This is a genomic window from Clostridioides sp. GD02377 (assembly GCF_045899875.1).
Lineage (GTDB): Bacteria > Bacillota > Clostridia > Peptostreptococcales > Peptostreptococcaceae > Clostridioides > Clostridioides difficile_A.
In genome coordinates this window covers 1-55,765 of record NZ_JBJODA010000024.1, presented here as the reverse complement: position 1 = coordinate 55,765, position 55,765 = coordinate 1, and the positions used below count along the sequence as shown (strand labels likewise).

The window sequence follows — 55,765 nt, the reverse complement described above, 5'->3', positions numbered from 1 at the left end:
CATTTAATTTGCTTCTTTGTGCTTGTTATTTTTTTACTTCTTGTTGAGCACATTTATTATAATAACATCTTATTCTAGTATGGTCAACTACTTTTTTCATTTTTTCTTAAATTTATCGATTATTCATCTATTTGTAATACTATTATGACTTTATTTTCAAAGATGTAACTATTATTAGTAAGAATTTACAATTATAATGATACTATGTACAATTGTTATTAATTTAGAAAGGAGCTTCAAAATGTTTAGAAAGATATTATATTTTTTAGCATTAATTTGTCTATCTGTTTTTTTTATTGTTGGATGTTCAAATTCACAGAGCAAACAAAATACAAACCAAAATAAAGAAACACAGTCACAAGAAGATAATAAAGAATTAGATGGCGATAAGGATACTTCCAATGTTGTCGTTTCAGATGGAACAGATAAACCATCAAAACAAGATACTATTAATAATGATAGTGACAAACTAGATGTATCCTCTTTAGATAACACCACTCTTGATTGGTTTTACATACCAAACACTAAACATAAGACCCCAGAGGTAAATACTGACATTGATTTTAAATTTTCTGACTATGATGCCATATATAATGGGCCTAAAAAAGATAGCCAGAAAACTTTATACCTTACATTTGATGAGGGCTATGAAAATGGATATACATCAAAGATACTAGATATTTTAAAACAAAATCAGGTTAAAGCAGTTTTTTTTGTTACATCTCCATACATAAAGGAAAATAAAGACTTAGTTAAAAGAATGGTGTCTGAAGGACATATAGTTGGAAATCACAGTAAATCTCATCCATCTATGCCAACAAAAACAAGTAATTTAAAAAGCTTTAATGGTGAATTCTCTGATGTTGAAAAACTCTATAAGGATGCAACTGGAAAAGATATGGTTAAATTTTTCAGACCTCCTATGGGCAAGTACTCAGAGAAAAGTTTAGCAATGACTAAAAACTTAGGATATAAGACTGTGTTTTGGAGTTTTGCATACAGGGATTGGGATACTGAAAAACAACCATCACATGAAGAAGCAAATAAGAAAATAATGGATAATTTACATGATGGCTCTATTTTGCTATTACATGCAGTTTCCAAAACTAGTACAGAAATTTTAAATAATATTATATCAGATTCAAGAAAGCTAGGATATGAGTTTGAACTTTTAAAGTATTAATATTAATACTTTAAATTGTATCTAAAATCTACAAATTGACATAGTCTATTAAGCATTATAAAGTACAATATAAAAATATCTTCTATATAAATCATTTAATAGAAGAATATCAATAAAAAATAGATGTATAGCTTAATGTTAGTAAAATCATTACTATAAATTACAGCTATACCTCTATTTTTTATTTGTATATAATCAAGGTTTATTTAAACTTGCATATAATTAATGCTTATTTACTCAACTAAATAATAAACATTGCTACTATAGTTGTTACAATCAACCCAGTTATAACTGGGACAAAATTTCGTTTTGCTAACTCTATTGGGCTGACTCCACAAATTGCTGCTGCTGAGATAAGTCCCCAAGGAACTAAACAGCCTCCCCCTACCCAAATACCACTGATTTGTCCTAATGCAGCTAATGCACCAACACTTGCATTGATAGCTGTTCCAAACACAGAAGCAAGTGAGCCTACTAATGAAATTCCAGAAAAACCAGAACCATCAAGTCCAGTTATTGCTCCTACTATAGTTTCTATACCTGATACAGCAAACTTATTAAGCGGTATTGTTTGAGAAAGAGCTATGCCTATATCTGATAATAAGCCCTGTGAGCCTGGTGCTAATACTTTTCCAAATACGCCTGTTAAAGGTGCAACTTCACCCATATAGAAGAATGCTGCTATTGGTATAATTGCTCCAAATATTTTTATACCAAATACAAAACCATCAATTATATTCTCACAGACATTTTCAAGACTATCTTTTCCAAAATTTATGGTATTTATAATGATTATTAAAAACACTGCTGTACCACCTAAAAGTGCTGAAGCATCTCCTCCTTTTAGGTCAAATGCATACATTGCAATTATATCAGCAAGAAATCCTAAAGCTACTAAAATAGTTGCTATTTTAGATTTTCCATTAAACTCTTCCACTTCTTCACTTTCAAAATCTTTGAGTTCTTCTCTAAACATTCCCTTATTAATGTCTCTTTTCAATGTATAAAATGCCATAGATATCGTTACAATTCCCATTACCCAGAATAGAATCATACCATCATTTATAACATATGATACTGCAACTCCTGCTGCACCAGCTGTTATACTTGGAGCCCCTTGAATGACAAAGTCTGTAGATAAAGCAAGACCATGACCAAATAAATTTAATGCCACTGCAACACCAATTGCTGGTAATCCAGCTCTCATAGCAACAGGTAAAAAAACAGCCCCAACTAAAGCAACAGCTGGAGTCGGCCAGAAAAACCATGAAAGAATTAACATGACAAATCCAGTTACAAAAAATGCAGTATTAGAATTTTTTATAACTTTTGAAAATGGCCTTACCATATATTGTATAGCATTATTGGCTTCTAATGCTTTAGATAAAGCAACCATAATAGCTATAATTAAAATAATTGGTTCCAACTCATTTAAAGATATAATAAATGAGTTGAATACTACTGTTATAGCCCCAAATATATTTTTCTCAAAGAATAATCCCATGAAAAAAACACCCAATATACATGGTACTATTGTATCCTTTTTCATAATCATAGTAATTAATATAATTACCATAAATACAATGTAAATATAATGTGCTCCTGTCAAAACCATATTATTATGTCCCCTTTTTTTAAGATAATAATATTATATGGTCTTGTAAGTTAACTTGTTACTTGCTCATAGATACACAATTATTAACTGTACAATATAAAATTTAAATTTTTATAATTTCTTTACTGGAATAGATATTTCAATAGAAAACTCTTCATCATCTGAGTTTACATTTATACTCCCATTATGATGTGCAACTACTTTTTCGCAATTTTTTATACCTATTCCAAAACTTTCTACATTTTTTGAAAAATTACTCACTCTATTTTTTTGTATAATTAATAATTTAGAATCTTCAACTTTAATTAAAAATACTACTGGTTTATCTTTTCTAGCGTATTTTATTATATTAGAACATAAGTTATCAAATATTCTCCTAAATTGTGTTACATCTACATAAATATGATACTGATTATAAAGTTCATTCTCTATGGTTATATGAAAGCCTTTTTCCTCCAATGTATATGAACTATCTAAAAGCAATTGAAAAATAAATTCATTTACATTTATCTTTTCATATTCTTTGGAAACTTCCTCTCCAGAATTGACAAAATGGGTAAAAAGGTCATCAGTTAAATCTTTTATTTGATATGCTTTAGACCTTACATTTTTTATATACTGTTCTAGTTGCTCAGGACTATTATATTTATGGTCTTTAATTAAATCTAAGTAACATATTACTGATGTTAATGGAGTCCTAACATCATGTGATATTGAAGTTACTATATCTTTATTTTTATTCTTCATTTCTCTTTCTTTTATAAGTTGATGCTCTAATGTTTGACTCATCTCATTAATACTAGATGCAAGTGATGATAATTCGTCATTCCCTTTGACTGGAATTCTATACTTTAAACTACCACTCTCCACTATCTTTATACCCATCTCTATTTTCCTTAGGTATTTTATCTTTCTACTTAATAATAGCAGGAATGTTATAATAAATGTAAGTGCCATAAATGTAATAGAGATTGCATCTATAAAATTTTGAAATCTGAATCTAAATAATGCTATTACAACTATATCAGCTTTAACATTAGAAAATTGTATTTCATAATTTCTAGCCATAGAACTACTATAAAATTCATTTTCCTCACTTTTATCTGGTACTTCATTAGGATAGTATAATGTATCATAAAAAACCTTATTTCCTTTGTATATCTTCATAGAAACAAACCAGTTATCACCATTCCATTTTGCTATATTATCTCCATCATTTGAACTTACATTATTCTCAGTAACATAAAGTTGAAAATCATCCATAAGTTGGTCTACTTCTCTTTTAAAATATACCTTTCCTTCTGACACGTCTTTTACTATAGATTCAACAGTATAGTAAAGTGGTATATTTAAAACAAAAGCCACTGCAGCTGAGATTACTACATATATCAATAGTATAACACCCAACTTTGATGGCTTAATTTTGCTAATCAATATAATACCCCTTCCCCCATGCAGTTTTTATGTATTGTGGATTTTTTTGGTCTTTTTCTAATTTTTTTCTTAAATTTCTAATATGAACCATTATGGTATTATTTGCTGTATAAAAATATTGTTCATCCCAAATAGTTTCATATAGATTTTCAGATGAAAAAACCTTCTTTCTATTTTTTAACATAAGTACTAAAATACTATATTCTATGGTTGTTAAAAATACAGGTTCTCCATTCAATGTAACATCTTGAGTATCTAAATTGACATATAATTCTTTTGTATGTAATATGTTTGGCTCTCTTTCCTTTTCCTTTCCCTGATATATATAATAACGTCTAAGTAGTGACTTAACTCTTGAAATTAATTCAGAATATGAAAAAGGCTTCGACAAATAGTCATCTCCTCCTGCTGAAAATCCAATAACTTTATCAGAATCTTGAGTTTTTGCAGTCAAAAATAAGATTGGGGCTGTTGTTTTTTCTCTAATTTCATTACATGCAACAAACCCAGTCTTTACAGGCATGACAACATCCAAAATAATCAAGTCAATCGTACTATCTACTAAGTTTACAGCTTCTTCCCCGTTTGTAGCCATAACAACTTCATAACCTTCACCAGTTAAAAGTATCTCTACAATTTCTCTAATCTCAGGATTATCATCAGCTACTAAAATTTTTTTTGGAATCTCTTTATTCATCACTAAGCTCCTTTCTTTGCTATATTTCTTAAATATTTCAAACTATATAAAATATTATACTTTATTAGCAAAAGCTTAGCAATGTCACACGTTTTAATACTTTCTACTATTGTAAATACATTTACTATTCAATTAACATGTATACATAAATTGACATACTTATAAAAATAATCTATATAATATTATCTTGCATAAATGACTTTTTTTACTGATTTAACTTTTTCAGAAGATTTTACATGTACTATAATACATATCAAACCACTTATAGCTACAAATGCATAGAAACTTATTCCTCTACTAAGTAACATTGCTGGAACTAGTAAATGACCTGGGAAAAATATTTTAAACAATGTCATAAAACTGTTTTCAGAAGCTCCAACAGCTCCTGGTAATGGCAATGATGAAACAGCAATATTTAGTAGTGATTGTATTGCCAATATCTCAAATACAGTATATGTTGATAGATGAAAAGCTTTGTATACAAAGAATGGTACTAAAAACATAGCTGTTATTTGTATAATCGTTATGGCTAAAATTTGTATTACAAGCTTTGGATTCTGTTTTATATATTGAGCACCTTTAACATATTCTTCAATTTGAGAAGTTATAACTTTTCTTGAACCCTCAACATCTTTTATTATTCTTAACTTTCCTAATAAGTTTGTTATTGATATTATAAAATTATTTACCAGTCTCTTTGAAAATATAATTGCGATTACTCCAACTACAAGAGCTACATTTGTTATTACACCATATATTAGTAAAATATTCATACCACTTACGTTGTTTAGTATAAATTCACGTTCCATAATGAACATTATTCCACTATATGCCAATATAACCACTTGATGAATAACAACAATAACTAATAATATAAGTGAAGAGTAAGATATATTTATATCATCTTTTTTCATATAATAAACTTGTGCTGGTTGACCACCTGAGGCTGAAGGTGTAATTGAGCTAAAATAAAATCCAATAAAAGCATACCCCATACATTTTAAAAGAGTAGTTTTTTGTTTTAAGGCTTTTACACCTAAATATATGTTTATACCTTCACAGGCAACATATATAATCATCATCATAAATCCAATTAGTATAAACATAGGACTTGCGCCTTTTAATGATTTTATTAATGATTCAATTGATTGCCCTCTAAAAACAAAGTATCCTGTTATGCCCATTAGTAAAACTAAAAAAGCAACACTACCTAGGCACTTATTTTTCTTTTCAGTTTTACTTATCATAGCTACATCCTTTCTGGTGCTACAAAGTTAAAACCACTATCTTTAAGTTTTGGAATGGCTATCTTCAAAGCTTCAATAGTACGCTCAGGTGCACCTACTGCACCACCTGAATTTTCACCCGCATCATGCAAACAAATTATAGACTTTTCTTTTGTTCTACTCATTAATTTGTTTATAATAATCTCTACAGTACTATCTTTACTCCAATCTTCTGCCATTACATCCCATAATGTCATTTTTAGATTATATTTTTTAACAAATAGATTTGAAAATATATTAGTATGACCCCATGGTGGACGATAATAGTTTATATCTACACCTAAATTTTTCATTATATTTACACTTTCCATAAAATCTTTTTTAACATAATTATAACTGTAAAGCCATGCATTCTTATGTTCCAATGAATGTAAACCAACTATGTGATTTTCTCTTAACATCCTTTTTATAATTTCAGGCTCTTTTTCAGCATTCTTTGCAACTACAAAAAACATGGCTTTTATATCATTTTCTTTTAAAACATCTAATAATTTTTCTGTATATCTCTTATCTGGACCATCATCGAATGTTAGTGCAATTTCATTTTCTCTAGTCATATTTTTTAATACATCTTTATTTAATAGTTTGTTATAATATGTAGGTATAATTGAATGTACCAAAAAAATCAATGCAACAACTATAATTAAACCTACTACATACATTCTATACACTCTCCTTGTTCATCAAATGAAAATAAAATATTTTCTAATGTATTGTTATCAAACTGTTTTTTTAATTCTTTCATATTTCTACTCATCTCTTGAAGAGTGGCATCATCATAAATTAAATCTTTTATTTCATCTACATAGTATTTTTTATTTTTATCAAGTATTCTTCCAATCTTATTATTCAATATAAAATCAGCATTATTTATCTCTTGTTGTAAAAATGGATTAAATGCTAATATTGGAAGTTCTGAATAAATAGTTTCAAATAGAGTTATTCCACCTGGTTTAGAAATAATAAGGTCAGCATTTTTCATATATTTATATACTTCATTCGTATAGCCTACTACCTCTATATTTTCATATCTATCAGATAACTTATAGTACATTTTTTTATTATTACCAGTTATTACAGTGGTTTTTACTCCTTCTAAACTATTTAATTCACTGTAAAACTGTTCTGACTTAGGCAGTAACCCTAAACCTCCACCCATTATAAGTATATTTTTTTTATTTGAGTGATTTATATGTTCTATTTTTTTAAATTCTTTTTTTACTGGAATACCATTAACTTTAACTTTTTCTTCATCTATTCCCTTAAAAACAAGTTCTTCCTTCGTAGATTTACTAGCTACTAAGTAACAATCTGTATTTTTACTAATCCATTCTGAGTGACTACTTATATCTGTTATACATGTTATCAAAGGAAGATTTGAATTATACTTTTCCTTATATCTTGATACTAATTGTGAACAAAATGGAAAAGTTGAAATAACTACTGTTGGTTGTATTTCATTAAGTAACTTGTCTAATTTAGTTAAAAAATAATCTGAAAAAGTAAATTTTATATCTTTCTTTCCATTTTCTGTACATTTATAAAATAAATTATAAAGACTACTTCCCCGATTTACAAGAATAGAAAAAGTCTTGTACATTTTATCAGAATAGTTAGGCATAATATATTCAAATATATCTTTAATTATTATTTCTGAATTATTAAATTTTGTTTTTATATCTTCACTTAAAGAATTTGATGCTGAGTAATGACCCATACCAAATTTTCCTGTAAGAATTAATACTTTCATAAGATTCCCTCCTCATTAAAGTCTTTCTTTTCCTCTAATTACTATATTTATAAGTATAGACTTTAAATCTTTAGAAAAACCTAGTATAATTCTTAAGAAATCTTAAAGTTTTAATTAAAAAGTATAAAACCCAATTAATATAGAAGATTATCTCCTATACCAATTGGGTTTTATATCTATATATTCAAATACATACACAATCATTATAATTATTTAAACATACTTTATTTAATTATTCTTTATAATTAATCCATAATATTATATTCTTCATATAAAGGATATTTTTCAGTTAATCCAACAACTAATGTTCTAGCCTTAGATTCTTCATCATAAGTTAAACATAGGTCTATGGCCTCAGCAATTATTGCCATATCTTCTTCTTTCATACCTCTAGTAGTTACAGCTGGAGTACCAAGTCTTATCCCACTTGTAACAAGAGCACCATTTGGGTCAAATGGAATTGTATTTTTATTAGCTGTTATATAAGCATCATCCAATCTTTTTTCTGCAGCTTTACCAGTTATATTTTTATTAGTTAAGTCTAATAATATTAAATGATTATCTGTACCTCCAGAAATTAATTTAAAATCTCTTTTAATAAGTTCTTCAGCTAGAGCTTTTGCATTTTTAGCAACTTGTACTTGATACTCTTTAAATTCATCACTTAAAGCTTCTTTAAAACAAACTGCTTTAGATGCAATTATATGCTCAAGAGGCCCACCTTGAATTCCAGGGAATATTGCTTTGTCTATAGCTTTAGCATACTTTTCTTTGCAAAGAATAACTCCTCCACGAGGCCCTCTTAAAGTTTTGTGAGTTGTTGTTGTAACAAAATCAGCCACTTCACATGGATTTTGGTGAAGGCCAGCTGCAACAAGACCTGCTATGTGAGCCATATCTACCATAAGCAATGCTCCAACTTCATCAGCTATCTCTCTAAATTTTTTAAAATCTATTTCTCTAGGATATGCACTTGCTCCTGCAACTATCATTTTAGGTTTTACTTCATGCGCTATTTTTCTAACTTCATCAAAATCTATAAGTCCACTATTTTTATCTATACCATATTCATAAAATTTATAATACTGACCAGAAATATTAACTGGAGCACCATGAGTTAAATGTCCACCTTGAGATAAATTCATTCCCATAACAACATCACCTGGTTTTAACATAGCAAAATATACACCAATATTTGCATTTGCTCCAGAGTGAGGTTGAACATTAGCATGCTCTGCTCCAAATATTTTTTTGATTCTATCTATTGCAAGAGTTTCAACTTCATCTATGTACTCACATCCACCATAATATCTTTTTCCTGAGTAACCTTCTGCATACTTATTTGTAAGATGGCTTCCCATAGTCTCCATCACTGGAACTGATACTATGTTTTCAGATGCTATCAATTCAATATTTCTTTGTTGTCTTTTTAACTCTCTTTTCATACTTTCATAAATCTCAGGGTCCGCTTTTTTCAAGTTCTCAAACATATTACTCCTCCTAGTTATTATTTAATTTTTATTTTTACAGACATTTCATAATTTTCGTTTTTATCAATATGATAATTTATTATTATAGTCCTTTACAAATTAATAGTCAAGTGTTTTGCTATTTTTCTATATTTAACATAGTTACTTTCTTTATTTTTAAGTTAAAATATAATAAATAATATTGTCTAATTCTTTTAATTGGATATAATTTAAATGTGACTATTTTTAAATAAAAAAAGATAATATAATTTATATATATATTAAGGAATATTGCTTAGAAATTTGGTATAATTTCAATATTACGGTTTTTAATTTGGAGGTGTATTTATGAATCAAAATGAGGAGCTTGAATATAAGAAAAATATTCTAAAATTAGCTCTATTTGTAGGGGAACTTATGATAAAAAATGGAGCTGAAACATCTAGGGTTGAAGACAGTGTCCTTAGGATATGCAGGTCAAGAGGATTTTATCATGTAAATATTTTTACAACTCCTACAGTAATAATTATTTCTGATGAAAAATTTGATGGCTTTTCATTTATGAAAACGATTCAATCAAGAGGTATAAACTTAAATAAGATTTCTTTATTAAATAGTTTTTCTCGAGAATTTGTAAGCGACAAAGAATATGATATTGATAATGCCATTGCACGTCTTTATGAAATCCAAGATGTAAAACCTTATCCTTTGTGGTTATTTTACTCTTGTACAGGAATTGCATCTGCTTGTTTTGCTTGTTTGCTTGGAGGGAATTATGTATTAAATTTTATACTTACATTTATAATAGCAATCTTTGCCGCGATTACTTATGATAAAACTATGAAGATAAGTGCAATATCTGCATTTTCCTGTTTAGTATCCTCTTTTTTAATTGCACTTTCAGGAGTTCTGTTAGTTGAAATAGGCATTTTAAATGACCCTAAGATGCTTATAGTTGGTGCTATAATGCCATTACTCCCAGGAGTTGCCTTTATAAAAGCTATTAGAGATTTAATATCAGGTAATTTAATATCAGGAATTTCTCGTGCTTTTGATGCAGCTATGATTATTATTGCAATTGCTTCTGGAGTTGGTTTTGTTCTTGATACATGGTATAGAATAGGAGGTCCTTTCTAATGACTGATATGTCAATGATTTTACATTTTTTATTTTCAGGCATTGCAACTGCTGGATTTGCTGTTTTCTTTAATGCTCCACTTTATCTACTTCTTCCAGCTGGAATAACTGGTGGAATTGGCTGGATTGTGTATGTTTATTTATTTAATTTTACTACAAATGCAGTTTTTGCAGGATTTATAGCTGCTGCTTTAGTCTCAGCATGTAGTGAGACTTTAGCTAGAAAGTTAAAACAACCAGCTATTGTGTTCGTAATACCAGGTATACTTCCTTTAATACCAGGTATTGGATTGTACAATACAATGTTATCTTTGATTCAAAAAAATTATTCTTTGGCCATGTCAAAAGGTACAGATGCATTATTTTTAAGTGCTGCAATAGCATTAGGTGTATTAGTTGTAACTTCTTTTGTAAGAACATTGAATCTTTTAAAAATCAGAAAAAACTTTATTCCATACAGAAAATCGAAATAAAACACAAAAATAGCAATGTACTAAAGTTTTGCAAATACACACTGGGTATTTATTCAAAAAGTACATTGCTTTTTTTTAATTATTTTAAAGGTCAATTAATATTCTTGTTATTACTGGTATAAACTCTCTACTATCTCTGAATTTTTTGTCATTCTTCTTTAAGTACAGATAGCAAAGTATTGTAAGACAGATTCCAACCAATCCACTTATGGCTTCAACACCAGATGTTACTCCTATTGCACCTAATATATAGTAAGTCCCTATTGTTCCCACAAGAAGTGCTATAAGTGGTATTATATAAGCCATTACAGCTGCTTTTAATACATTCATATTATCCATACTTACTTCTACATGGTCACCAACTTTTGCACCAATTGTGTTATCTACTTCTACTAATATTTCCTTCGACTCTGCCGAATCTGTAGTAGCACACTTTCCACAAGCAGCACAAGCTGAATGTCTTTGCATTTTTAATTTTGCAGTTCTATCATCAACAATTTCCATAATAAATCCTTGTTGATTCATAACTAACCGCCTCCTTATTTTGTAAATTTATTTATAGTATCCATAAGTTCTTTTATCATCTCTTCAGTTTGCTCACCATCATCATGTTTGATGCTTTCTGTTACACATCCTTTTATATGATTTTCCAGTATAATCGTGCCCACTCTGTTTATAGCAGACCTTATAGCAGATATCTGAACCAGTATATCAACACAATAACGTTCTTGCTCTACCATCTTTTGTATCCCTTTTACTTGACCTTCTATTCTCTTTAATCTTTTTATAAGAGCTTCTCTCTCATTGTTTGGCGCTAATTTTCTTTCTTCCATAAACTCACCTCATACTCTAATGATGTCTTATTCAATTATGCTCTACTTACCAATTTGTTTAAAATACAATACAGTTATTACTACTATAAATGCTAAAATTGATATTGCAATAGACCTACTTTGATTCTTAGTTTGTTCCATACTTAACTTTCCATTCATCTTAAACCCTGCTAATGGAAATAAAAATATAACCAATGCATCAATTCCAAGTACAACTTGGGCTGCAATAGTCCATTTACTCAAAAAACAAAATATTCCACCCACACCTAAAAGAACCTCTAATATATTTATAAATTTATATGTAGGTTTTTTCGCTATATATTCTTCAATTTTTTCCTTACATTCTGCACGACATGGATATATATTTGTATTGTCATCATATTGTATAGCTAATTTATTATTTGGTGACTTTATATCCCTATTACAGTAAAGACATTTTTTCATATTATATTCTCCTCTAATATTCCTCTTAAAAAATTTTGCCTAAATTATTATACGCTTTAATACTATTATACCAAATAGATACAAAAAACAAAAATAAAAGGAATAATTTTAGCGATTTCTTTTACTTCCATATATAATCTATAATAAATTTATAATAACAATTAAACAAAATTATTTATATCTAGTTTAATTGTTATATAATCTATAATAAGTCAAATTTGTATGAGAGGTTAAAATGAAACAAATGGAATTAGCTATTGTAAGTTTAAAAAAAGATGCTGGAGAAATTTATGAAGACCAAATAAGACAATTTTTAGGTAACAATATAAAAATAAATTTATACTCATTTGAAGAAGGAAATTTAAGATTTTTTAAAGAAAGTTTGATATTATTATCTGCTTATTTAAAATATGATGAGATAGCAAAATTATCCCATCATGATGCTCAAATTATTGTACCTAAGTTAACATTTGAAAAGAACAGTATAGATATGATATCAAGATTAGAAAAAGATAAAATTATTTATGTATATAATCTAAGTAAGGATATGGCAATAGAGACAATATCTTTAATACATAGACTAGGAATAGACAATATCAATATCCTACCTTGTTATCCAGAGATAGAATTTACTCATACAGATGCTATAATACTAACTCCTGGCGAAAAAATCTTACCTAAAGTTAAAAATTGTGAAGTTATAGACTTGAAATATAGAATAATAGATTTAAGTTGTATAGTTGAAATTGCTACAAAAACTAAACTAAAACATCTAATAAAAGATGACTTAATAAAAAAATATGTAGAAAAAATAATACCTACAAGCTATAGTACAGGTGAGTTACTATTAGATGCAAATAAATTTGAAAGGCAATTTGATTTATTATTATCTATAATTGATGATGGAATTATATGCACCAATAATGATGGGATAATTCAATTTTACAATCATATAGCTAGAAAAATTTTATCTATAAATGCAAATGAAATGATTTATGAATTTATTGGTGATTGTATAAGAGAAATAAATTTTCAAAACATATTAACCAATAAAGCTCCATTTTATGAAAAATTAATTAAAATAAATCATGTAGATATAAATTTAGAGATTAAACATATACAATTAAATGTATTTGATGGATTTATATTGAAAATGACCAAATTCTCTCAGCTAGAAAAAAAGCAAGCCAAGTTAAGAGCACAATTAGTCAATTCAGGTAATGTCAGTAAATATACATTTGATGATATATTAGGCTCTAGTATACAAACCATTAATACAAAAAAAATTGCCAATAGCATGGCTCAATCAAACTCCTCTATTTTAATAATTGGTGAAAGTGGTACTGGCAAGGAATTATTTGCTCAATCTATTCACAGCGCCTCTAGAAGAAAAGATGGTCCTTTCGTAGCAGTAAATTGTAGTACTTTTCAAGAAAATTTATTACAAAGCGAACTATTTGGCTATGATGAAGGTGCTTTTACTGGTGCTAAAAAAGGTGGAAAGATTGGTTTATTTGAATTAGCTAACAATGGAACTATATTTTTGGATGAAATTGGAGAAATGGATTTAAATTCTCAATCTAAATTACTTAGAGTTATACAAGAAAAACAAGTAAGGCGTATTGGTTCAAACAATGTCATTGATATTGATGTAAGAATAATTGCAGCTACTAATAGAAATTTAAAAGAACTTGTATCTAAAGACATGTTTAGAAGAGATTTATACTTTAGATTAAACGTTCTTCCTCTTAAAATACACCCTCTTAGAGAAAGACCTACTGATATATTTGAGATTTTCAATTCTCTAAAGTATGATATTCCATGTAATTTTATTCTAAGTGAAGAAGTAAAAGAAATCTTTAAAGTGTATAAATGGGAAGGAAATGTAAGGGAATTAAGAAATTTAGGAGAATACTTCTGCTACTTAGGAAAAGATGTTATAGAAATTTGTGACTTACCTGAATATATATTGGATACTATAGATTCAAATTATAGTAGGACTGTCTGTAACAAAGTAACAGATAAAACAGTAAAATATCAATTAAACATTAACAAAGACAAAAACTTAATAAAACATGATTATAACTTTAAAAGACCTTTAGAGGAATACCTATTTATATTGGACAATTTAAAGAAGGCTTATGATTTAAAAGAAAGAATTGGCAGAAAAAGTCTGTATAAAATAGCTTTAAATGAAAATAGATTTCTGACAGAACAACAGATTAGAAATATACTTCTAGAATTACAAGACTTTGGACTTGTAGACATACTTGTTGGTCGTGGTGGTTCAGTTATAACATCAAAAGGGGTTGAATTTATAAAAAAATATAAACAGGTCTAATAAGTTAAACTGTTAAACCACTTAACCCCATTTATTTATATTTTCATACATATGAAACTTTATTCGAAATAAGCTTTTCCACAAAGTTCTAAATATAATTAATATTTTTAATTGCTCTATACTTTGAAATTACTTAATATCAAATATTAACTTATTGTTAATTACTTTTTATTATCCATCTTGGCATGTTGTTTGCTTAATATTATTAACATAAATTTTAAAATTACTGGAGGTTTTTATAATGAATTATAATTTTAATGAAGTTGTTGATAGAAGTAATAATTTTTCGTCTAAATGGTCAGAGATGGATAAAAAATATGGAACCAATGATTTACTTCCTATGTGGGTAGCTGACATGGATTTTAAAGCTGCCCCTTGTATAATTGATGCTTTAAAAAATCGACTAGAGCAAGAGATTTATGGTTACACAGCAAGAACAGATTCTTACAATGAATCGATAGTAAATTGGCTAGATAGAAGACATAACTGGAAAATTAAAAGTGAATGGTTAGTTTATAGCCCAGGTGTTATACCAGCTATAAGTCTTTTAATAAACGAACTTACAAAAGAAAACGACAAAATAATGATACAAGAACCAGTTTATAGTCCTTTTAATAGCGTTGTGAAAAATAATAATAGAGAACTGGTTATAAGCCCATTACAAAAACTAGAAGATGGAAATTATGTAATGAATTATGAAGACATTGAAAGCAAGATTAAAGATGTAAAATTGTTTATACTTTGCAATCCTCATAATCCAGTTGGTAGAGTATGGACAAAAGAAGAATTAAAAAAACTAGGAGACATTTGCCTTAAACATAATGTAAAAGTAATATCTGATGAAATACATAGTGATATTATATTAAAAAAACATAAACATATCCCTATGGCATCTATTTCTAAAGAATATGAAAAAAATACAATTACTTGTATGGCTCCAACTAAAACTTTTAATATAGCTGGTCTTCAATCATCTTATGTGATACTACCTGATGAAAAAGACTATAAGTTGTTAGATAATGCCTTCACTAGAATTGATATAAAAAGAAATAACTGCTTCAGCTTAGTTGCAACAGAGGCCTCATATAATAATGGTGAACCTTGGTTAGAATCATTCTTGGAATATTTAGAATCCAATATAGATTTTGCTATAAAATATATAAATGAAAATATGCCAAAACTTAAAGTTAGAAAACCAGAGGGAACTTATTTATTATGGGTAGACTTTAGTGAACTTGGATTGAGTGATGATGAACTAGAAAGTATACTTGTTAAAAAAGGTAAGATTGCCTTAAATCAAGGAAATAGTTTTGGCATTGGAGGAAAAGGGTATCAAAGGATAAACTTAGCGTGTCCAAAAAGTATGCTTGAAGAAGCTCTTATAAGAATAAAAAATGCAATCAACTAAAATATTTAAGGAGAATTTGCACTATGAAAATAGATACAGAAAGAAAAAGACCTTCATTTAGATATTCCTTGTTAGTAATGCTTGCAATAATAGCTTTAACATCAATTGGTATAGTTGTATTTAATGCCTCTATAACTATAATGTTTTTACTTTCATGGCTTATAGTAGTTCCTGCTGCTATGAAGCTTGGTTACACTAATGATGAAATAGAGACTTTCGGATTTGAGGTTGGGAAGGATGCCTTTCAATCAAATTTAATTATACTTTCTGTTGGCGTACTAATAGCAGCTTGGATAGCTGCTGGTACGATACCAACAGTAGTGTATAGCGGTCTAACAATAATAACACCCAAATATTTTTTACTTACAACATTAATAGTCTGTTCACTTACTTCTGTTGCTACAGGTACATCTTGGGGAACTCTTGGAACTTCTGGTATAGCAATGATGAGTATTGGTACTAGCATGGGTATTCCTCTTGGTTTAACAGCTGGTGCAGTCATTTCTGGAGCTTTCTTTGGAGATAAGATGTCTCCCCTATCAGATTCTACAAACTTAGCTGCAGCAGTTTGTAAGACAGATGTGATTACACATATGAAACACATGGTTTACACAACAGGACCTGCATACGTAATATGCATAGTTCTATATACAGTAATTGGCTTAAAATATTCAAATAACACTATTGACTATGTTCAAATAAACCAAATTAAAGATGTATTAAATTCAAACTTTCATATTGGTTTAGTAGCAATGATTCCAATAATGTTTTTATTATTACTTCTATTGTTACAAAAACCTCCTATTATATCTATATTAAGTTCAGCTATAATGGGGCTTATCATAGCTGTATTTCAAGAAGGAGAAAAAATAGGCGATATTTTAAATTATATGCTATCAGGTTTTACTATCGATACTGGATTTGCCTATGCTGACAAGCTATTAAATCGTGGGGGAATCATGAGCATGGCTGAAACCGTTTTACTAGTCTTTGTAGTTTTTGTTATTGCTGGTATTCTCCAAAAAACTGGTTTCTTAGAGGTACTACTTCAGCCTATGATAACTAAAATAGGAAAATCTAGAACTAAATTGGTTGGGTCTACCTTTATAGTAAGTTATTTTGCAAATGCATTTAGCTCATCAATGATGTTTACTTCAGTATTTGTTGGAACTTTAATGTCACCAATATACAAAGAGTTTAGATTAAAACCACAGAATCTATCTAGAATTATAGAAGATACAGCCACACTTGGTGGACCATTAATACCTTGGAATTCAAATGCTGTTTTCTGTGCCCAAACTCTTGGTGTAAGTCCACTAGAATTTATACCATACTGTTTCTTAAGTTGGATTACTCCTATAATTTCATTTATTTATGGTGTAACTGGCTTTACTATGCTTACATATACAGATGATGAAATTGAAGAGTTAGAGATATTTGACATTGCCCAGAGAAGAGTTGATTAAGTATGAACTTTGAATACTATTACTTAATTCAAGATATTACAGGTATATTATTGGCATTTGTAGGGCTTAGAATGTCTTTCCTAGGATTTAGAATACTTTCAATAAAAGGTATTTCTATAAATTCGCTTTTAATTCTAATTAAATATTGTTTATTTACTATAGCAGGATTGAATTTATTGATATCTAAGTTTGGAATTATTCACTGGATTTTAAGTATTTGTATGATAGCAATATCCATAATAATTAATCCTAGAATTAAGGTATCCAACTAGAAATAACCACAAAGCTTAAAATTTTATAAAAAAGAAACTGCTTCATATATTAAAGCAGTTTCTTTTACTATTATTTATAATTAAATAACTGGTGTATCAGATAAATAATCATTACTTACATAACCATATCCACCACTATATTTTATTTTTACCCATCCAGTAGCAAACATTTCTATTGTTTCCACTTTACTTCCATATGAAAGATGTCCTATTTTTTCATCTTCTGTACTTGGTCCTTTTCTAACATTAAGACCATCTTTTTCTTTTACATACTTTATTTTTACATTTTCATTACTACTATCAGGCTTATTATTTGTCAGATAAGACCCACTAACATACCCAATATCTTCATTGTATTTTATTTTTACCCATCCTGTTTTTAATACTTCTAAAACTTCTACTTCATCACCATTATTTAAATACCCTATAACAGAAGCTTCTATTGTAGCATCACTTCTTATATTCACCTTATCTGTATTAGTTACATACATTACTTTCTTATTAGTACTATTTGTTTGTAACTCTTTTAATTCTTTAAATGCACTCTCATTCCCTCCACTACCAACTTGAGTTATAGAGGTAGCACTTTTATTTGAAAATACACTCTTTTGTGTTGTACTTAATTGTTCCCCTACTATAAGTACAGGAGAATCTTCTTTTGATGCCAGCACTCCTACTGCTAGAGCATCTATAAGTTGATTTTGCTTTTTCATTCCATCTTTGGCTACAAATACATTATTTAATTTATTGGATGTATAAAACTTTTCTATTACTTTACCATTAGTTTCATTTCTATCTGCTCCACCTATTCTTTCAGAATTAGGTAAGCTTTGTTTTATTTTATCTGATACAGCATTAGTAGAGCCTATTATGTATGATTTACTTATATTCTTAGATTCTATAAAATCTTTAAAGCTAGATATTCCAGATGAATCAGACACTGGAAGTATAACCATTCCATTAGTCGCAGCTACAGAAGCTATACTAACTGCATCAGCAAGACCTGTATATCCATTTACTATAGCTATTTCTGATATATCTTTTAATTCCTCTATTTTTTTAGCTATACTCAAGGCTGTTTGGTATCTATCACTACCACCAACTCTATCAGTAGTTAGATTATTAGATTCTAACTGTTTTTGTACATCATTTGATACAGAACTAGATAGTCCAATTATATAAACTTTTTTAACTCCTAATCTCTTTAATTCTTTCTCAGTTTGTGAATTTAGATTGTTTTTTTCTGTCAATAGTATAGGAGCATTTTTTAATTTTGCAAATGGTGTTACAGACAATGCATCTACAATAGATTCACTATTTACAACTACAGCCTCATTTGCACTACTCCATCCTTTTTTACTTACTTCAATAGCAGTTTGGTATCTATCCTGACCTACTAAAGTATTTTCCAATGTTGTTCTACTTATTTCATCATTTGCATGTGACACTGGTGATAAGCTTAAAACTAGAGATAAACACAATACGGATGATATTGATTTAGTTAATTTCATCTTAACTCCCCCTAAAATTATAGTATCTAAATTTTTCCTATTTAAAATAGTATAACATAATAATTTAGCTAATATCATTACTCTAAGATATTAAATAATATAAATAAAATTTTATTTTTAATATATCTTAACTTCTATAATAATTTTTTACCTTGCTTGATATACAATTTATTTCTCAGATATATTTTTATATAATTAAAATTTTCAGCATTATTTCTTTAATTAATTATATATTGGACTCATTTTTTTTAATTAGATTATGTATAATACATAATTAACTATGTGATTAACTTTTTGATATACTATAGTTTATTATACAAGCTTTATATTATAATGTATAATATATAGTTAATTATCAAATTGATATAACTCAAGTCATATTAAAAGAGGTGTATTTTATATTATGGATTTATTGCATCTTAAGTACTTTCAAACAGTTGCTAGAATGGAACACATAACAAAAGCATCACAAAAACTAAATATAGCACAACCAGCTTTAAGTAAGACCATATCTTCTTTAGAAAGAGAACTTGGAGTCAAGTTGTTTGATAGAAAAGGAAGATATATTGTATTAAATGAATATGGAAAATTATTTTTAAAAAGAGTGGATAGTATTTTAGATTTGGTAGAAATGTCAAAAAAGGAATTACGAGATACTTCTTTAGAGAACTCAGGAGAAGTAAAAATATTAGCTACTGCAGCAGCTAATGTACTACCCTCACTTTTAAGTAATTTTAGAAAACTATATCCTAACATTACTTTTAATGTCTCACATACTCTGCCATCTTCTTACAAGAAAAGTGATTTTGATTTGTATATATCTTCTTCATTTACAAAAATAAATTCAGAAAATAATATAACTTTAACTTGTGAAGAGATATTACTAGGTATTTCAATTAACCATAACTTATCTTTAAAAGATGAAGTCTACCTAAGTGAAGTTTCTGATGAGAACTTCATAGTTATAACTAAGGGTGAGAACTATAGAGAAATAATAGATATACTATGTGAATCTGCTAATTTTAAACCAAAAATAGCCTTTGAATGCGATTCACCATATACAATCTATGCACTCATAAAATCACTTCAAGGTGTTGGATTTATATGTGGAAAATCATGGGGATTATCTAAAGACCCAGAAATTAAACTATTACATATAAAAGATATTGAATTTAAAAGATACTTAAATCTATCATGGTTTAATGAAAATTACACATCTAAAGCTGTGTTATTATTTAAAGACTTTCTTATTAACTATTTTAAAAATCTTTAAATAAAAGCTATAATTATAGTCTTTTCATATTAAATAAAAATACAAGGGGGATGTATAAAAATATGGCTAGAAGACCAAAGATAAAGATAGGCTTAATAGATAAAAAAGAAAAAATAGATTAACTAAAAAAGTCTGAATATAAATATGCTTTATATCCAGACTTTTTACATTTTAATTTCTTATAACTATATATTATTCATTGTCTTTTATATCAACTTTTATACTTAATTCTTCTAATTGCTCATCTTCTGCTAATGTTGGAGCATTTGTCATAGGACAAACAGCATTTTGATTTTTAGGGAATGCAATAACCTCTCTTATATTGTCAGCTCCTGCAAGTAACATAACAAGTCTATCAAGACCAAAAGCTAAACCAGCATGAGGAGGAGTTCCATATTTAAATGCTTCTAATAAGTATCCAAACTTCTCATTAGCTCTTTCTTCTGTAAAACCAAGTGCTTTAAACATTTTTGATTGTACATCAGAATTTGATATTCTAACACTTCCTCCACCTATCTCATAACCATTCAATACGATGTCATAAGCTTTAGCTCTTAAAGATGCTTTATCACCTTCTTCTAACTTGTCTAAGTCTTCATCCATAGGTGATGTAAATGGGTGATGCATTGCTGAGAATTTTCCTGTTTCTTCATCTTCTTCAAAAACAGGGAATTCAGTTACCCATAATAGATTATATACATTTTTATCTAACATGTTAAGTCTATTAGCTACTTCAAGTCTAACTTGTCCTAAAGCATCAAATACTACTGAGTTTTTATCAGCTACAAATAAAAGCAAATCTCCTGCTTCAGCATTCATTCTTGTAAGTATAGCATTCATTTCTTCTTCATTAAAGAATTTTGCTATTGGAGAAGTTACTCCTTCTTGTCCTACTTTCATCCAAGCAAGACCTTTTGCTCTATATGTTTTAGCATGTTCCTCTAATGATGATATTTGCTTTCTAGTAAAATCATCAGCTTTACCCTTTACATTTATACCTCTAACACTTTTACCTGGCTGTGTAGCATCCGCAAACACTTTGAACCCACAGTTACAAACAACATCAGATATATCTGTTAATTCATATCCAAATCTAGTGTCTGGCTTATCTGAACCATATCTAGACATAGCTTCTGCATAAGTCATCTTAGGAAGTGGAAGTGTTAATTCTACATCTAAAACTTCTTTAAATATAGCTTCAAGCAATCCTTCAATCATATTCATAACATCTTCTTGCTCAACAAAAGACATTTCACAGTCTATTTGTGTAAACTCTGGCTGTCTATCTGCTCTTAAATCTTCATCTCTAAAACATTTAACTATTTGGAAATATCTATCCATACCACTTACCATTAATAACTGTTTATATAATTGTGGTGATTGTGGTAATGCATAAAATTTACCTGGATTAACTCTACTTGGTACAAGGTAATCTCTTGCTCCTTCTGGAGTTGGTGCAATTAAAAATGGTGTTTCTATTTCACAAAATCTATTATTCGATAAGTAATTTCTTGTAATATTCATTACTTTATGTCTTAATTTTAAGTTTCTTTGCATAGATGCTTTTCTTAAATCTAAGTATCTATATTTTAATCTTAATGCTTCTGAAACATCATCATCATCTTTTATATAAATAGGTGGAGTTTCTGACTTATTTAAGATTCTAAGTTCAGTGGCAAATATTTCTATATCTCCAGTTGGCATATTAGGATTTTTAGATTGTCTTTCGCATACTTTTCCTTTTGCAGCTATTACAAATTCAGCTCCTAATTTTTCAGCTTTTTCAAAAGCTTCTTTATCTACATCTGTATCAAAAACTATTTGACATAATCCACTTGTATCTCTTAAATCAACAAATACAAGACCACCTAAGTTTCTTTTTTTCTGTACCCATCCCATAAGTACAACTTCTTCATTTATGTTTTTTTCTCTCAACTCTCCACAGTAGTGAGTTCTCTTTAGACCCTTTAAAGTTTCCAAGATACTACCTCCATTTTATTTAATTTTAATGCTATATTATTATCTAATATGCAAAACATCATACTTTCTTATTTTACAGCTTTTGTTTTAATTCTTCAACTAATGTACTTAATTTTACAGTAATTTGCTCTGATGTTTTCATATTTTTTAATGTTGCAGTATCATTTTTAAGCTCATCATCGCCAATTACTATTGTAAATTTAGAATTTATCTTATCTGAATATTTAAATTGTGCTTTGACACTTCTCTCTATATGGTCTTTATCTGCACTTATATGATTTTCTCTCAATTCTTTTAATAGGTTAAAGCTTTTTGTATTTGCTTCTTCTCCTATTGTTACTATAAATATGTCTGTAGACTGTGGATTTTCTATTTCAATACCATTGTTTTCAAGTGTAAGTAAAAGTCTTTCAATTCCTAATCCAAATCCAATCCCACTTATACCTTTTGGTCCTCCTAGTTGCTCAACAAGACCATCATATCTACCTCCACCACATACAGTACTTTGCGCTCCTATATCATTAGATATAATTTCAAAGGCAGTTTTTCTGTAATAGTCTAGTCCTCTAACTATTGTTTTATCAACTACAAAGTTTATATCCATTTCATTTAAATATTCTTGTAATTTCGCAAAGTGAGTCTTGCAATCATCACATAAATGGTCTGCAATAAATGGTATATCCTTAATATTTTCCTTACATGTAGGATTTTTGCAATCTATAACCCTCATTGGATTTTTTTCTCTTCTTTCATTACAAGTTTCGCATAATACATCTGCTTTTGAATCAAGATATTCTTTTAATAAAGCATTGTATTCTTTTCTACAAACTGGACAACCAACTGAATTTATGCTTACTATTAAATCCTTTAGCCCAACTTCATTAAAAAATTGAACAGCTAATGCTATTATTTCAGCATCCATTGAAGGAGTGTCACTTCCAAGTGCTTCTATACCAAATTGATGAAATTGTCTTTGTCTTCCAGCTTGAGGTCTTTCGTATCTAAAACAAGGTGTAACATAAAATAACTTAGTTGGCTGAGTATCTGCATACAATTTATTTTCTATAAATGCCCTTACTACACCTGCTGTTCCCTCTGGCTTTAATGTAATTTCTCTGTCTCCTTTATCTTTAAAAGAATACATTTCTTTTTGAACTATATCTGTAGTATCTCCAACACTTCTTTTAAAAAGTTCTGTATGTTCAAATATAGGTGTTACCATTTCTTCATATCCATATAAAGCACATATTTCTCTAAATTTATTTTCTACATAACTCCATTTATAAGCCTCTTTTGGAGTTATGTCTTTAGTTCCTCTAGGAGCTTTAGTCAACATTTTTATATACCTCTTCTTTCTTCCTTTTTATCATTTCATCTACTCTTGCAATGTATTGTTCAACGTTTTTTACATTTTCTACTCTTTCAATTCTATCTTCATCTAAATAAACAAATTTTGATATAGCACCTGCACCTAATGCATAGTTACTTTGCTTTTCCTCCATAATTTGTATATTATAAATGCACTCATATCCTTCTTTAGCATAACCTATATTTTCTAAATTGCCTAACATATGTTTTTGTCTGTACATATAATAGGGGTTTAATCCCATATCTTTTGCATACTTCATTGATAAATCTATCATTTTTACCATTTCTTCATACTGTGTTAGGTGTTCTTTATACATATCCATATTTATATTCAAGTTAGATGCTCTCTTTATAGCTAATGTGTGAACTGTAAGACTTTCAGGAGAAAGTTTTTTTATTTCTTCCAATGTATTCCTTACCATATTTAAGTCCTCATCTATAAGACCTAAAATTATATCCATGTTTATATTATCAAATCCCATTCTACGAGCCATATTAAAGCAGTCTACTAAGTCAGAAACCTTGTGTTCTCTTCCAATTTTAACTAAAGTCTCACCATTCATAGTCTGAGGATTTATGCTAATTCTACTTACATTGTGTTTTTTTAATACTTTTAATTTTTGCTCTGTAATTGTATCTGGTCTACCTGCTTCTACAGTGAATTCCTTGATTTTAGTTAAATCTAATTCACTAAACAATGAATTTATAAGCAAATCTAACTCTTCCTCATCCAATGTAGTAGGAGTTCCTCCACCAATATATAAAGTTTCAATTTCTTTATTAGTATCCTTAATAAGCTTGGCAAATCCCTTGATTTCTTCAATCAATTTATAAACATATTCTCTTTTCAAATGCCCAAATTGCTTTAATGAGTTTGAAGGAAATGAACAATATACACATCTAGTTGGACAAAATGGAATACTTACATAAAGAGAAATTTTATTTTTATCTATAGGATACATAAATACTCGCTCTCTTTTGGCTATTTCAAGAGCTAAATCTATTTTCTCATCTATTATAAAATAATTATCTTTTAGAATGGTTCTTATGCTATTATCATCTAGCTTTTTATCCATTAGATTGTGGACAATTTTGACTGGTCTAATACCAGTCAAAATTCCCCATGGAACATAAGAATTAAATATTTGCTTAAGCACTATAAACATGCTTTTTTTGATGCTTTCTTTACATAGTTTTTTAAAGTTTCTCTTACTTTCATTATCTAACTTATTCAAAAACTCTTCAATGGATTTGCTATTATCAAATCCATTTAAAAATTCAAGATTTATATTTTCTATATTTTGTATTGATTCATACTTCAAGTTTTCATCTTCATAATACTCAGTACTTGAAAACAAGACTCCATTTTCATAAATCAACCTATTTATTAAATACATTGACTCCATGTTATTACCACATTTATCAGAGTCATTAAATTTAAATTCATTAGTAAACAATTTTATAAGTTCTGCTACTTCATACTTATAATCATGTCCTTTTAAAAAAACATATAACATCAACTTAACTCCTTCTATTTAACAGTAGAAGAACTCCATCTCTAATACAGTTATTAAATATTTGATACATTATTTAATACTAATATAAAATTACATATAAGGATTTGTCTTCTTCTCAACCCCTAGAGTACTAGCTGGTCCATGACCAGGATATACTCTAACAGCATCTTCATATTTACATAATTTCTTAAGCGATTTTTCCATTTGATGAAAATCTCCACTATACAAATCAGTTCTACCAATACTTCCAGCAAATAAAGTATCTCCTGTAAACAATTCATCTTCAACTCTTATACACATACACCCTTGTGTGTGTCCTGGAGTGTGTAAGAAAGTCATTTTTAATTCACCAAGTTCAAGCTTGTCTTTATCATTTACATATATATCTGCATCAAACTCTTGTGCTCCACATCTCATTGTATAACTTAGATTTTTATTTTTATCATTTAATAATTCTTTTTCATCAATATGTGCAACTACCTTAGCACCAGTTTTATCTTTAATATCTTTAACATATCCTATATGGTCTCCATGTCCATGAGTAAGAATTATATATTCGATATTTAATTCATTTTCTTTTACAAAACTTAGAGTATCTACTAAACTTCCACCTGGGTCTATAACTGCACATTTTTTAGTTTTTTCATCACCTAATACATAAGTATTTACTCCAAAATAACTATCTACAAATTTTTTTATAACCATTAAAGTTTTCCCCCTTAAAAAGATTTACTTGAGTCTAATAGTATTGTTACTGGACCATCATTAGTTAATTCTACCATCATATGAGCCGCAAATTTACCTGTACCAACTGTTACACCTTTATCTTTTGCTTTTTTTATAAACTCTTCATACAGATTATTTGCAAGTTCTGGTTTGGCTGCATTACTAAATCCAGGTCTTCTTCCTTTTCTACAATCTCCATATAAAGTAAATTGAGATACTACTAAAAGCTCTCCACCTATATCCATTAGAGATAAATTCATTTTGTCATCTTCATCTTCAAAAATTCTCAGATTCAATATTTTGTCAATCATATAATCTACATCACTTGATTTATCATCATGAGTCACTCCTAATAATACTAGTAACCCTTTATTTATTTGACCTATAGTGTTTTCATCTACTGTAACTTTAGATGAAGATACTCTTTGTACTACTGCTCTCATAGTTTCCTCCCTATTATTTTAACTCTAATTTGTCATTCTATAAATACTTTCTACACCAGGAATTGCTTTTAATTTTTTCATTAGAATTTTTAATTCCTCTGTGTCATTAACTTCTACAAGTAAGTTTATACTTACAATGCTATCTTTACCTTTTCTTGCATTTATTCCATTTAAACTAAGTTTATCCATTGCAACAATATGAGTTATTTCATTAACAATTCCTCTTCTGTCAACAGCCTTTATTTGAATCTCTGCTTCAAACTTACCTTTGCCTGCTGAACTCCATGAAACTTCTACCAATCTATTTTGGAAGAAATCCCCATTATTGTTTGCATTTGGGCAATCAGCTCTGTGTATAGCTACTCCCCTACCCTTAGTAATATATCCTACAATTTCATCTCCTGGAAGAGGATTACAACACTTAGCAAATCTTACTAAGATATTATCAAGCCCTTTTACTATAATTCCTTGTGATGCGTTTTTCTTTCTCTTTTTACTGTATTCTGTTTCACTTATATTGTGTTTATTTAAATCTTCTTCTTGTATTTGTTGTTCTTTTTTAACTTTTTTAACTTCTTTTAAATATAAGTCTTTTACTTTAGATACAACTTGAGATGACATTATACCACCATAACCTACAGTAGCAACTAAATCCTCAACACTTGGCTGATTAAATTTCTTAGCAACTAATGCCATATATTTTTCAACAAGAGGGTCTTTCTGTGGTATATCATGCTTCTTAAATTCTCTTTCTAATATTGTATTTCCACGGTCGACATTTTCTTCTCTTCTTTCTTTCTTGAAAAATTGTCTAATTCTACTTTTAGCATTTGGTGTCTTTACTATATTAAGCCAATCTCTACTTGGCCCATTAGAATTAGATGATGTAAGTACCTCTACAATATTACCATTTTGAAGCTTATAATCAATAGGAACTATTCTTCCATCAATTTTAGCTCCTACACATTTATTCCCTACATTTGTATGAACTCTATATGCAAAATCTATAGGTGTTGATTCTGCTGGTAATTCAATTACATCTCCTTTTGGAGTAAATACGTAAACTTGACTATTAAATACATCTTCTTTAAGTGCATCCATAAACTCTTGTGGGTCTTTCAGGTCTTTTTCCCACTCCATCATTTGTCTCAACCACTGAAGTTTCTCTTCAACTTTTGATTCTTTACTAGAAATACCTTCTTTGTATTTCCAATGGGCTGCGATACCATTTTCAGCTATGTTATGCATTTCATGAGTCCTTATCTGTATCTCTAAAGGCTCTCCATCAGGACCTACAACAGTAGTATGCAACGATTGGTAGAGATTTGGCTTTGGCATTGCTATATAGTCCTTAAATCTGCCTGGAATAGGTCTCCATAATGTGTGAACTATACCAAGAACTGCATAACAATCCTTTACATTATCTACTAGTATTCTTACAGCTGTTAAATCAAAAATTTCTTCAAAAGTCTTGTGTTTTTTTTGCATCTTTCTATAAATACTATAAAAATGCTTTGGTCTACCATATACATCACATGGTATACTTAAATCTTTAAACTTATCTTTAAGAAGTTCAACAATTCCATGTATATAATCTTCTCTTTGACTTCTCTTCATTGATACTCTATCAACTAAATCATAATACCCTTCTGGGTCCATAAATCTCAGTGCTCTGTCTTCTAACTCCCACTTTATCTTAGAAATCCCTAATCTATGAGCTATACCTCCATAAATTTCAAGTGTCTCTTTTGCCTTATATTTAGCTTTCTCTGGAGGCATATATTTTAAGGTTCTCATATTGTGCAATCTATCAGCAAGTTTTATAAGTATAACCCTTATATCTTTCGCCATTGCCAAAAACATCTTTCTTAGGTTTTCAGATTGAGTTTCTTCTTTTGAACGATATTTTATTTGACCAAGTTTTGTTACTCCATCAACTAAATCCGCTACTTCTTTACCAAATTCTTTTGTTATGTCTTCATAGGTATATTCCGTATCTTCTACAACATCATGAAGTAAACCAGCTGTTATAGTTTCAATATCTAATTCCATCTCTATCAAAATGTTTGCCACTGCTAATGGATGAATAAAGTATGGTTCCCCAGATTTTCTATATTGTCCTTCATGCGCTTTTTTTGCAAGATTATAGGCTTTTTCAACCATCTCAAAATTTGCATTAGGTGCATAAACTTTTATTTTTTCAATTATTTCTTGTAATTCTTTATCATGCATATAACCACCTATTTTGTATAAAATTTTAATATATATGAAAATAGTTGGTGCTATACCAACTATTGTAAAAGTACTAGTATTTTATAAGAGAATTAACATTATAGTTAGATAATTTTTCTCTCCCATTTAAGAATTCTAGCTCAATTAAAAATTGCATAGAAACTACTTCTCCACCTAATTTTTCTACAAGCTTAGCAGCAGCTTCCATAGTTCCACCAGTAGCCAATAAATCGTCTACTATTGCTACTTTTTGACCTTTTTTAATTGCATCTTTATGTATTTCTAAAGTATCCGTACCATACTCTAAGCCATACTCATAACTTTCAACTTCTCCTGGTAACTTTCCAGGTTTTCTAATTGGAACAAATCCCACTCCTAAAGCATACGCTACAGGTGTACCCATCAAAAAACCTCTTGCTTCTGGCCCTATTACTAAATCTACACCTTTATTTTTTAGTTCTTCAACTATAGAGTCTACTGCATATCTAAATGCCTCTCCATCTTTAAATAGAGTAGTAACATCTTTAAAATCTATACCTGGTTTTGGGAAATCATCAATATTCCTTATAAAGTTTTTTAAATCCATGGGAAACGCCTCCTAATAACTGCTATTATATTGTTTTTCTAAATTTTTTAGATTATTGAGTATTAAACTCTCATTTAAATCTAATTTTTTCTGTGGTTTTGGCAATATTCTTATGAGTACAGAATTTTTTTCATAATTTAAATTAAAGTCAAGTAAATTTAATTCTCTAAACACATTCAATATCGTAAAAAACTTTAATGGAATTACATTAAAAGTTCCCTTTATATTTACCATATCCAAATCAATTTCTTTTTTTGTGAGTGCTTGCTTATAAATTGTTATAAATTCATCTCTTGATGGAACTATATTACTAACTACATTCTTTAAATATAATAGGTCTGTTTTATTATAATATTTTATAATTTCACTTTCTTCTCTTTTATTCTCATATATATACGAATATTCGCCTTTATTGTATAAATAATCATAAAGAATAATATTATTATATCTTTTTAAGTCTATTTTATCAATATTAGGAGAAAATATAAGCTCTAATTTATCAGTATTTTTGCTAATATCTTCAATAATATTGTAATTTATCTTAAAATCTAAATCTACAAGTGATATATCCGAAACTGCTCTATAAAATCCATTTATGGAATTAGATATTATTAATGTGCCTTTTTCAAAATAATCAAATATATTTATATCAGTATTTCCATCGAATAAATCAAAATCAGATACAGATATATTATACAAGCTTTGTGTATCTTTGGGTATTATTTTTGACATTAATTTCAGTGAAAGTTTGTCACTACTTGCACTTTTAGGTCGAGCTAATCTTATATCTTTAAGTAAAAACTGTACTTTTCTATTTCCCATATAGTTATTTTCATCTAACTGAAACAATACATCTACTTTATCTCCTACTTTATACAATGATTTTAAATGACTCATGTTAAATCCTATACATTCATAGCTTTTTTCTTTTTCTATACTTAATTTTAGATGTTGTTGGTTTTTTCCTATAACCTTTAAATCTTTTAAAATATAATTTCTAACTATAAATCTAGGATTTGGATTATTTAATCCAAAAGGCTCTAACTTATGTAATTCTTCTACAAGATTTAGATTTATTACATTTTCTTGTAGTTCAAATTCAACATTCACATTCTCTATCATATCATCTTCAGTTAAATTATAATTTGCAAATTTGTTTATTTCATTTGCTAAAGCTTCCACATTATCTGAATTTAAAGATAGCCCTGCTGCTTGCTCATGACCACCAAACTTAGTCATTAAGTCCTTACACTTTACAAGAGCTTCAAATACATTAAATCCTTTTATAGACCTTGCTGAACCAGTAGCTTCTCCATTTTCTATGCCTAAAAGAATTGTAGGTTTATAGTATTTTTCAGTTAGCTTAGATGCTACAATTCCTATTATTCCATGTTGCCAACCTTCTTTAGCTAAAACTAAAACTTTATCATCATTATATCTGCTATTAGACTTTAACATTTCTTCAGCTTCATGATACATTTTAGCCTCTATCATCTGTCTTTCATTATTTTTCTCTTCTAATATATTGGCTATTTCTATAGCTTCTTCTTTAGATTGAGTGGTAAACAACTCAACACCTAAATAAGAATATCCTAATCTACCTGAAGCATTTATTCTAGGTCCTATTGCAAAACCTATATGAGAAGAACCTATTTTATCACTTTCTACACCACAAACTTTTATAAGCTCTCTTAATCCAATATTTTTGCCTTCTTTCATTGATTTTAAACCATTTTTTACAATTATTCTATTTTCGTCTATAAGTGGTACAATATCACAAATAGTTGCCAATGTTACTATTTCTAAATAATCATACATACTAGTTTTAAATTCTTCTTTTGGAGTTAATGCTTGAATCATTTTAAATGCTACACCACATCCACATAATGAATCGAATGGATAATTACAATCTTCTTGTTTTGGATTTATTACTGCAAAAGCTGGTGGAATCTCGTTTTGACATTCATGATGGTCTGTTATTATAACATCTATACCCAAATCATTCGCTATATTAACCTCAGATACTGATGTAATCCCACAGTCAACACTTATAATCAGGTCACAACCTCTAGAGCTTATAAGCTTAATAGCTTCTTCATTTATACCATATCCTTCTTCTAATCTATTTGGGATATAGTAATCCACATGATACCCTATACTTTTAAAATATATACATAAAATAGAAGTAGATGACACACCATCAACATCATAATCTCCATAAATCCAAATTTTTTCGTTATTTTCAATAGCTGATTTTATCCTATCAACAGCTTTCTGCATATCTTTCATTAAGAAAGGGTCCCTTAAATAATCTAAAGATGGATTCATAAATATTTCTGAATCTTTTTCAGTATATATTCCTCTATTTTTTAAAATTTGGCAGATTTCCGGGGAAATATTAATTTTTTTGCTAAATTCACTTTCCTCTATCTTACCTTTATATTTCAATATCCATTTTTTCAAATTCAACTCCCCCTAATCCTTTTTATATTTTGACCTAACACTCCTTATAACTAGACAAAGTCCTATTATAAAAGATATAAAGAAACCTCCTATAGCAGTAAACTTTATCCAAATATTATTTTCTATATTTGGAGATGCAATTATAAGGGAAGAACCCACTATAATTGATGCTAACACTAAACTTAGTGATATTTGAGACGTTAACTCTAATATGCAATTTTCTAATTTTGTCATTTTTACGTCTTCAATTTGCATTTTTATATTATTTCTTTCTACATTCTTTAAGATTGCTTTTAGCTGTTTGGGAATGGTTTTTATATCGAGTAATATTTCTTCTACATTTTGTCTTGAACTTAAAACGACATTTTTAGGATTAAATTTACTCTTATAATGATGTTTCATAAACTCTTTTCCCATAGAACCAAAAGAAAAATCTGAATTTAAAGTTCTACTTGTTCCTTCTAATGTTATAACAGTCTTAGCAAGTGTCACAAACTGTGCAGGCATGACTATCTTATACTGCCTAAAAAATCTAAACAGTTCATTTAATATATCTGTTACATTTATTTTTTCTATAGAAATATCATAGTAATAATGTATTAGATAAAGTAAATCCTGTCTAAGACCTTTAATATCTGCCTCTCCATTTAACGCATCCATTTCTATTAACAAGTATATTATCTTGTCGACATTCTTTTCCACTCCTGCTAATGCAATTTCATTTAATTGATTCAGTGTTTTATTGTCAATAATTCCAATCATTCCAAAATCTATATACGCTATCTTGTTTTTAGCAACTACAAATATATTACCTGGATGTGGGTCTGCATGAAAAAATCCATGAGACAATACTTGTGTAAAAAAAGACCTTACTCCTATTTCAACAATAGTTTTTGTATTATAACCTAACCTATTTATTTTTTCTACATCACTTAATTTTGTACCATTGACCTTCTCCATTACTAAAATTTTCTTAGTATTATATTCTGGATATATTTTAGGTATATATACCTCATCACTATTTTTAAATATTCTAGAGAATTTAGTTGCATTTATAGCTTCAAAAGTATAGTCAAGCTCTCTCATTAATTGAGTTTGAAATTCTTCAATCATTTGTACTAAGTCTAAATTAAAATCCTTTTTTAAATCCTTTAGAGTATTTGCAATCGTTCTAAGAATTTCTAAATCAGATTTTATTATTTTCTCTATATTTGGTCTTTGAATTTTTACAATTACTTCTTCTCCAGTTCTAAGAACACCCTCATAAACTTGGCCAATCGAAGCTGCTGCAATTGGTTCTTCTTTAAACTCTAAAAATATTTCTTCTATACTTAATCCTACTTCTTCTTTAAATATCTCAATAGCTATATTTGAATCAAATTTCTCTACATCATCTCTAAGTTTTGATATTTCATCAATTATATCTTGGTCTAATAAATCTTTTCTTGTACTTAATATCTGTCCTATTTTTATATATGTAGGCCCTAGCTCTTCTAAAACTCTTTTTATTCTCTCACCAGTTGTCATATTTTTTATTTCTTCTGGAGGGTCAAACAGTGGTATTTTATAAGCTATTCCTTCTATATTTAATCTTTCTACTATAAAACTAAAACCATACTTTATTAAAACATATCCAATTTCTCTATATCTTTTTAAGTTTCTATAACTTATTCTCAAATATTTTCACTCCTAAAATAGGTATACCCGAAAACTTACACCTTAATTTATCTTATATAAGACATTATTTTACCAATTTATATACTAATGTCTTATATCCTCTTTAATATTTAATTTTATCACATATACTAGTAATTTTATTAAAATTATTTAACTCAGTTAATTTTTATTTTTGACATTTTATACCTATCTTAATCAAATACTTTTTGAAAACTAAAATATCAGCTAACTTTAATAAAATAAATTAGTGGTTGCCTCAAAACAGATTTAAGTATGTTTTGAAACAACCACTCTTTAATTTAATATTTTTGATTTTGTGCTGCTTCTAGATACCATTTATATGATTCATCAATATATCTTTTATCTTCCTCTGTAAGTTCTCTAACAACCTTACCAGGAGAGCCCATTATTAAAACACCTGGTGGGAACTTCTTATTAGATGTAATTAATGTACCTGCTCCTATCAAAGTATATTCTCCTATTTCAGCATTATCCAATATTATTGAACCCATACCAATCAAAACATTGTCACTAATTTTACAACCATGAACTATTGACCTATGTCCAACCGTTACATTGTTACCAATTATAGTATCTGCATCTCCATGTACTATAGAACAATCTTGTATATTAGTATTTTCTCCAATAGTTATTGGACCTTCATCTCCTCTAACTACTGCATTGTACCATACACTTGAATCCTTACCTATTTTGACATTTCCAATTATGTCTGCTGATTTTGCCACAAATACACTTTCATCAATTAAAGGTTTATCTTCCAAATAATCTCTAATCATATATAAACAACTCCTTTAAAATATAAATTTAGTTAGTTGCTCCTTCTAACATTAACTTTGCTTGTATCATTATAGAGCACTCTGTACGTTTTCTTTGCATTTCACATCCTAATTCATATGGCTTTGATATGTCATTATTAAAGTTTATTGCATTTGCATGACATCCACCTGAACAGTAAAACTTATTCCAACATTGTTTACAATCTTCTTTAGTATATACATGAGCTTCTCTAAACATATTTTTTAAACTTTCTGGAAGTACAATTTCTTTATCAAATATATTTGCCATTTTAAATTCTTCATTTCCAACAAATTGATGACATGGATATATATCTCCATTTGGAGTTACAGAAAGATATTCATTTCCAGCTCCACATCCAGTTATTCTTTTTATTACACATGGTCCTTGATTTAAATCTATCATAAAATGGAAAAACTTAAATCCATCGCCTTGTAATTGTCTATCTGCATACTCTACAGCAAACTTTTCGTACTCTTCAAATATCTTAGGTAAATCCTCTTCTCTAAGTGCATATGGATTACTTTCATCTCCAACAACTGGCTCTACAGATGTTAATTTAAATCCTAAATCTGCAAAATGCATAACATCCTTAGCAAAATCCAGATTATCTCTTGTAAATGTTCCTCTTATATAGTAATATTTATCTTTTGCTCTTTTTTCCACAAGTTTTTTAAATCGTGGCAATGTAATATCATAACTTCCTTTGTCATTTAAAGTTGGTCTCATATTATCATTAATTTCTTTTCTTCCATCTAAACTCAAAACTACATTGTGCATATTTTCATTTATATAGTCTATAATCTCATCATTTAATAGTACACCATTTGTAGTTATTGTAAATCTTATATTTTTATTATAATCTTTTTCAATACTTCTACCATAATCAACTAACTGTTTTACAACTTCAAAATTCATCAAAGGCTCTCCACCAAAGAAATCTATCTCTAAGTTTTTTCTAGTGCCTGAGTTAGCAATCAAATAGTCTATTGCTGACTTACCTACCTCAAAGCTCATAAGTTCTTTTTCTCCTCCAAAGTCACCTTGAGCTGCAAAACAATATTTACATTTTAAATTACAATCATGGGCTACATTTAAACATAAAGCTTTTACCACAGGTTCTCTATGTACAAAACTTGGATGATATTGATATGTATCTTCTGTATATAAAAGACCTTCTTTTTCTAAGTTTGATATTTCTTCATATGCTTCATTTATTTTTTCTTCTTGATATTTAGATTTTAATATATCTAATACTTCTTCTTTACTTTTTTCTTTATAAAAGTCTAATAAGTCGTATGCAACATCATCTAATACATGAACAGCTCCACCATTCACATCTAAAACGATATTATATCCATTCATAGAAAATTTATGTATCATACTCATAACCTACCTCCTAAATTACTATCTATACTAAAGTTTTTTATTGTTTTAATTAAACTTTACCCTTCATTATATCATAAGTTTATCTAAAATACATACAATACAAAAATGACTTACTACTCGTAAGTCATTTCATTGGATACACTACATCCCCCTAAATTGGCACAATAATACACCATCAAATGTATATTATATGCCTTAAAATAAAATTTATATCTAATCTTTATATAGTTTTAACCTTGTTAAAATATAATAATTGCTTCTTATAATAATTTTATATAATTGCTTCTATTTAATTTATCTTCTTTAAATTCTTAATTTCTTTAGGAACTTTAGGTTGATGTATAATCCATGGACAAGTACTATTAGCTGACAAGATGACAGTGCTAAGTGCTAATGAACTAGCAAACTTCATAAATTTTACAAAAAACTTCTTCATAACTTAATTCTCCCTCACACATATTTTACTTAAATTCTTAGCTTTTAATTTCCCTAATACCAACATTATAAAAATCCAAAACATAGCAAATGCGCTATATATGAAATAATCTACAAATACATTCAATAAAAAGTTTAAAACTGTCATTAATAATATTATTGTAGATACAAATACAGCAACTTTTTTGTAAGTTAACTTTTCTCTATCACTTATAGGATTACTTCTATGTTCTATTGGACAGAGAATACAAATCCCAACCCAACTAATGCTTGCAGTAACCATAATGATATTTTTAAATAAGTATAAATTTAGATTTTCTATAATTAATATTGTAGACAAAATTATAAAAACAAAAGTCAATAGGCACCTAAAATAATTGTCTGCATGATACCCACCTGAAAATTGTCTTATTGGACAGTAACACATTAAAAAAAACAATATATATGTAAATTTGCCAAATAAAAAACCTATGAGCAGCATGGTCGTTACATTAACTATAAAAGCTATCAATATTTCAAATCCATAAGAATAAACTTTTGATTCATTATTATCTATCATATTATTACAAATTAAAACAGATGTCATTTTATCAGCAGATTTCTTAAACATTTTTACCTCCAAAAAAATTTTACATACATAGAATACCTTCTTTTTTGAGAAAATTCAATATACTTTACAAAACTAGTTGCTAAAATTGTAAAACTGGTCAAAAAAAGACCTATATAAGTCTTTAGATATTCTTTATATAACAAAATAATTATAATAAAATACTTTTACTATTTTTTATATACATAAAAACACCTAACTTATTACTATAAGCTAGGTGCCTTTACATATATTTTTCTATATATTTCAACTTTGTTTTTGTTTTACATATTGTAGTGCTTTTCTATTCTGTTTTACTGCTTCCAAGCAAATTTTTTCTGTTTGATTATCAACAAATTCCAAAGCTCTATAGTTTTGCCTTACTGCTTCTAAACATACTTCTTCTGTTTGTTTATTTACATATTTCAACATTCTGTAATCTTGCTTCACTGCTTTTAAACAAATTTCTTCTGTCTGCTCTTTCACATATTTAAGAGCTTCATAACTTTGATTTACTGCTTCTAAGCAAACTTTTTCTGTTTGTTTCTTTACATACTGTAAAGCATTATAATTTTCTCTTACTGCCTCTATACACATTAATTCTGTCTGATTTTCTATATATTTAAGAGCCTTTCCATTTTGTTTTACTGCTTCTACAAAAACTCTTTCTGTTGGAACTTTTACATAGCTTAATATTTCTTTTATTTGAAGTTCTTCAAATGAATCTTTTATTGCCTCTATACATATATCTTCTGTCTGTTTTTTTACATATTGCAAGACTTTCCCATTTTGTCTAACTGCTTCTATACATATACCTTCTGTCTGTTCTTTTACATATTGTAGTGCTCTTCCATCATTTCTAACTGCTTCCATACATATATCTTCTGTCTGTTTTTTTACATATTGTAGTGCCATATAACTTCTTCTAACTGCTTCTATACATATTTTTTCTGTCTGTTCATTTACATAATACAATGCAAAATCATTCTGTTTTACTGCTTCTATACATATTTCTTCGGTTTGTTCTTCCACACAAGGTAGAGCACTATAGTTTTCTTTTACTGCTTCTAAACATATAGTTGAGGTTTGTTCTTTAACATAAGCTAAAGATTTTCCATCTTTTTTTACTGCTTCCAAACATATAGTTGGAGTTTGCTCTTTTATGTCTTTAAGTATTTCTGCAACATCATTTTTTGATGCCATTTCTATAAATGCTAGACATACATCTTCAGTCTGCTCTTCTACAAATTTAAAAACTTCCATAACATCATGAGTAGATGCATGTTTTATAGCCTCAATTAGTACATTATCAGTCTTATCATTTATGTAATATAAAGCTCTGTAGTTCTGTTTAACGGCTTCTATACAAATATCCTCAGACTGATTTGTTATATACTTAAGAGCTTTGTATGTCTGTTTAACAGCTCCCATACATACCTTATAAGTCTTATTTTTTACAAACTCAATTATAGTCCCATCCTGTTTTACTGCTAGTAAACACATTTCTTCTGTCTGATTTTCTATGTCTTTTAATTCTCTGTAATCATTTTTTACTCTGCTTAAGTCATTTAAATGTACTTTATTGTCTTGCTTTAAACTCTCCTCATTATCCTCTATATCATCCTCAAATTCTTCATCATCTAAATAGTCATCTTTTTCTGGTAAAAATATAGATTTAATTTTATTTTTTATATCCATAAAATTAACCTCCTTTAATACGATTTTATCATTAAAGTAAATCGTTTTTAAGTATTTATTTAATTAATTTTATATTAAGTTCCTTTAAAAGTCTATTCATTGTCGACAGATTATATTTTACATTAATAAATTTATTTTACATATGTGGGGTAATAAAGTTAATAGTGGACATTTTCCATCCCATTAGTATACACTATTTATATTTATCACTCATTTATAGTGATTTTTTTCAATTTTTTTATCATTTACTATATCATAATTATCCAATTTATGATATTATTTAAATATAATATAAGTTTTATAAAGTATATTAAATATATTATAAAGATGGAGGTCGAGTAATTTTGAAAGGAAACATAGTACAATTTAATTTTGCAGATATAGAGGAAGAAGTATATTCGTTAGATTATGCCATAGCATGGAATACAGACGAGGAAAACTTAAGCATAATCCCATTTACAAATAAATTCTGTAAAGAATCTATAGAATCTTTTTGTCTAGGTAAGATTGACAACTTTGTTGAAATATTAAATGAAGGATTTGTTGAAAATCATCATTATGTGCATTTAGATAAAATAATCAATGTCCCTAAGAAAAAGGTTAATTTAGTTTATCAACAAGACACGCATGGTTATCTTTTAAGAGATGATAATAATGACCTTATTCCTGCAAAAATAACTTCAGAACAATCTAAATCCATATCAAATAAGATGGAGTTATTCTGTGCTGGTGAAGAAAAATGTTTAATCAATATATTACTAAAGGCTGACCCATCATATATTCTAGATGTAGATAGTATAAAGGATAAGAACATTTTAAACTTAGGTTATGAGTCTATTGATAGATACAAAGAATACAATTTTGACGATGATAAAATTTTAATATTTTTTATAAATAAAAAGCGTTACTCAGTAATTATGAAAAAAACAAATAATTCTAATAATGATTTAACTGCTAGAAATAATGCTATTAAAGAATTATTTACTACTAATGCAGCAAGTCTTAACTAGAATTACAAGTTTAGCTCATATTACCAATTAAATTAATAATAGTATACAAAATGGGAGTAGATAATTCTACTCCCATTTATTTATAATAAACAAATAAATCCATAAACCCATTGAGTGATTATAATTTTTAGATTGTGTTATCTTGCATTTTTAAATTTAAGGTAACTTTCTATTCTAAACTTTAATCTCTATATCAATATCATCAACTGTAACCACTTACAATTAAATCTTTAATAATCAAACTTTAGACTATCTATATTAAAACTCAAATTAGATTCAGGATTTATTTGGATATCACATTTATTTTATTAACTTTTATTTAATTATCCTTTATTTATAAACTTAGTCTTCCCTTAATTCTATTATTAAATACTTTTAATTATTTTTCAATACAATATTAATTTTTAACAATATTTATTTTAGATTTATTTTGTAAAGCCAGACACTTTCCACACGCCCTTTTCATTTACAATATCAATATTAATATCTGAGAAAGTTCCTCTTCCAGTGTCACTCATTATATCATTACCCCCAAATATAACATTATAACATCTCTTATCATTTTCTTTTAAATCAATCTTTTCCATATATACAATTTTATCATTATTAATATAATCTGGTAAATTCATCCCAAACTTAGTATCATTAAAAAGCTTATGATTATCCAAATTAATGAAGAGAGTACTTATCTTACTTTCTACATCCATAGTAGTTAATAAAACCTTTGTATTATTTTCTTTTATAGCCTTTATATACATTTTTATTAAATCCTCATTACTTAACTTTGATACCTCTATATATAAAGAATTTGACTTATCTATACAATTATCATCTACCCATGTATTTAAGTCTTCTTTTGTCACTTCCTTAAAACTATGTCTTTTTAAGCTAATAGCATTCCCTTCATGCCTTCCAGAATCAATATACGCACCTACAATTTTTCCTTCATACCTTATTATTATACCTCTAGTACTTAATAGAGTATCTTCAAGTTCATCTGATAACGGTTCATTTAAATTGTATATCTCAGCAGTAATCTCTTTTGATTTTAAGTTTGAAAAATCTAACCCTATATCTTTAGATAGCTCTATATTATATGCCCAGTACATCATCTCTACTGTATCTTCTGATGAATACTTAAAATTATTTGGAATTGTTTTTTGTTGAGATGATATTAGAAAACTTGGCGTCCAGTTATACTTTTTAAAAAGTTCATTTACATCATTAGGTACTTTTGAATATTGAGGTCTAAATTCTTCAAGTGATGATATTAATCTAAAAAAATCATGTGGTACATTAAATTTTTCATTATCATATTCAATCTTTCCAATATTATGTATACTATCATATGAGTAATTTATAATTTTTTGTTCTCCATCACCATTATAAAAATTTATACTCTGACTTTTTAATATAATCTCATTCCTATCTTCACCATCATAATACTCTACATTATTTAAATAGTTTAATATTTCATTTATTAAATGTTTATCTGAAATTAAAATTGGCTTATGCTCTTTTTCTTGGCTAATCTTATTGTAAATTTCTATTTTTTTTGTATCTTTTAAATCTAAATATACTTTTTTATCATGTTTGTTACTTATTAGGTTGTTTTGTGTATTTAAATATAATATTATAGAACTCAAAATAAGTATAGCTATGATAAATACCTTTGTGTTTTTACTTTTCAAATTGTATACCTCCATTAAATATTTATTAGATGCAGACTATATTATTAATACCAAACCATAAATATTATAATATCTTAAATTATACAATAAAAAAGCCATAGTATATAGGATAAACTATGGCTTTTACTTATTCATTAAATAATTTTTTACTATCTACAATCTACCTAAATAAGTATTTATATAGATATAATTTAATAATTACATATTAAAAGTAGTTTCAATATATTTCTTTATTTCTTCAGCAGTACCCATATTAAGTACCTCATCAGCTAATTTTTTCATATCGGCTTCTTTAACTGAAGTTATTAATTTTCTAGCAGGAAGTATTGATATTGGAGACATAGAGAACTCATCTAATCCCATACCTAAAAGTATTGGTATCATTTTTTGGTCTCCAGCAGATTCTCCACACATACCTGCCCATTTACCTTCTTTATGTGCATTGTCTATAACAGTCTTTATAAGTCTTAAAACAGCTGGATTAAATTGATTATAAAGATAGCTTATTTTTTGATTCATTCTATCAACTGCACAAGTATATTGAATTAAATCATTAGTTCCTATAGAGAAGAAGTCTACATGTTTAGCTAGTACATCAGATATTACAGCAGCAGATGGCACTTCTATCATCATACCAATTTCTACATCTTTAGCATAAGTTATACCCTCAGAATCAAGTTCTGCTAAAACTTCTTTTACAACTTCTTTAGCTTGTAATAATTCTTCTAAAGAGGAAATCATAGGGAACATGATTCTTAGTTTTCCATGAACACTTGCTCTGTATAAAGCTCTTAATTGAGTCTTAAATATATCTTTTCTGTCTAAGCAAAGTCTTATTGCTCTATAACCTAAGAATGGATTCATTTCAGGTTCCATACTTAAATAACTTAATTCTTTATCTCCACCTATATCCAATGTTCTTATAACTATAGGTTTTCCATCCATTCCTTCTAGTACAGCTTTGTAAGCTTCATATTGTATTTCTTCAGTTGGGAAAGAATCTCTATCCATGTATAAGAATTCTGTTCTATAAAGACCAACACCTTCAGCATCATTCTTTATTAGACCTTCTATATCATTAGGAGTTCCTATATTACCAGCTAATTCTACATGCTTTCCATCTAAAGTCACAGATGCTTTTCCTTTTAATAACTGTAATGCTTTTCTCTCTTCTTCATATTTAGCTTTTAACTCAGTATATTTATTTATAGTATCTTCATCTGGATTAACGATTACTTCACCAGTATCTCCATTGAAGACTACAAAATCTCCATCCTTAACATTTGAAGTTATATCACTTAATCCAACGATTGCAGCTATTTCTAAAGTTCTAGACATGATAGCTGTATGAGAAGTTCTTCCACCTATATCAGTTAAAAATCCTAAAACCATTTTTTTATTCATAGTTGCTGTATCTGATGGAGTTAAATCATGTGCTATTAATACTACTTCTTCACTTAAAGCAGATAAATCAACAACTTTAATTCCTAATATATGTCTAAGTATTCTATTTGTAACATCTTTTATATCTGCTGCTCTTTCTTTCATATATTCATTGTCCATAGACTCAAACATACTAACAAACATTTCTTTTATTTCATTTAAAGCGTACTCTGCATTTACATTTTCAGTTTTAATCTTGTCTATTGCAGAACCAATTAATTCTGGGTCTTCTAAAACTAATAAATGTGCTTCAAATATTTCTGCCTCTTCTGCTCCTAATTCTTCAGAAGCCTTTTCCTTAACCTTTATTAATTCTTCTTTAGAAACTGCAACTGCATTTTCTAATTTAGCAATTTCCGCTTCAACATTATCTATAGATTTTTTTTCAATTACTAATTCACTATGCTCAACTACTAACGCTTTCCCTAAAGCAACACCTGGAGAAGCACCTATTCCTTTGTAAGCCATAACCCTACCTCCTAAAAAATATCTTCTGTATTTTCATACTAAATTTATGATTAAAAATATCTTATTTCATATTCTAAAATATTTGTATTTTCATACCCAGTTAACAATAGTCTTAATCTTCTGATTAAATAAACATGAAAGTAACAAAGAAATTAAATATCTACAAATGTCAATCTGTATATGTTTAATGCTTCTCTGTTACTTTTACTTTAAGTAATGATTAGATTATAAATATCAAACTTAAAAAAATTATTATATCTACTCTCCAAATCCACTTTCAACTAATTCAACCATTGCAGCTAAAGCTACTTCTTCATCATCTCCATTTACAACTAACTTTAATTCTTCTCCTTGAGCTAAACCTAAACTCATTATTCCCATTATTGATTTTGCATTTACAGTCTTGTCTTTTGCTACAACCTCTACTGTTGATTTGAACTCAGCAGCCTTCTTAACAAACATTCCTGCTGGTCTAGCATGTAATCCACTTGCATTTTTGATACTAACTACTTTTTCCATTTTTTAAATCCTCCTATAGACTTTACATTTTATATTTTTTAAAATTGTTTTCCTATTTTTTACTTTAATGGTACTTAGTGGTACTTTTTTGTCCTATGGTCATTTTTTGTTCCCACTAGTGCTACAAAAATATTATACTACTAATATACACTTTTTTCGAGTATAATTACAAATTTTTTTTTGTTTTTTATTTAACTTTGATTTTTTAAGTCTTTTATAATACAATTTGTCAATAATTTTGTATTTTTGTTCTTTTTAATACTAATTTTAGGTCTAATTTCAAAATTAGAAGCTAAATTTTTATTAGAATCAATATTTGTATTTACAACATCTATAACTTTGTTAAAATCATATAATTTTATTCTATTTATGCTATTTTCTTCAAGTTTTTTTTCATATATACAGTAAAATAAATCTTTGTATGAAAAATTTTTGGGTAAGCCAAGTACTTCACCAAGTTTTGGTATTACACTTTCCATAATAGTTCTTAAAGAAACATCTCTCTTTATATTTAATAAATTACAAATAAATTGCACAGTTTCATTACTCATACTTCTAAACTTATCAAAACAATATTCTTCATTGTATTTATATTCTACATCAAAATAATATTTAATCCCATTACATCTTTCATACGCTTTCATAGTATCTAAGTAACCCAATCGAATATTTTTTTCTACATTGTCTCTGTCTTTATTTAGAGAACCTCCCAAATACTCTGATGGTATTATAGTTTTTATATTTATATTCTGATGTTTATTTAAATTCATTTTTCCAAGAAAATCATCAATCAGCCTAATTACAACAACATCTTCATACCCTTTGTCTTCTAAAAGTCCTATTGGCATATTGTCACAAAACATTCCATCAAGATATAATTTATCATCCATCATATTTGATTGAAAAATAGGCAAGCTAGAACTAGCAATTAAATAATCAATCAATCTCCCTTGTGGCATATCTTCTATATACATTGGATGTGGATTAATCTTTTTATCCCACCACACTGTAACAAGTCCAAAGTCTTTTTTTGATTTTCGTATTATATCTTCATTTAACGTAGTTTCCATTAGTTGTCTCATAGGGCTTATATCTATACCTTCATTTTTTCTAGCCTTATTTATAAGTTCAATAAGTGCATTGATATTTTTAGTAGTGAAATCTACATTTTTAAATTTCTCATAAGTATCTTTATCCATATTCATAAAGTGAGTATAATCGTAGTTTAACCAAATATCTTCCATTACTTCAATATCATTTTGAATTATATATGCTCCATTTAAAGCACCAATTGATGTCCCAGTTACTCCTTGGAACTCTATTCCAAGCTCTCTTAAAGCCTTATATGCCCCTATTTGATAGGCACCTTTTGTTCCTCCACCTTCTAAAACTAATCCTTTCATATTATCACCTACTATATTAAAAACGTTTCTGATTTCTATTTCTCAGCAAATATTAATTCAAAAAACTATTTTTAGTTATTGGAGAAAAATAAAATTGTACAAATTTATTTTTATTTTATCAAAAAACCATTTAAAAGTATATATCTTTAATGTTTTTTATATGGTTAACTTTTTATTCAAAATTTAGATAAATAATTAACATTCCGTGATTTTCTTTATATCTACAGATGCTTATATACCCAAAGAATTCATTATTAAGTTATCCATTTTTATCTGCAATCTTTCTACCTTTTCTTTATCCACAGAGTTGTTTAATAAAATTGATATTATTTCCTTTGACAAACTTTCTATCTCTTCATAATTATTATCTCTAAAAATTCTTATCTTCATAACCTTATTAGGATAGTAATCGTATATGTTTTTACTCATCTTTTTAGCAGTTATTTTAAAGTATTTATCATAAATGCTAGAATTTAAGATTCCAACTAAATATTCATATGAAAATTTATCTAAATATTCTTCTTTTATGAAAAAAGAATATACATCTGCACTTGAAAAGTTATTATCATAATCTATAGCAAATCTATTTTCTTTTGATTTATAAGGATACATTATTTTTTTCCTTTCGAAGAAAAGCTTTTCTCTTCCCCATTGAAGTTCATACCATTTCCTTATTCCATTTTTACATTCTCTTCTGTTTTCTAGCTTTGACTTGTATATTCCTATAATCTCATCAAGTATTTTCTTATTTTTTTCTTCATCCTCTATATCATTTGAGTATATTAACCTATATTCACTTTTATCTACTATATATTTATTTATATTTTTACTTTTTATCCAACACTTTAAAAATTTATCATCCACAAGGTTCAATTTTACATCATTTTTACTTAAAATAAAGGCCTTATCACAACCTGTGATTATTCCTTGAAAACTTATCGCTATATCTTCCAAACTATAGTTGCATTTTTCTTGTATCTTATTATAAAAAACTCCATCAGCTTTATTTACAAGTATCCATTCATCAGACAACAAACTTTGATTTATACTAAAATAATCAAAGTTACTACTATTTAAAAGTTCTTCTAGTGTTTCAAATTTATTTATACATATATCCTCATTTTTTATTTTAAATACATCTATTGATTTCTCTTTTGATTTTTTCTTATCAAAAGTAAGTATACAACTAGATACCCCTATATTTTTAAATATATTTGCACCTAAAAAATCTACTACTTCTTTAACTCTAACATTTGATTTAATATATTCTCTTAAATCTTTACCCGATAGACTTTCTAAAAAATATCTTGGAGTTATAACACTACCAGTTCCTCCTTGTTTCAAAATGTCTATAATCTTTTTATAGAAACAAAAATACAAATCAGCTTTATCTTTATAAACTTCACTGTATTTTTCTAGGAGAAATTTTTTATATTTCTTTTCAAGTTTTTTATGACCAATATATGGCGGATTACCAATTATATAATCAAACTTATATCGCCAGTTCTTTTTAAGGCTATCACAACAAAATAGATTAATCTTTATATCAGATTCCTCTAAGTAATTTACTGCCTTTTTGTTTATTAAGCTGTCTTTTAATATATTTATAGCTTTCTCATCAATATCAGCACCATATATACAATAATTTAATATATGACTGTGTATATTATCAACAGTCCAATAAGCCTCATCATACTTCTCTTTTAATTCATAGATATTTTCCTCGAATAAGTCATATAAAATATCGTATACTTCCAAAAGAAAATTTCCACACCCACAAGAAATATCGAGTATTCGTGGGTATGGATTTTTAATTATATCGTGATTTTTTAAAGTTTTTTTTACAATATAATCGACAATGATTTTAGGAGTATAGTATATTCCACTTGCTTTTTTAGTATCTACATCTAAACTATTCTCATACTCTTTAGACAGTAGAAAATTATCTTGAGATATATCATCCATAGCTGAAAACCTCCAATTATTATCATAGCTGAAAATTTATTATTCTAGTATTTGTCTTATAGATTTTCTTGATAAAAGTTTATAGATTTCTTTTTCTATTTCTAGTAACTCGCGATTTACTTTGCAACCTTTTAAGCAATTACTGCAATTGGATACATATCTCGTACATTTATTTATATATATTTTTCCATCAATTAATTCTACAATAGTTCTTAAACTTATTGTATCCAATGATACATTTAACATGTATTTCTTGCCATCTTCTTTATTAAGAGTAAGTACATTATTTGCACAAAGTTTTCTAAGAAGTTTATACAGTGTTAGTATTGGTATATCTTCACTTTTTAATATTGTTTTAACATCTATTGGATTATCTTCCCCATTGTTAAATATAGCTCTTATAATTCTTATTGAATAATCTACATCTTCTGAAATCATTCTTCCGCCTCCTCAACTGCCATGTATCTATCTAAAAGAGTATCTTCTAGATTTACATAATTTCTGTCAGTAAGAATTCTTTTATAACTAATCTCATCTAAAGGCTTAAAATAGATGTAACCTTGTATTAAATTGCATCCCATTTCGTTTAAAACTTTAACCTGCTCCATATCCTCTACACCTTCACATATAACAGTTAAGTTCAAATCTTGTGAAAGATTAACAATTGCTTTTACCATAAACTTTGTCTTTGTATTTGTAACTATATCCATTATAAGTGACCTATCAATTTTTATAACATCTAGTGGTATCCCCTTAAGATTAATAAAATTCGAGTTACCTACTCCAAAATCATCTAATGATATGTCTATACCTAAAGATTTAATCTCATAAAGCCTCTCACTTATAAATTTTACATCTCTTAGTGCTGTTGTTTCTGTAACTTCTATTTCTATGAGTTCTTTAGGCACATTATATGTATTAAACATTGATTTTAAAAAATCTACTAAATCATTTTTGTATAGTTCCACCCTGGAAAGATTTATTGAAACTGGTAAGACATTTATACCTTCTGAAATCCAATTATCAATAGTAACAAATACTTCTTGAATTAGCCATCTACCAATATTATTTATCAGACCACTTCTTTCAGCTATAGGAATAAACTTATTTGGTCCAACCATACCTAAAGACGGATGTATCCATCTTATTAATGCCTCTGAACCTATAATTTTACCTGTACTCGAATCAACTTTGGGTTGATAATGGATTACAAATTCCTTGTTCTTTATAGCTAAGAATAAATCTTGCTCTATTTTCATAAGTGATTGTATTTCTTCTTCCATTGCAGAATCAAATTCTACATATTCTATATGCTTTAGTCCTTTTGACTTAATCCTTGCCATATCAGCATTGTCCATAGCTTTTTTTATATCAACTTTATCATCATTAAATCTATAAATTCCAATTGATGCCTCAACATTTATATTCATTTTAAAACTATCAATCTGACTTAATGTCACAATTTTATTCCTAATGAGATTTACCAAATAAGGAATCTTTTGTTCTCTGTCTTCAAGCTTTATTATTAATATAAAAACATCGCTTTTTAGTTTTCCATAAATAGCCTCTTCACCAAAATAACTTTTTAGATTGCTTGAAATATTATCTAATACTTCATCCCCTAACTCATAACCATATATATCATTTATAAGTTTAAGTCTACATAAATCAAAACAAGCCATAACACAGTTTTCTTTCTTATTGCTAATAATATAATTTTGAATATGTTTTAAAAAGTTCTCATCCTTAGTAATATTCATAATCTTATCTGAATTATTTACTATTTCTAAATTAATTTTATCCTCATATAGCTTGATTTTAAGATACGAAATAAATATATTTATAGTAAATAATATTAATAAAAGTAAAATTAATACCTTTATATATATCCCAACATGCCTTGTGAGTAAAACTATTCCCAAAATTCCGATTATGATAAAAATTATTTTATTTAAACTGTAAATTTTTGTCATACTATTCTTATTCATATAAATTCCCCTATATTATTTTTAAATTATCTTACAATCAAACTTTTTCTATATTAATTATAAAGCACAATTGATAGTAAATCAATGTAAGTTAACATCACAAATAAATAACTATGTTATATTAAATTTACTTTCTTAAATTTCATAAATATTTACTTTCTTAACAAAAAAAACTATGAGATTAGATATATGTAAAATAGTTTCTAATTTCATAGTTTTTCAATTCAAATAGTATTTTTTGATACAATTCAACAGAATAAATTTAATCCAAAGTATACAGTTTCATATTTAAGTAAATCCATACATAAACATGAACTTAATTTATTTTTTTCCTTTAGAATCTAAGTATGAAAGTATACCTTGAACAATACCCTCTGTAAGTTGGTCTTGATATTTTTCATTTATTATTTTTTGTTCTTCTGATGGTGTCGTTAAAAAACCACACTCTATCAATATAGCAGGCATATCTGATTCTCTAAGTACTTCAAAGTTGTTTTCAACTATACCCCTATCCTTTACTTTAACATAGGATGCTATAGTACTTTGCACTGACTGTGCAAGATCTTTTGAGCCATCTGTAGCTTTATTCCTATACCAGGTTTCTATACCTGTTGCTGTATTTCCATTTTTCTCTGCATTTAAATGGATAGAAACAAGCACATCAGCAGAACTATTTTTCGCTAGATTAACTCTATCCATCAGCGATACATATGTATCATCAGTTCTAGATACTACAACTTGAATATCTTTCTGTTTAGCTAATTTATTTGCTAATTTCTTTGAAATTTGTAAATTTAGGTCTTTTTCATATCTGTTACTAGTCTTACTTTGGGTTCCTTTATCATTTCCTCCATGACCTGGGTCTATGAATACAGTATATTTTTTATTTTTATTTTCTTCTTCATTGCCAAGGTCAAATTGCTCTGACTCAACGTTTTGTTGTTGGTTAGTTTTATTGCTTTTATCCATCCCTTTTACTAAAGCCACTACACCTTGAGTAACTTTAAATGCAATAAATAAAAATAACATCGTAAAGCAAACCAACACTACTAATTTTTTCTTATTTAATTTTCTTTTTTTTCTATTCAGATGGCTGGTATTTTTAGATTTGTTTCTTGAATTACTATTATTATTGCTTTTTGACATTTTTTCACCCTTCTTGGTATAAATTTTCACATTTTTTTATAATATTAGTGTTATTTTTTCATAATATTAGTGTTATTTTACCACCAAGAAGGTTTTTTTTCAATAATTTAAAACATTCTACAACCTAAAACATCAAAATTCTCTAATTATCCACCTAAAGTAACATCTTGTGTATCATACCAGCTAAAGGCATCTTTTATATCATCACCTCTAAAATCTGGCCAATAATTATCTATAACATAAAAGTCTGCATAAATCGATTGCACAGGTAAAAAACCGCTTAATCTCCTTCTTCCACCCCATCTGATTATCAAATCTAATCTTGATACATCAAATGACTGTATGTAATCTTGTATGTTATTTTTATTTACATTTTCTACTCCTGATATATTATTCAGGTCCCAATACCAACCATAATTTACCAATAGATTTGCTTTTATCTGACCTTCCCTAGCTTGGATTCTATTAGTATATGGTAATAATTCTTCTGGAAACATTGGAGATTTCGTATTTCCAACAACTAATAAAGCTGCACCCTCATCTATTAATATATTTGCAGCATCAATACATGCTTTTGTAAAAGCTTTTGTCTGCACCGATGGACGTCTTGTATTATCAGTTGTAAATCCATAAAAAGTTACTTCTTCACAACCTAAATCTCTACATAATCTATAAGATTCCAGTCCAGGATTTATTCCACTTTCATATCCTCTATCTTTTGTCATACCATTTTGACTCGCCCATCTTCTATTTCCATCTGGGATAATTCCTACATGTTTTGGTACTCTCATTTCTAATCACCTCTTAATAGGTATTATTATCAAAATATTACATTATTAATCAAAACTGTAACATTAAATACATTTATTTTTATATAATTATGTAGTAAACTAATTTAAGATAGAGTTTAAAAAACTTGGAGGTTTATCATGAAAAAAATTTTAATATTGTTTTTTTCGATAATCTTATCATTTGGAATGGTTAGTTGTTCTTCAAGTGGTGATTACAAAAACGTTTCTACATCGAAAATTGAAAAGTCATTAAAATCTTCTGATTTACTTGTAAAAGAATCAAAAGTCTTTGATGCAAAGGAATTTAACTATTTCAATGATGTGGAAGAGGACATCATTCAAGGTTTTGTAATTAATTCTTCTGAAAAATTATCTCTAGAAGATATTATCGTCATAAAAACTGACGATGTAGATAAAATCTATAAAACTCTAGAAAATTATAAAAAAGACATGATACAAGCACCTTTTGGAGAAGGACATGGAGAAAAAGGCAATTCTGAAATAGCAAATAATACTATAGTTGAGAAAGCAGGCAGATATGTTTATCTAATTTCTGCTGAAAATTCCTCTCAAATAGAAAACAAAATACTGAGTATAATAAAAAAATAAATATCATTATTGATGTTTATTAAATATCAATGTAATTTTTATATAAATAAATTTATTTTATTAAAAATTACATTGATATTTTTTATTTGTTTAATTAGTATAATTTAAACCTCTTTTAGCTTTTTCTTTTTTCCTAAAACTAGACTTATTAATATCAATCCAACCATAATTACAGTCAATACCAAGTATGTCATCCATGCTAATGTATATCCTCCAGACATATCATATAGTTTTCCTGTAACAGCTGAACCTAAGGCTGCTCCCAATAAAACTACTGCATTTACTACACCAACTATTGTTGAATAATCTCTTTTGCCAAATATCTCTGATGTGATAAGAGCAGGTACAATAGTTCCCATACAGTTTCCAATTCCCCAACATATAATAAATACTATTATAGCTGGATACTTACTAGCAAATAATAGAGCCAATACCCCTAGAAATACTTGTAATCCAACAAATATAACACCTTTTTCACATCCAACTTTATCAAATACATATCCTAGAAGTATTTTGCCTAATATAACTACTCCCATGTTTATAGATATAACACTTGCTGCAAAAGTTGGAGAATACCCTATATCAGTCAAATAAGATGCAATATGCATTTGTACTCCCATAGCTATTATTGTAATCAAAATTAATCCTACAACCATAATCCAAAATATTTTAGTTTTTACAGCATCTCCAAGTATGATTCCTTTTACAGAATTGTCTAAAACGTTTTCAGAAGAATTGTTATATCCATATGGCAATAAACCTTTATCACTTGGTTTTTCAGACATAAATATCAAAACTACTGGTATAGTTGTGACTAATATTATTATTCCCAACACTAAATAGGATTGTCTCCAACTGTAGTTTAATATTATATAGTTAGCTATAGGATTAAATATCATACCACCTACTCCACTTCCCATAAAAGTTAAACCTAATGCTAGACCTCTTTTTTCTACAAACCAATTGCTTATTATTATTGATAGAGGAGTTAGAGTTGTCATACCTAACCCCAAGCCTGAAAATATACTCATTAAATAAAAAACATATATACTGCTTGCATATGAATATCCTATATAACCAATTCCTGCTAACACACACCCTACAAGCATTATATTTTTTAGTTTAAATTTCTTTGCTAATTTCCCCATAAAGAGCGCTATTACCATGGTAGACAAAGCAATTACTGTATAATAAAGAGAAAACTCAGACCTAGAAAAACCTAGGTCTTCTGTTACAGGTTTTATAAATAAACTTGCACAATTATTTACTATTCCATAAACAGATATCATTAGTATTAAGCCAGCAAATACAACTAACCATCCTCTAAAAAACCCTTTTTGTGAATTAGATATATTATTTGATTCCATTTTTTACCCCCCAATTTTAGTGATTTTAAGATTAATTTATTATTTAAGGTATAATTCTATTTTTAAAATAAAGATTATACCAATGGTTTATATTCAAATCCATCCAAAGATTTTGTAAACTCTTCTTTTGATTTTTCAAGCTTTTCTCTGTCCATCAAGATATCATATGCAGAACAAGCAAGCACTTTCGCTGCACTTAACATTGCTTCAAAGCCTACATTAGAACCAGATGATGAACAAGCTTGCCAAGTATGTGCTGCTGTACCAATAGGCCATGCCGCCATAGCAAATTGTGCAGTTGGTACTATATAGCTTATATCTCCTACATCAGTTGAACCAGATACATTTTTGTATTTATAATCTTCAAAGTCAGCAATATCATCATGTAGATATTTTTCTACTATATTAAGATTTCCTTGAAATGAAGTTGCTACATTTCGTCTTTCTTCTTTTGTAATTGTATTTGCTAATTTGTGAGCAAAATCTAAATCTTCAGCTTTAAAGTTTGGTGCTCCTACCAATCTCATATTCTCAGATACAACATCTGTCAAACTTTGATTAGGTAAATAATCATACATTGCATCTATAACTTCATATTCCATTTCTGTTTCTGTCATCAGCGCTGCACCTTTAGCAACTTTTACCAATCTATCAAGAGTACTCTTTACATCTGATGCTTTTTTACCTCTTAAGAAATACCATGACTCTGCATAACCAGGAACTATATTTGGTCTTTCTCCTCCATTAGTTATTACATAGTGCATACGTATAGAGTCCAGTATGTGTTCTCTTAGATAATTAGCACCTACATTCATAAGTTCAACTGCATCAAGTGCACTTCTACCAGTATGTGGAGATTGTGCTGCATGAGAAGTAATTCCTTTAAATCTAAATTTCATAGAAAAATTTGATAAACTAGTTGGTCTCCAAGGGCTATTTACATCAAAAGGATGCCAGCTAAAAGCGCAATCTATATCTCTAAAACATCCTTTTTTATACATATTACATTTTCCTACTCCACCTTCTTCAGCTGGACATCCAAAATATTTTATAGTTCCTTTGATATTATCCCTCTCCATAACTTCTTTTAATGCTACTACTGCTCCTACTCCTCCTACTCCCAACAGATTATGACCACATCCATGACCTGGGGCAGATTCAGTTATAGCTTCTTTAATTAAAGATACTTTCTGAGATAATCCTGGTAAAGCATCATATTCTCCCAATATGCCTATGACAGGTCTACCTTCTCCAAACTCTGCTACAAAGGCAGTTTCTATTCCTTGCACAGTATTTACTCTAAATCCACTTTCTTCTAAGTACTTCTTTTGTACACCGCTTGCAAAATATTCTTCATATGAAGTCTCAGGATTTTCCCAGATTCCTTTTGCCATTTCTACTAAATCTTTTTTATGTTTATCAACACAACTAATTAAATCATTTTTCATATTTAAAACCCTCCTAGGAATAATTATTTTTTACTTGTGACTTACTATATAAGCAATGATTGTGCCAAGTAAGTAGATTTTAATCTCAGTAAGTCTTGTAAGACTTGCAAACACTCTTTTTTAAAATTTTAATTATCCTGATTAAATAAGTAATATTGTAAACAAAAAAAATAAATGGGATATCATTAAATCGATATCCCATTTATTTTCTATTTATAAGTTTTTAGTAACCCATTTCTCCCCTTTTTCTTCAAGATAGCTCCCATTTCTCCCAATACTCTTTCCGATATATCCCTCTGACTCTAAAAAGTTCATAATTACTCTAACACTATGTTCACTTGAATTTACATTGTTTGATTGTAATTTCTTTACTATCATTCTTCTTCCACAATTTTCTTTATATAATATCCTCATAATCTCACATGCTATAAGATTATCTCGATGGCCTAAGTTCTCAAAATATACATTATAAGATTTTTCTATATTATCATTAACTTCAGAATCTGTATCATTAAGCATGTTATTTTCATATGCTCTGTTTTGATTATTGTCATATGTATTTAAAGTAAATTCTTTATCTTCAATATACTTATTTTGGTAAGAATCTTTATATATCATAGGCAAATCATCTATTGTAAGTAATTCACCACCAAAGTTCCCAACATATTCAATACAATTTTTTAATTCTCGTACATTTCCATCCCAGTTGTATTTGTACAGAAACTTTCCTAATTCGTCATCGATTTTTTTATAAGGATATCCCATATTTGCTAAAAAATAATTACATAGCACAGGTATATCTTCCTTTCTCTCTTCAAGTGGAGGTATACTGAGTATACAAGTACTAAGTCTGTAAAATAAATCTTTTCTAAAATTACTGGAATTTCTAAGTTCATCTATGGTCTTATTAGTAGCAGCAATTACTCTTATATCCAATCTAATTTTTTCATATCCACCAATTTTAACTATTTCCTTTTCTTGCAGTACTCTTAAAAGCTTTACTTGAAATAATTGACTTGTATCTCCTATTTCATCTAAAAATATAGTTCCACCATTAGCTATTTCAAATAAACCTTTTTTACCCTGAGACCTAGCCCCTGTAAAACTTCCACTTTCATACCCAAACAATTCACTTTCAAGTAGTTCATCTGGTATTGCTGCACAATTTATAGATATAAATGGTCGATTCCTTTTATCTGAATAATTATGAATAGAGTGAGCATATAACTCTTTTCCTGTTCCTGTCTGACCTAATATCAGTACTGTTGAATCTATTTTAGCGTATTTTTTAGCATATTCTATAACTTCTTTATTCTTCTTAGAGTTTCCCACTATATCCTGAACCTCCCATGACTAAAGTCACAGGGTTCCTGTTTCATAGAATTTCGCATACTAAAATATGTCTTACT

General features: G+C 28.0%; 47 protein-coding genes. 10 read left to right on the top strand and 37 right to left on the bottom strand.

Annotated features, from left to right (window positions below; genetic code table 11):
• The first annotated feature begins 241 nt into the window (after positions 1 to 241).
• Positions 242 to 1,183 (top strand): delta-lactam-biosynthetic de-N-acetylase, encoded by a 942-nt coding sequence (gene pdaA, locus Q3304_RS18195; RefSeq protein ID WP_407814470.1) that lies wholly within the window; start codon positions 242 to 244, stop codon positions 1,181 to 1,183.
• 241 nt (positions 1,184 to 1,424) lie between these two features.
• Here the strand turns inward: pdaA and Q3304_RS18190 are convergent, their stop codons facing one another.
• The 7 genes from Q3304_RS18190 to glyA form a co-directional block, all read right to left on the bottom strand.
• Complete coding sequence (locus Q3304_RS18190; protein ID WP_407814471.1) at positions 1,425 to 2,798, bottom strand: hypothetical protein; 1,374 nt, start codon at positions 2,796 to 2,798, stop codon at positions 1,425 to 1,427.
• 111 nt (positions 2,799 to 2,909) lie between these two features.
• Positions 2,910 to 4,232: a histidine kinase dimerization/phospho-acceptor domain-containing protein gene (locus tag Q3304_RS18185; protein WP_407814472.1), complete on the bottom strand. Its 1,323-nt coding sequence runs from the start codon at positions 4,230 to 4,232 to the stop codon at positions 2,910 to 2,912.
• Complete coding sequence (locus Q3304_RS18180) at positions 4,225 to 4,929, bottom strand: response regulator transcription factor (RefSeq protein WP_054271298.1); 705 nt, start codon at positions 4,927 to 4,929, stop codon at positions 4,225 to 4,227. The genes Q3304_RS18185 and Q3304_RS18180 overlap by 8 nt, the downstream gene beginning before the upstream one ends.
• A 182-nt stretch (positions 4,930 to 5,111) precedes the next feature.
• A complete protein-coding gene (locus tag Q3304_RS18175) occupies positions 5,112 to 6,176 on the bottom strand; it encodes a lysylphosphatidylglycerol synthase transmembrane domain-containing protein (RefSeq protein ID WP_054277334.1) in 1,065 nt (354 codons plus the stop codon).
• 2 nt (positions 6,177 to 6,178) lie between these two features.
• Positions 6,179 to 6,877, bottom strand: a complete 699-nt coding sequence (locus Q3304_RS18170; RefSeq protein WP_407814473.1) for a polysaccharide deacetylase family protein — start codon at positions 6,875 to 6,877, stop codon at positions 6,179 to 6,181.
• The gene (locus tag Q3304_RS18165) at positions 6,868 to 7,965 is read right to left on the bottom strand and encodes an MGDG synthase family glycosyltransferase (RefSeq protein ID WP_054277336.1); all 1,098 of its coding nucleotides are present in this window, start codon (positions 7,963 to 7,965) and stop codon (positions 6,868 to 6,870) included. The genes Q3304_RS18170 and Q3304_RS18165 overlap by 10 nt, the downstream gene beginning before the upstream one ends.
• 245 nt (positions 7,966 to 8,210) lie before the next feature.
• The gene (gene glyA / locus Q3304_RS18160) at positions 8,211 to 9,455 is read right to left on the bottom strand and encodes a serine hydroxymethyltransferase (protein WP_054277337.1); all 1,245 of its coding nucleotides are present in this window, start codon (positions 9,453 to 9,455) and stop codon (positions 8,211 to 8,213) included.
• Between the two features lie 327 nt (positions 9,456 to 9,782).
• On the opposite strand from glyA, the gene Q3304_RS18155 reads away from it, so the two are divergent.
• Both Q3304_RS18155 and Q3304_RS18150 read left to right on the top strand, forming a co-directional pair.
• Entirely contained in the window at positions 9,783 to 10,571 is a 789-nt protein-coding gene (locus tag Q3304_RS18155; protein ID WP_054271303.1) for a threonine/serine exporter family protein, read from the top strand.
• A complete protein-coding gene (locus Q3304_RS18150) occupies positions 10,571 to 11,044 on the top strand; it encodes a threonine/serine exporter family protein (protein WP_054271304.1) in 474 nt (157 codons plus the stop codon). Before Q3304_RS18155 ends, Q3304_RS18150 begins: the two co-directional genes overlap by 1 nt.
• Positions 11,045 to 11,128: 84 nt before the next feature.
• On the opposite strand, the gene Q3304_RS18145 is transcribed toward Q3304_RS18150, so the two are convergent.
• Genes Q3304_RS18145 through Q3304_RS18135 form a run of 3 tightly spaced genes read right to left on the bottom strand, consistent with a single transcriptional unit; the run spans position 11,129 to position 12,321 of the window.
• Positions 11,129 to 11,569, bottom strand: a complete 441-nt coding sequence (locus tag Q3304_RS18145) for a SoxR reducing system RseC family protein (protein WP_054271305.1) — start codon at positions 11,567 to 11,569, stop codon at positions 11,129 to 11,131.
• Between the two features lie 14 nt (positions 11,570 to 11,583).
• Positions 11,584 to 11,877 carry a metal-sensitive transcriptional regulator gene (locus Q3304_RS18140; protein ID WP_407814474.1) on the bottom strand — a complete coding sequence of 98 codons (294 nt, stop codon included), beginning with the start codon at positions 11,875 to 11,877 and terminating at the stop codon, positions 11,584 to 11,586.
• Positions 11,878 to 11,919: 42 nt separating this feature from the next.
• Complete coding sequence (locus Q3304_RS18135) at positions 11,920 to 12,321, bottom strand: hypothetical protein (protein WP_054271306.1); 402 nt, start codon at positions 12,319 to 12,321, stop codon at positions 11,920 to 11,922.
• A gap of 235 nt (positions 12,322 to 12,556) precedes the next feature.
• On the opposite strand from Q3304_RS18135, the gene Q3304_RS18130 reads away from it, so the two are divergent.
• The 4 genes from Q3304_RS18130 (at position 12,557) to Q3304_RS18115 (ending at position 17,808) form a co-directional block, all read left to right on the top strand.
• Positions 12,557 to 14,662, top strand: coding sequence for a sigma-54 interaction domain-containing protein (locus tag Q3304_RS18130; protein ID WP_407814475.1), 2,106 nt, complete (start codon positions 12,557 to 12,559; stop codon positions 14,660 to 14,662).
• A 241-nt stretch (positions 14,663 to 14,903) separates the two neighbouring features.
• Positions 14,904 to 16,070 (top strand): MalY/PatB family protein, encoded by a 1,167-nt coding sequence (locus Q3304_RS18125; protein WP_407814476.1) that lies wholly within the window; start codon positions 14,904 to 14,906, stop codon positions 16,068 to 16,070.
• Positions 16,071 to 16,093: 23 nt separating this feature from the next.
• The gene (gene nhaC, locus Q3304_RS18120; RefSeq protein ID WP_407814477.1) at positions 16,094 to 17,536 is read left to right on the top strand and encodes a Na+/H+ antiporter NhaC; all 1,443 of its coding nucleotides are present in this window, start codon (positions 16,094 to 16,096) and stop codon (positions 17,534 to 17,536) included.
• A gap of 2 nt (positions 17,537 to 17,538) precedes the next feature.
• Entirely contained in the window at positions 17,539 to 17,808 is a 270-nt protein-coding gene (locus Q3304_RS18115; protein WP_407814478.1) for a hypothetical protein, read from the top strand.
• 80 nt (positions 17,809 to 17,888) lie between these two features.
• On the opposite strand, the gene Q3304_RS18110 is transcribed toward Q3304_RS18115, so the two are convergent.
• Positions 17,889 to 19,319, bottom strand: a complete 1,431-nt coding sequence (locus Q3304_RS18110; RefSeq protein ID WP_407814479.1) for a cell wall-binding protein Cwp14 — start codon at positions 19,317 to 19,319, stop codon at positions 17,889 to 17,891.
• Positions 19,320 to 19,722: 403 nt separating this feature from the next.
• Between Q3304_RS18110 and Q3304_RS18105 the strand changes: the two genes are divergently transcribed.
• Positions 19,723 to 20,592, top strand: coding sequence for a LysR family transcriptional regulator (locus Q3304_RS18105; RefSeq protein WP_054271311.1), 870 nt, complete (start codon positions 19,723 to 19,725; stop codon positions 20,590 to 20,592).
• A 192-nt stretch (positions 20,593 to 20,784) separates the two neighbouring features.
• On the opposite strand, the gene aspS is transcribed toward Q3304_RS18105, so the two are convergent.
• The 14 genes from aspS to Q3304_RS18035 form a co-directional block, all read right to left on the bottom strand.
• Positions 20,785 to 22,572, bottom strand: a complete 1,788-nt coding sequence (gene aspS / locus Q3304_RS18100) for an aspartate--tRNA ligase (RefSeq protein ID WP_054271313.1) — start codon at positions 22,570 to 22,572, stop codon at positions 20,785 to 20,787.
• 73 nt (positions 22,573 to 22,645) lie between these two features.
• A complete protein-coding gene (gene hisS, locus Q3304_RS18095) occupies positions 22,646 to 23,908 on the bottom strand; it encodes a histidine--tRNA ligase (protein ID WP_407814480.1) in 1,263 nt (420 codons plus the stop codon).
• Positions 23,898 to 25,457, bottom strand: a complete 1,560-nt coding sequence (locus tag Q3304_RS18090; RefSeq protein ID WP_407814481.1) for a coproporphyrinogen III oxidase — start codon at positions 25,455 to 25,457, stop codon at positions 23,898 to 23,900. Before Q3304_RS18090 ends, hisS begins: the two co-directional genes overlap by 11 nt.
• A 90-nt stretch (positions 25,458 to 25,547) precedes the next feature.
• Positions 25,548 to 26,162: an MBL fold metallo-hydrolase gene (locus Q3304_RS18085; protein ID WP_054271316.1), complete on the bottom strand. Its 615-nt coding sequence runs from the start codon at positions 26,160 to 26,162 to the stop codon at positions 25,548 to 25,550.
• Positions 26,163 to 26,176: 14 nt separating this feature from the next.
• Complete coding sequence (gene dtd, locus Q3304_RS18080) at positions 26,177 to 26,626, bottom strand: D-aminoacyl-tRNA deacylase (RefSeq protein ID WP_054271317.1); 450 nt, start codon at positions 26,624 to 26,626, stop codon at positions 26,177 to 26,179.
• A gap of 24 nt (positions 26,627 to 26,650) precedes the next feature.
• Entirely contained in the window at positions 26,651 to 28,858 is a 2,208-nt protein-coding gene (locus Q3304_RS18075) for a bifunctional (p)ppGpp synthetase/guanosine-3',5'-bis(diphosphate) 3'-pyrophosphohydrolase (RefSeq protein ID WP_054271318.1), read from the bottom strand.
• A 73-nt stretch (positions 28,859 to 28,931) separates the two neighbouring features.
• Positions 28,932 to 29,444, bottom strand: coding sequence for an adenine phosphoribosyltransferase (locus Q3304_RS18070; RefSeq protein WP_054271319.1), 513 nt, complete (start codon positions 29,442 to 29,444; stop codon positions 28,932 to 28,934).
• A gap of 12 nt (positions 29,445 to 29,456) precedes the next feature.
• Positions 29,457 to 31,907 (bottom strand): single-stranded-DNA-specific exonuclease RecJ, encoded by a 2,451-nt coding sequence (gene recJ, locus Q3304_RS18065; protein ID WP_284182275.1) that lies wholly within the window; start codon positions 31,905 to 31,907, stop codon positions 29,457 to 29,459.
• A gap of 12 nt (positions 31,908 to 31,919) precedes the next feature.
• On the bottom strand, positions 31,920 to 33,584 hold the full coding sequence (locus tag Q3304_RS18060; protein ID WP_054271321.1) for an AarF/ABC1/UbiB kinase family protein: 1,665 nt from the start codon (positions 33,582 to 33,584) through the stop codon (positions 31,920 to 31,922).
• Positions 33,585 to 33,883: 299 nt separating this feature from the next.
• Positions 33,884 to 34,381 carry a gamma carbonic anhydrase family protein gene (locus Q3304_RS18055; protein WP_054271322.1) on the bottom strand — a complete coding sequence of 166 codons (498 nt, stop codon included), beginning with the start codon at positions 34,379 to 34,381 and terminating at the stop codon, positions 33,884 to 33,886.
• Between the two features lie 28 nt (positions 34,382 to 34,409).
• A complete protein-coding gene (gene scfB / locus Q3304_RS18050) occupies positions 34,410 to 35,789 on the bottom strand; it encodes a thioether cross-link-forming SCIFF peptide maturase (protein ID WP_407814482.1) in 1,380 nt (459 codons plus the stop codon).
• 289 nt (positions 35,790 to 36,078) lie between these two features.
• Positions 36,079 to 36,225: a cyclic lactone autoinducer peptide gene (locus Q3304_RS18045; RefSeq protein WP_407814483.1), complete on the bottom strand. Its 147-nt coding sequence runs from the start codon at positions 36,223 to 36,225 to the stop codon at positions 36,079 to 36,081.
• 3 nt (positions 36,226 to 36,228) lie between these two features.
• On the bottom strand, positions 36,229 to 36,834 hold the full coding sequence (locus Q3304_RS18040; RefSeq protein ID WP_407814484.1) for an accessory gene regulator ArgB-like protein: 606 nt from the start codon (positions 36,832 to 36,834) through the stop codon (positions 36,229 to 36,231).
• A gap of 243 nt (positions 36,835 to 37,077) precedes the next feature.
• Positions 37,078 to 38,508: a DUF4116 domain-containing protein gene (locus Q3304_RS18035; RefSeq protein ID WP_407814485.1), complete on the bottom strand. Its 1,431-nt coding sequence runs from the start codon at positions 38,506 to 38,508 to the stop codon at positions 37,078 to 37,080.
• 344 nt (positions 38,509 to 38,852) lie between these two features.
• On the opposite strand from Q3304_RS18035, the gene Q3304_RS18030 reads away from it, so the two are divergent.
• Complete coding sequence (locus Q3304_RS18030) at positions 38,853 to 39,518, top strand: hypothetical protein (protein ID WP_407814486.1); 666 nt, start codon at positions 38,853 to 38,855, stop codon at positions 39,516 to 39,518.
• A 425-nt stretch (positions 39,519 to 39,943) separates the two neighbouring features.
• On the opposite strand, the gene Q3304_RS18025 is transcribed toward Q3304_RS18030, so the two are convergent.
• The 9 genes from Q3304_RS18025 to Q3304_RS17985 all read right to left on the bottom strand — a co-directional run bounded on the left by Q3304_RS18025 (position 39,944) and on the right by Q3304_RS17985 (position 50,932).
• Positions 39,944 to 41,209 (bottom strand): DUF4830 domain-containing protein, encoded by a 1,266-nt coding sequence (locus tag Q3304_RS18025; protein ID WP_407814487.1) that lies wholly within the window; start codon positions 41,207 to 41,209, stop codon positions 39,944 to 39,946.
• Positions 41,210 to 41,407: 198 nt separating this feature from the next.
• Positions 41,408 to 43,120, bottom strand: a complete 1,713-nt coding sequence (gene ptsP / locus Q3304_RS18020; RefSeq protein ID WP_074178812.1) for a phosphoenolpyruvate--protein phosphotransferase — start codon at positions 43,118 to 43,120, stop codon at positions 41,408 to 41,410.
• A gap of 258 nt (positions 43,121 to 43,378) precedes the next feature.
• Positions 43,379 to 43,639, bottom strand: coding sequence for an HPr family phosphocarrier protein (locus Q3304_RS18015; RefSeq protein ID WP_054271330.1), 261 nt, complete (start codon positions 43,637 to 43,639; stop codon positions 43,379 to 43,381).
• Between the two features lie 191 nt (positions 43,640 to 43,830).
• On the bottom strand, positions 43,831 to 45,042 hold the full coding sequence (locus tag Q3304_RS18010; protein WP_054271331.1) for a patatin-like phospholipase family protein: 1,212 nt from the start codon (positions 45,040 to 45,042) through the stop codon (positions 43,831 to 43,833).
• Between the two features lie 231 nt (positions 45,043 to 45,273).
• A complete protein-coding gene (locus Q3304_RS18005) occupies positions 45,274 to 47,007 on the bottom strand; it encodes an Eco57I restriction-modification methylase domain-containing protein (RefSeq protein ID WP_407814489.1) in 1,734 nt (577 codons plus the stop codon).
• 39 nt (positions 47,008 to 47,046) lie between these two features.
• On the bottom strand, positions 47,047 to 47,445 hold the full coding sequence (locus Q3304_RS18000) for an Rrf2 family transcriptional regulator (protein ID WP_054271333.1): 399 nt from the start codon (positions 47,443 to 47,445) through the stop codon (positions 47,047 to 47,049).
• A complete protein-coding gene (locus Q3304_RS17995) occupies positions 47,442 to 48,995 on the bottom strand; it encodes a putative bifunctional diguanylate cyclase/phosphodiesterase (protein ID WP_407814490.1) in 1,554 nt (517 codons plus the stop codon). Before Q3304_RS17995 ends, Q3304_RS18000 begins: the two co-directional genes overlap by 4 nt.
• A gap of 321 nt (positions 48,996 to 49,316) precedes the next feature.
• Positions 49,317 to 50,141 carry an N-acetylmuramoyl-L-alanine amidase gene (locus Q3304_RS17990; protein WP_407814491.1) on the bottom strand — a complete coding sequence of 275 codons (825 nt, stop codon included), beginning with the start codon at positions 50,139 to 50,141 and terminating at the stop codon, positions 49,317 to 49,319.
• Positions 50,142 to 50,287: 146 nt separating this feature from the next.
• Positions 50,288 to 50,932 carry an undecaprenyl diphosphate synthase family protein gene (locus Q3304_RS17985; protein ID WP_054271335.1) on the bottom strand — a complete coding sequence of 215 codons (645 nt, stop codon included), beginning with the start codon at positions 50,930 to 50,932 and terminating at the stop codon, positions 50,288 to 50,290.
• 138 nt (positions 50,933 to 51,070) lie between these two features.
• On the opposite strand from Q3304_RS17985, the gene Q3304_RS17980 reads away from it, so the two are divergent.
• Complete coding sequence (locus Q3304_RS17980) at positions 51,071 to 51,541, top strand: DUF4358 domain-containing protein (protein ID WP_407814492.1); 471 nt, start codon at positions 51,071 to 51,073, stop codon at positions 51,539 to 51,541.
• A gap of 104 nt (positions 51,542 to 51,645) precedes the next feature.
• Here the strand turns inward: Q3304_RS17980 and Q3304_RS17975 are convergent, their stop codons facing one another.
• The 3 genes from Q3304_RS17975 to Q3304_RS17965 form a co-directional block, all read right to left on the bottom strand.
• The gene (locus tag Q3304_RS17975) at positions 51,646 to 52,908 is read right to left on the bottom strand and encodes an MFS transporter (RefSeq protein WP_407814493.1); all 1,263 of its coding nucleotides are present in this window, start codon (positions 52,906 to 52,908) and stop codon (positions 51,646 to 51,648) included.
• A gap of 74 nt (positions 52,909 to 52,982) precedes the next feature.
• Entirely contained in the window at positions 52,983 to 54,356 is a 1,374-nt protein-coding gene (locus Q3304_RS17970; protein WP_407814494.1) for a M20 family metallopeptidase, read from the bottom strand.
• A 213-nt stretch (positions 54,357 to 54,569) separates the two neighbouring features.
• Positions 54,570 to 55,688 (bottom strand): sigma-54 interaction domain-containing protein, encoded by a 1,119-nt coding sequence (locus tag Q3304_RS17965; RefSeq protein ID WP_407814495.1) that lies wholly within the window; start codon positions 55,686 to 55,688, stop codon positions 54,570 to 54,572.
• Positions 55,689 to 55,765 lie beyond the last annotated feature (77 nt).

What these genes read in the sequence shown, in the direction of transcription:
- Q3304_RS18015 (WP_054271330.1), bottom strand. Translation starts at nt 43,639, where the DNA reads ATGGAAAAAGTAGTTAGTATCAAAAATGCAAGTGGATTACATGCTAGA.
- dtd (WP_054271317.1), bottom strand. Translation starts at nt 26,626, where the DNA reads ATGAGAGCAGTAGTACAAAGAGTATCTTCATCTAAAGTTACAGTAGAT.
- Q3304_RS18040 (WP_407814484.1), bottom strand. Translation starts at nt 36,834, where the DNA reads ATGTTTAAGAAATCTGCTGATAAAATGACATCTGTTTTAATTTGTAAT.
- Q3304_RS18175 (WP_054277334.1), bottom strand. Translation starts at nt 6,176, where the DNA reads ATGATAAGTAAAACTGAAAAGAAAAATAAGTGCCTAGGTAGTGTTGCT.
- Q3304_RS18155 (WP_054271303.1), top strand. Translation starts at nt 9,783, where the DNA reads ATGAATCAAAATGAGGAGCTTGAATATAAGAAAAATATTCTAAAATTA.
- Q3304_RS18035 (WP_407814485.1), bottom strand. Translation starts at nt 38,508, where the DNA reads ATGGATATAAAAAATAAAATTAAATCTATATTTTTACCAGAAAAAGAT.
- Q3304_RS18090 (WP_407814481.1), bottom strand. Translation starts at nt 25,457, where the DNA reads ATGTTATATGTTTTTTTAAAAGGACATGATTATAAGTATGAAGTAGCA.
- Q3304_RS17970 (WP_407814494.1), bottom strand. Translation starts at nt 54,356, where the DNA reads ATGAAAAATGATTTAATTAGTTGTGTTGATAAACATAAAAAAGATTTA.
- Q3304_RS18140 (WP_407814474.1), bottom strand. Translation starts at nt 11,877, where the DNA reads ATGGAAGAAAGAAAATTAGCGCCAAACAATGAGAGAGAAGCTCTTATA.
- Q3304_RS17980 (WP_407814492.1), top strand. Translation starts at nt 51,071, where the DNA reads ATGAAAAAAATTTTAATATTGTTTTTTTCGATAATCTTATCATTTGGA.
- Q3304_RS18000 (WP_054271333.1), bottom strand. Translation starts at nt 47,445, where the DNA reads ATGATTTCAGAAGATGTAGATTATTCAATAAGAATTATAAGAGCTATA.
- Q3304_RS18115 (WP_407814478.1), top strand. Translation starts at nt 17,539, where the DNA reads ATGAACTTTGAATACTATTACTTAATTCAAGATATTACAGGTATATTA.
- nhaC (WP_407814477.1), top strand. Translation starts at nt 16,094, where the DNA reads ATGAAAATAGATACAGAAAGAAAAAGACCTTCATTTAGATATTCCTTG.
- Q3304_RS18130 (WP_407814475.1), top strand. Translation starts at nt 12,557, where the DNA reads ATGAAACAAATGGAATTAGCTATTGTAAGTTTAAAAAAAGATGCTGGA.
- Q3304_RS17975 (WP_407814493.1), bottom strand. Translation starts at nt 52,908, where the DNA reads ATGGAATCAAATAATATATCTAATTCACAAAAAGGGTTTTTTAGAGGA.
- Q3304_RS17990 (WP_407814491.1), bottom strand. Translation starts at nt 50,141, where the DNA reads ATGTCAAAAAGCAATAATAATAGTAATTCAAGAAACAAATCTAAAAAT.
- Q3304_RS17995 (WP_407814490.1), bottom strand. Translation starts at nt 48,995, where the DNA reads ATGAATAAGAATAGTATGACAAAAATTTACAGTTTAAATAAAATAATT.
- Q3304_RS18085 (WP_054271316.1), bottom strand. Translation starts at nt 26,162, where the DNA reads ATGGTTATAAAAAAATTTGTAGATAGTTATTTTGGAGTAAATACTTAT.
- Q3304_RS18045 (WP_407814483.1), bottom strand. Translation starts at nt 36,225, where the DNA reads ATGAAGAAGTTTTTTGTAAAATTTATGAAGTTTGCTAGTTCATTAGCA.
- Q3304_RS18165 (WP_054277336.1), bottom strand. Translation starts at nt 7,965, where the DNA reads ATGAAAGTATTAATTCTTACAGGAAAATTTGGTATGGGTCATTACTCA.
- Q3304_RS18145 (WP_054271305.1), bottom strand. Translation starts at nt 11,569, where the DNA reads ATGAATCAACAAGGATTTATTATGGAAATTGTTGATGATAGAACTGCA.
- Q3304_RS18005 (WP_407814489.1), bottom strand. Translation starts at nt 47,007, where the DNA reads ATGGATGATATATCTCAAGATAATTTTCTACTGTCTAAAGAGTATGAG.
- scfB (WP_407814482.1), bottom strand. Translation starts at nt 35,789, where the DNA reads ATGAGTATGATACATAAATTTTCTATGAATGGATATAATATCGTTTTA.
- Q3304_RS18135 (WP_054271306.1), bottom strand. Translation starts at nt 12,321, where the DNA reads ATGAAAAAATGTCTTTACTGTAATAGGGATATAAAGTCACCAAATAAT.
- Q3304_RS18070 (WP_054271319.1), bottom strand. Translation starts at nt 29,444, where the DNA reads ATGGATTTAAAAAACTTTATAAGGAATATTGATGATTTCCCAAAACCA.
- Q3304_RS18110 (WP_407814479.1), bottom strand. Translation starts at nt 19,319, where the DNA reads ATGAAATTAACTAAATCAATATCATCCGTATTGTGTTTATCTCTAGTT.
- Q3304_RS18190 (WP_407814471.1), bottom strand. Translation starts at nt 2,798, where the DNA reads ATGGTTTTGACAGGAGCACATTATATTTACATTGTATTTATGGTAATT.
- Q3304_RS18105 (WP_054271311.1), top strand. Translation starts at nt 19,723, where the DNA reads ATGGATTTATTGCATCTTAAGTACTTTCAAACAGTTGCTAGAATGGAA.
- Q3304_RS18075 (WP_054271318.1), bottom strand. Translation starts at nt 28,858, where the DNA reads ATGCATGATAAAGAATTACAAGAAATAATTGAAAAAATAAAAGTTTAT.
- Q3304_RS17985 (WP_054271335.1), bottom strand. Translation starts at nt 50,932, where the DNA reads ATGAGAGTACCAAAACATGTAGGAATTATCCCAGATGGAAATAGAAGA.
- ptsP (WP_074178812.1), bottom strand. Translation starts at nt 43,120, where the DNA reads ATGGCTTACAAAGGAATAGGTGCTTCTCCAGGTGTTGCTTTAGGGAAA.
- Q3304_RS18170 (WP_407814473.1), bottom strand. Translation starts at nt 6,877, where the DNA reads ATGTATGTAGTAGGTTTAATTATAGTTGTTGCATTGATTTTTTTGGTA.
- Q3304_RS18055 (WP_054271322.1), bottom strand. Translation starts at nt 34,381, where the DNA reads ATGATTAGAGATTATTTGGAAGATAAACCTTTAATTGATGAAAGTGTA.
- glyA (WP_054277337.1), bottom strand. Translation starts at nt 9,455, where the DNA reads ATGTTTGAGAACTTGAAAAAAGCGGACCCTGAGATTTATGAAAGTATG.
- Q3304_RS18150 (WP_054271304.1), top strand. Translation starts at nt 10,571, where the DNA reads ATGACTGATATGTCAATGATTTTACATTTTTTATTTTCAGGCATTGCA.
- pdaA (WP_407814470.1), top strand. Translation starts at nt 242, where the DNA reads ATGTTTAGAAAGATATTATATTTTTTAGCATTAATTTGTCTATCTGTT.
- Q3304_RS18010 (WP_054271331.1), bottom strand. Translation starts at nt 45,042, where the DNA reads ATGAAAGGATTAGTTTTAGAAGGTGGAGGAACAAAAGGTGCCTATCAA.
- Q3304_RS18125 (WP_407814476.1), top strand. Translation starts at nt 14,904, where the DNA reads ATGAATTATAATTTTAATGAAGTTGTTGATAGAAGTAATAATTTTTCG.
- hisS (WP_407814480.1), bottom strand. Translation starts at nt 23,908, where the DNA reads ATGTTGACTAAAGCTCCTAGAGGAACTAAAGACATAACTCCAAAAGAG.
- Q3304_RS18180 (WP_054271298.1), bottom strand. Translation starts at nt 4,929, where the DNA reads ATGAATAAAGAGATTCCAAAAAAAATTTTAGTAGCTGATGATAATCCT.